This window comes from Salinisphaera sp. SWV1 (assembly GCF_052044155.1).
Classification (GTDB): Bacteria; Pseudomonadota; Gammaproteobacteria; order Nevskiales; family Salinisphaeraceae; genus Salinisphaera.
The window spans coordinates 1-57671 of sequence record NZ_JBQDYE010000016.1 but is presented as its reverse complement, the minus strand read 5'-3'; the positions used below and the strand labels follow the sequence as shown (position 1 = coordinate 57671).

At 62.7% G+C, this 57671-nt stretch carries 46 protein-coding genes (1 of these 46 running past the window's edge); 19 read left to right on the top strand and 27 right to left on the bottom strand.

The features are described from left to right. Positions 1-1179, top strand: the 3' portion of a protein-coding gene (locus tag ACS8YF_RS09680; protein ID WP_440850016.1) for a DEAD/DEAH box helicase. It extends 138 nt beyond the left edge of the window; the window shows 1179 of its 1317 coding nt (coding positions 139-1317); its start codon lies off the left edge, out of view; the stop codon is at positions 1177-1179. Between the two features lie 77 nt (positions 1180-1256). Continuing rightward, positions 1257-2057, top strand: a complete 801-nt coding sequence (cysQ, locus tag ACS8YF_RS09675) for a 3'(2'),5'-bisphosphate nucleotidase CysQ (RefSeq protein ID WP_440850015.1) — start codon at positions 1257-1259, stop codon at positions 2055-2057. Between the two features lie 28 nt (positions 2058-2085). Here cysQ and ACS8YF_RS09670 read toward each other — a convergent pair whose 3' ends face one another. Continuing rightward, positions 2086-2535 carry a universal stress protein gene (locus ACS8YF_RS09670; protein WP_440850014.1) on the bottom strand — a complete coding sequence of 150 codons (450 nt, stop codon included), beginning with the start codon at positions 2533-2535 and terminating at the stop codon, positions 2086-2088. Positions 2536-3053: 518 nt separating this feature from the next. Between ACS8YF_RS09670 and ACS8YF_RS09665 the strand changes: the two genes are divergently transcribed. Continuing rightward, positions 3054-3836: an N-acyl homoserine lactonase family protein gene (locus tag ACS8YF_RS09665; RefSeq protein WP_440850013.1), complete on the top strand. Its 783-nt coding sequence runs from the start codon at positions 3054-3056 to the stop codon at positions 3834-3836. A 111-nt stretch (positions 3837-3947) separates the two neighbouring features. Here ACS8YF_RS09665 and ACS8YF_RS09660 read toward each other — a convergent pair whose 3' ends face one another. The 14 genes from ACS8YF_RS09660 to ACS8YF_RS09595 form a co-directional block, all read right to left on the bottom strand. Further along, positions 3948-4631: a hypothetical protein gene (locus ACS8YF_RS09660; RefSeq protein WP_440850012.1), complete on the bottom strand. Its 684-nt coding sequence runs from the start codon at positions 4629-4631 to the stop codon at positions 3948-3950. Beyond that, positions 4628-4888 (bottom strand): hypothetical protein, encoded by a 261-nt coding sequence (locus tag ACS8YF_RS09655; protein ID WP_440850011.1) that lies wholly within the window; start codon positions 4886-4888, stop codon positions 4628-4630. Before ACS8YF_RS09655 ends, ACS8YF_RS09660 begins: the two co-directional genes overlap by 4 nt. Beyond that, positions 4888-6720, bottom strand: a complete 1833-nt coding sequence (gene atzF / locus ACS8YF_RS09650) for an allophanate hydrolase (protein ID WP_440850010.1) — start codon at positions 6718-6720, stop codon at positions 4888-4890. The genes ACS8YF_RS09655 and atzF overlap by 1 nt, the downstream gene beginning before the upstream one ends. Next, complete coding sequence (gene uca / locus ACS8YF_RS09645; RefSeq protein ID WP_440850009.1) at positions 6717-10334, bottom strand: urea carboxylase; 3618 nt, start codon at positions 10332-10334, stop codon at positions 6717-6719. Before uca ends, atzF begins: the two co-directional genes overlap by 4 nt. 246 nt (positions 10335-10580) lie before the next feature. After that, positions 10581-11219, bottom strand: a complete 639-nt coding sequence (locus ACS8YF_RS09640) for an urea amidolyase associated protein UAAP2 (protein WP_440850008.1) — start codon at positions 11217-11219, stop codon at positions 10581-10583. 21 nt (positions 11220-11240) lie between these two features. Continuing rightward, positions 11241-11972 (bottom strand): urea amidolyase associated protein UAAP1, encoded by a 732-nt coding sequence (locus ACS8YF_RS09635; RefSeq protein ID WP_440850007.1) that lies wholly within the window; start codon positions 11970-11972, stop codon positions 11241-11243. After that, the gene (locus tag ACS8YF_RS09630; RefSeq protein WP_440850006.1) at positions 11972-12646 is read right to left on the bottom strand and encodes a cysteine hydrolase family protein; all 675 of its coding nucleotides are present in this window, start codon (positions 12644-12646) and stop codon (positions 11972-11974) included. The genes ACS8YF_RS09635 and ACS8YF_RS09630 overlap by 1 nt, the downstream gene beginning before the upstream one ends. A 21-nt stretch (positions 12647-12667) precedes the next feature. After that, positions 12668-13666 (bottom strand): ABC transporter substrate-binding protein, encoded by a 999-nt coding sequence (locus ACS8YF_RS09625; RefSeq protein WP_440850005.1) that lies wholly within the window; start codon positions 13664-13666, stop codon positions 12668-12670. An 86-nt stretch (positions 13667-13752) separates the two neighbouring features. Further along, entirely contained in the window at positions 13753-14619 is an 867-nt protein-coding gene (locus ACS8YF_RS09620; protein ID WP_440850004.1) for an ABC transporter ATP-binding protein, read from the bottom strand. Between the two features lie 29 nt (positions 14620-14648). Beyond that, entirely contained in the window at positions 14649-15536 is an 888-nt protein-coding gene (locus tag ACS8YF_RS09615) for an ABC transporter permease (RefSeq protein WP_440850003.1), read from the bottom strand. Between the two features lie 5 nt (positions 15537-15541). After that, positions 15542-16534, bottom strand: coding sequence for an ABC transporter substrate-binding protein (locus ACS8YF_RS09610; RefSeq protein WP_440850002.1), 993 nt, complete (start codon positions 16532-16534; stop codon positions 15542-15544). A 79-nt stretch (positions 16535-16613) separates the two neighbouring features. Further along, entirely contained in the window at positions 16614-17333 is a 720-nt protein-coding gene (locus ACS8YF_RS09605; protein ID WP_440850001.1) for a GntR family transcriptional regulator, read from the bottom strand. Positions 17334-17832: 499 nt separating this feature from the next. After that, positions 17833-18465 carry a hypothetical protein gene (locus ACS8YF_RS09600; protein WP_440850000.1) on the bottom strand — a complete coding sequence of 211 codons (633 nt, stop codon included), beginning with the start codon at positions 18463-18465 and terminating at the stop codon, positions 17833-17835. A gap of 61 nt (positions 18466-18526) precedes the next feature. Further along, complete coding sequence (locus ACS8YF_RS09595; protein WP_440849999.1) at positions 18527-20914, bottom strand: penicillin-binding protein 1A; 2388 nt, start codon at positions 20912-20914, stop codon at positions 18527-18529. A gap of 368 nt (positions 20915-21282) precedes the next feature. Between ACS8YF_RS09595 and pilM the strand changes: the two genes are divergently transcribed. From pilM to ACS8YF_RS09545, 10 genes are all read left to right on the top strand, one after another. Beyond that, the gene (pilM, locus tag ACS8YF_RS09590) at positions 21283-22362 is read left to right on the top strand and encodes a type IV pilus assembly protein PilM (RefSeq protein ID WP_440849998.1); all 1080 of its coding nucleotides are present in this window, start codon (positions 21283-21285) and stop codon (positions 22360-22362) included. Further along, positions 22359-22979, top strand: coding sequence for a PilN domain-containing protein (locus ACS8YF_RS09585; RefSeq protein ID WP_440849997.1), 621 nt, complete (start codon positions 22359-22361; stop codon positions 22977-22979). Before pilM ends, ACS8YF_RS09585 begins: the two co-directional genes overlap by 4 nt. Further along, positions 22976-23647 carry a type 4a pilus biogenesis protein PilO gene (locus tag ACS8YF_RS09580; RefSeq protein ID WP_440849996.1) on the top strand — a complete coding sequence of 224 codons (672 nt, stop codon included), beginning with the start codon at positions 22976-22978 and terminating at the stop codon, positions 23645-23647. The genes ACS8YF_RS09585 and ACS8YF_RS09580 overlap by 4 nt, the downstream gene beginning before the upstream one ends. Positions 23648-23661: 14 nt before the next feature. Then, complete coding sequence (locus ACS8YF_RS09575; RefSeq protein ID WP_440849995.1) at positions 23662-24174, top strand: pilus assembly protein PilP; 513 nt, start codon at positions 23662-23664, stop codon at positions 24172-24174. Between the two features lie 31 nt (positions 24175-24205). Beyond that, positions 24206-26410: a type IV pilus secretin PilQ gene (gene pilQ / locus ACS8YF_RS09570; protein ID WP_440849994.1), complete on the top strand. Its 2205-nt coding sequence runs from the start codon at positions 24206-24208 to the stop codon at positions 26408-26410. Positions 26411-26930: 520 nt separating this feature from the next. After that, positions 26931-27461 carry a shikimate kinase AroK gene (gene aroK / locus ACS8YF_RS09565; protein ID WP_440849993.1) on the top strand — a complete coding sequence of 177 codons (531 nt, stop codon included), beginning with the start codon at positions 26931-26933 and terminating at the stop codon, positions 27459-27461. After that, the gene (locus ACS8YF_RS09560; RefSeq protein WP_440849992.1) at positions 27461-28024 is read left to right on the top strand and encodes an RDD family protein; all 564 of its coding nucleotides are present in this window, start codon (positions 27461-27463) and stop codon (positions 28022-28024) included. Before aroK ends, ACS8YF_RS09560 begins: the two co-directional genes overlap by 1 nt. Further along, a complete protein-coding gene (gene aroB / locus ACS8YF_RS09555) occupies positions 28017-29120 on the top strand; it encodes a 3-dehydroquinate synthase (RefSeq protein ID WP_440849991.1) in 1104 nt (367 codons plus the stop codon). The genes ACS8YF_RS09560 and aroB overlap by 8 nt, the downstream gene beginning before the upstream one ends. A 237-nt stretch (positions 29121-29357) precedes the next feature. Further along, positions 29358-33815: a glutamate synthase large subunit gene (gltB, locus tag ACS8YF_RS09550; protein ID WP_440849990.1), complete on the top strand. Its 4458-nt coding sequence runs from the start codon at positions 29358-29360 to the stop codon at positions 33813-33815. A gap of 52 nt (positions 33816-33867) precedes the next feature. Continuing rightward, entirely contained in the window at positions 33868-35274 is a 1407-nt protein-coding gene (locus ACS8YF_RS09545) for an FAD-dependent oxidoreductase (RefSeq protein WP_440849989.1), read from the top strand. 697 nt (positions 35275-35971) lie between these two features. Here the strand turns inward: ACS8YF_RS09545 and ACS8YF_RS09540 are convergent. The 3 genes from ACS8YF_RS09540 to ACS8YF_RS09530 form a co-directional block, all read right to left on the bottom strand. Continuing rightward, the gene (locus ACS8YF_RS09540) at positions 35972-37609 is read right to left on the bottom strand and encodes an AMP-binding protein (RefSeq protein WP_440849988.1); all 1638 of its coding nucleotides are present in this window, start codon (positions 37607-37609) and stop codon (positions 35972-35974) included. An 84-nt stretch (positions 37610-37693) separates the two neighbouring features. After that, positions 37694-38461, bottom strand: coding sequence for an SDR family NAD(P)-dependent oxidoreductase (locus ACS8YF_RS09535; RefSeq protein WP_440849987.1), 768 nt, complete (start codon positions 38459-38461; stop codon positions 37694-37696). Between the two features lie 4 nt (positions 38462-38465). After that, on the bottom strand, positions 38466-38855 hold the full coding sequence (locus ACS8YF_RS09530; RefSeq protein ID WP_440849986.1) for a hypothetical protein: 390 nt from the start codon (positions 38853-38855) through the stop codon (positions 38466-38468). A gap of 466 nt (positions 38856-39321) precedes the next feature. Between ACS8YF_RS09530 and ACS8YF_RS09525 the strand changes: the two genes are divergently transcribed. The 5 genes from ACS8YF_RS09525 (at position 39322) to ACS8YF_RS09505 (ending at position 45690) form a co-directional block, all read left to right on the top strand. Continuing rightward, complete coding sequence (locus tag ACS8YF_RS09525) at positions 39322-40494, top strand: ABC transporter substrate-binding protein (RefSeq protein ID WP_440849985.1); 1173 nt, start codon at positions 39322-39324, stop codon at positions 40492-40494. Between the two features lie 153 nt (positions 40495-40647). After that, entirely contained in the window at positions 40648-41562 is a 915-nt protein-coding gene (locus tag ACS8YF_RS09520; RefSeq protein ID WP_440849984.1) for a branched-chain amino acid ABC transporter permease, read from the top strand. A gap of 198 nt (positions 41563-41760) precedes the next feature. Then, positions 41761-42690, top strand: a complete 930-nt coding sequence (locus tag ACS8YF_RS09515; RefSeq protein ID WP_440849983.1) for a branched-chain amino acid ABC transporter permease — start codon at positions 41761-41763, stop codon at positions 42688-42690. Continuing rightward, positions 42687-44159 carry an ATP-binding cassette domain-containing protein gene (locus tag ACS8YF_RS09510; protein ID WP_440849982.1) on the top strand — a complete coding sequence of 491 codons (1473 nt, stop codon included), beginning with the start codon at positions 42687-42689 and terminating at the stop codon, positions 44157-44159. Before ACS8YF_RS09515 ends, ACS8YF_RS09510 begins: the two co-directional genes overlap by 4 nt. Positions 44160-44430: 271 nt before the next feature. Then, positions 44431-45690, top strand: a complete 1260-nt coding sequence (locus ACS8YF_RS09505) for an ABC transporter substrate-binding protein (RefSeq protein WP_440849981.1) — start codon at positions 44431-44433, stop codon at positions 45688-45690. Positions 45691-46120: 430 nt separating this feature from the next. Here the strand turns inward: ACS8YF_RS09505 and ACS8YF_RS09500 are convergent, their stop codons facing one another. The 9 genes from ACS8YF_RS09500 to manD form a co-directional block, all read right to left on the bottom strand. Beyond that, positions 46121-46282 (bottom strand): hypothetical protein, encoded by a 162-nt coding sequence (locus tag ACS8YF_RS09500; protein WP_440849980.1) that lies wholly within the window; start codon positions 46280-46282, stop codon positions 46121-46123. 222 nt (positions 46283-46504) lie between these two features. Continuing rightward, a complete protein-coding gene (gene uxuA / locus ACS8YF_RS09495) occupies positions 46505-47689 on the bottom strand; it encodes a mannonate dehydratase (RefSeq protein ID WP_440849979.1) in 1185 nt (394 codons plus the stop codon). 108 nt (positions 47690-47797) lie between these two features. Further along, positions 47798-49291 carry a mannitol dehydrogenase family protein gene (locus ACS8YF_RS09490; RefSeq protein WP_440849978.1) on the bottom strand — a complete coding sequence of 498 codons (1494 nt, stop codon included), beginning with the start codon at positions 49289-49291 and terminating at the stop codon, positions 47798-47800. Position 49292: 1 nt separating this feature from the next. Next, complete coding sequence (gene uxaC, locus ACS8YF_RS09485; protein ID WP_440849977.1) at positions 49293-50702, bottom strand: glucuronate isomerase; 1410 nt, start codon at positions 50700-50702, stop codon at positions 49293-49295. A 39-nt stretch (positions 50703-50741) separates the two neighbouring features. After that, positions 50742-52025: a TRAP transporter large permease gene (locus tag ACS8YF_RS09480; RefSeq protein ID WP_440849976.1), complete on the bottom strand. Its 1284-nt coding sequence runs from the start codon at positions 52023-52025 to the stop codon at positions 50742-50744. Positions 52026-52028: 3 nt separating this feature from the next. Continuing rightward, complete coding sequence (locus tag ACS8YF_RS09475) at positions 52029-52487, bottom strand: TRAP transporter small permease (protein ID WP_440850039.1); 459 nt, start codon at positions 52485-52487, stop codon at positions 52029-52031. A gap of 68 nt (positions 52488-52555) precedes the next feature. Further along, complete coding sequence (locus ACS8YF_RS09470) at positions 52556-53533, bottom strand: C4-dicarboxylate TRAP transporter substrate-binding protein (RefSeq protein ID WP_440849975.1); 978 nt, start codon at positions 53531-53533, stop codon at positions 52556-52558. Between the two features lie 75 nt (positions 53534-53608). Further along, positions 53609-54979: a carbohydrate porin gene (locus tag ACS8YF_RS09465; protein WP_440849974.1), complete on the bottom strand. Its 1371-nt coding sequence runs from the start codon at positions 54977-54979 to the stop codon at positions 53609-53611. An 87-nt stretch (positions 54980-55066) separates the two neighbouring features. Next, complete coding sequence (gene manD / locus ACS8YF_RS09460) at positions 55067-56278, bottom strand: D-mannonate dehydratase ManD (protein WP_440849973.1); 1212 nt, start codon at positions 56276-56278, stop codon at positions 55067-55069. A 160-nt stretch (positions 56279-56438) separates the two neighbouring features. Here manD and ACS8YF_RS09455 point away from each other — a divergent pair, with 160 nt between their 5' ends. Further along, positions 56439-57230, top strand: coding sequence for an FCD domain-containing protein (locus ACS8YF_RS09455; RefSeq protein WP_440849972.1), 792 nt, complete (start codon positions 56439-56441; stop codon positions 57228-57230). Positions 57231-57671 lie beyond the last annotated feature (441 nt).

Sequence of the window (57671 nt, the reverse complement as noted above, 5' to 3'; positions counted from 1 at the left end):
GCCGAGACCCTGCCGCTGGCGCTCGCCGGCGTCGACATTGCCGGCCAGGCGCATACCGGCACCGGCAAGACCGCCGCTTTCCTGCTGGCGACCCTCGACCGGCTGATCCGGCAGGCGCCGGAACCCAGCGAGCAGGCCCCCTCCGGCGCGGCACAGCCCCGAGCCCTGATTCTGGCGCCGACGCGCGAGCTGGCCGACCAGATCTATCAGGATGCGTTGCCGCTGGCCGCCGACACAGGCCTCAAATGCGTGGTCTGTTATGGCGGAACGGGCTATGACACCCAGCGCGAGGCGATCGCGGCGGGCGTGGATATCCTGATCGGCACGCCGGGCCGTCTGATCGACTATTACAAGCAGAAGATCTACACGCTCAAGGCGATCGAAGTCGCCGTGCTGGACGAGGCCGATCGCATGTTCGACCTCGGCTTCATCGACGATATCCGCTACATGTTACGCAAGATGCCGCCCCCCGGGCGGCGCCAGAACCTGCTGTTCTCGGCCACCCTGTCGCATCGCGTCCTCGAGCTCGCCTACGAGCACATGAACGATCCGAAGCTGGTGCGCACCGATACCGAAACAGTCAATATCGGGGCCATCGAGCAGAAGCTCTATCACGTCTCCAAGGACGACAAGCTCGCACTGCTGATCGGCATCCTGCGGCGCATCGGCGACGGGCGGACGCTGATCTTCATCAATACCAAGCGCATGGCCGAGCGCATTCAGGACACGCTGATCGCCAATGGCTTCAACGCGGCGACCCTGTCCGGCGACGTGGCACAGAACAAGCGGCTGCGCCTGCTGGAGGAATTCAAGACCGGCCAGCTCCCGATCATGGTCGCCACCGACGTCGCGGCCCGCGGCCTGCACATCCCGGATGTGTCGCATGTGATCAACTTCGACCTGCCGCAGGACGCCCAGGACTACGTCCATCGCATCGGCCGTACGGCACGGGCCGGCAACACCGGGCAGGCCATCTCCTTCGCCTGCGAGGAGTACGTCTACTCGCTGCCCGATATCGAGGCCTACATCGAGCACAAGATCGATGCCGAGATGCCGACCGAGGACGCGTTCGTGCGCGATTACACCCGCGCGCCGCAGCGCAAGCGCAAGCCGCGCGGCGGCGGCAACAACCGGCGGCGCGGCGGTAACGGCAATCGGCGATCCCCGGGCGGCCGCTGATTGTCCGCATACAGCTTGTGCCCGATCGCAAGGCCGGTATGATGCGATGTTTTACTGCGAACGTAACTGCCTAGGCCATGGAGATCACCCGCGAACTGCTTGACGCCGTCTGTCGCATCGCCGTCGAGGCCGGCGCCAGGACGTTGCCGATCTACCGCAGCGATTTCGACGTCATCACCAAGGACGACGACAGCCCGCTGACCCAGGCCGATCTCGCCGCACACCGCGTGATCGCGGCCGAATTGTCGGCCCTGACGCCGGACACGCCCCAGCTGTCCGAGGAAGGCGCCGACATCGACTACGACACGCGCTCGGAATGGCGCGAGTACTGGCTGGTCGATCCGCTGGACGGCACCAAGGAGTTCGTCAATCGCAACGACCAGTTCACCATCAATATCGCGCTGATCCAGGACGGCCGGCCGGTATTGGGCGCGGTGTATGCGCCGGCCCTCGATACGCTGTGGTTCGGCGCGAACGGCCTCGGCGCGTTCCGGCGCGAGGGCGACGGCGCAATCCAGCCTATCCGGGTCAGCCCGGCCCGCATGGAGAAACCGCGCATCCTGGTGTCGCGCTCGCATCGCTCGGACGCCATCGAACGCCTGCTGGCCGACATGGACGACTACGAACCCGTGAGCATGGGCTCATCGCTGAAATTCTGCGTCATCGCGGAGGGCGCGGCCGATTTCTATCCGCGGCTCGGCCCCACCAGCGAATGGGATACCGCAGCCGGCCACGCCGTGCTCAAGGCCGCCGGCGGCCAGGTCACCGATGCCCGCGGCCGGCCATTGCGCTACAACGAAACCGACAGCCTGCTCAACGACTGGTTCATCGCCTACGGCGACGCGAGCCACAACTGGCTCGCCTACGTTCCCAAATAGGGCCGCGCGGTACGAAATCCGACCATCATCAGGTTTCGATTGACGGGTCCTGGGCGATCAGCAGGCTGCAGTCGAGCCGGTCGAGCAACGAGGCCCCGACCGAGCCCTGCCACCAGCGTGCGAGCACCCCGCGCCGCTGATGCCCCACGATCACCAGATCCACGGCGAGCTCACTCGCCAGTTTCGCGATCTGATGGGCAGGCTCGCCCACCCGCACATAACCCTGGGCGTCGATCCCCTTGGCCTTGAGCATCTCCACCCCCTCGGCCAGGATATTCTCCACCCGCTCACGCTCGGACTCGTACATGCTTTCGGTATAAAAGCCCTCGGCGGCGGCCACCGCGCCCGTCAACGGCACCACGGCCAGCAGATGTGTCCGGACCTCGCCCGCCCCGAGCAGCGGCAGCGACCGACGCAAGGCGATCCGTCCCTGTTCGCTGCCGTCATAGGCCAGAAGAATGGTATCGAAGTTCTGCATAAGGCCCCCCGGCGAACCATCAAGTCTGTAACTGTTTGATACCACGCTCCGGCCCCTCTCGTCATTTACCCGTTGTGTTTACCCCGAGTTGGGCCGGCTGGCGGCAGCCGTCGTTTCGATCCGGGACCGAACGGCAACGGATTGCGCCGTGCCATCGATGGAGCCGATCTGCCGGGCCTCCGATCCCGCGAGCATCACCCGCGCCGACTCGCCACCCGCCGAGCGGTGCGGGCATGACACCGATGGGGCCCGATGGCGACAGTCGTTTTATCGCGCCGGCTTCGGTACCGATCGTTGTCTGGATCATCTATAGTCAAACTGCCCGTAGACGAATTCGCTGCATGGGCCCCGGTCCTGTTTCGAAGATGTTCGAAGCCCGGAAGACATCGACGAAAACCGCCGACTGACCCGGAAACCGCTCGGTTACCCGTCGGTTGCCGTCAACAACAGGCCGTGTTGCCGCCACTCATCGTCACCCCCCCTCGACCTCTGCATTGCCCCCCTGGAGATCAGACCCCATGACAGGCGCATTACGCATCCGGCCACTGCTGACGGCCACCCATCGTTACGAAAAGACCGTATCCACGCGTGGACGCGGACGCGGGATCTACATCGATGCCCCCATCCTGGCTTATCTGATCGAAACGCCGAACGGCCGCATCCTGTTCGATGTCGGCTGTGACTATCACAAGATCGCGACGCCGGAACTGCGCGCGCGTTATCTGGAACCGATGCGGCCGACCTTCGAAGTGCCCGAGATGTCGCAGACCCAGCGCATCCCCGAGTATCTTCGCCGCCTCGATCTGACGGTAGCCGATATCGATCTGGTTTTCCTCAGCCATCTGCACTTCGACCATGCCGGCGGGCTGTGCGATGTGCCCGGCTGCGAGGTACATATTCATCACGAGGAAGTCGCGGCGGCGGACACCGGCGAGGTCAGCGGTATCTTCGCCGATGAAATCGCCGATCGCGACAACTGGCATATCCAGCCGACGGAATACTCGCCGGCCCCCGGCATCCAGGCCATCGAGACGCCGGGCCATACCGCTGGCCACATGTCCTTGTTCATCGAACTGCCCAAGGGGCCGCCGGTCATCCTGTGCGGGGACGCCGCGGATCTGATGGAAAACCTGGACGACGAGATCGCGCCCGGCTCCTGCTGGCAGGATCGCGAAACCCAGGCCGTCGACAGCATCCGACGGCTCAAGCGGCTGGCAACCCGCGAGGGCGCCGATCTCTGGCCCAATCACGACTTCGATTTCTATCGCACGCTGCCGCCCTTTCCGGGCTTCCGTGAATAATCCGGTCGACTGGCACCGGAATCTCGAGCTGCGAACCCCGTACGCCAACTGTCATTTTTCTCGGGCACCTGTCTCAAGGGCGCCGCATCGCACCGGCCATTCTCACCCGGCTCATGGTCCGGCGACGTTCGGCGCTTCACAGAGTTGTCCGATGCGCCACGGATGGGTCGAACGCTCGATGCGCCATCCCTCGGCCGCACGGCCGACGTAACTGATCTCGGTGGCCGCCCGCTCGGCAAGCGCTGCGGTCGACAGTTCGTCGGGTGATGCCAGAAGCTCGTGATCGGCGGCCAGCGGCGGGCGGGGCCGGATCAGGAACGCGTGCGCTCCCTGCTGCAACCAGACCGGGAGGCCGGTTTCGTCCAGACGGACTCTCTCGCTCGCGGCATCACCCGACGCCACCTTCTCCCAGCATTCAAGATAGCGGCCGTCCGGATGGCGTTCCTCGAGCAGACGGTCGGATAGAAACCGCATCGCGCCGATGTCCTTGTCCAGCCCCGGCGCCATATCCACCAGCCGGTGCCAGGTACAGAAACGGCCCTCGACGATGGTACGCCCGGCAAAGGCCGTCAGCCCGGCAATCCAGGCCAGCCGCGCACGATCACAGCCGGCGAGGCTATGGATGCCGGTAAAATCCGGGCTATCCACCGGTATCCGGAGATCGGCATGCCAGCAGGCCGTCTGCAGCCAATACACCGCGGTCGCCGTATCCTCCAGCAATGCACGGCCCGCGGCCGGCTCGACATAACGCCGCCGTCGCCACAGGCCCCGATAGCGCGCCGGGACCGCGCTCACGAAACGCCGCTACGGCGCGCGTAGCGGCCAGAGGTCGCCGTGCTCCCGCCACGCGCCTGGCGCGCCTGCCGAGGGTTGAAGATCCGGATGGCGCGAGCGTGGAGGTGCGCGCCGGCCTGCCGCGATTCACCGTTCGCTGCCCCATCCCGCGCGGCGCATGCAAACGCCTCCGCGCGGGCCTCGGGAGCGCCACTGAACAAATCGGCGATGCCGGCGATGGGAACGGTCGTGAAGCCGGCGAGTTGTCCGGAATTCATCAGCACGCCTCCTGCCCGGTCCGGGATGCCAGCCAGCCACGCCAACCGCCGTACGTTGTAATTTCGATGACATCACCCTGGGACGGCAGGGCCCCGGCGGCACAGATGAAACCGGTCACCGAGCGGCCGTCTACGAGTTCGATGCGGCCCAGACCGAGGGGCGCTGGAATACCGGCAAGGAAGCTGCCGAGGCTGGCCATGGGCAGCCGCCACAATTCGACGGCGATCGCACGGCCCGTCTCGGCATCCTCGATCAGCGCCGGGCGCGGCGGCCGGTCGGCGGTGAGCGCGAACAATCGATAACGGGGCGCGGTTTTGGTGATCGCCGTACGCTTGCCGCCGCGCTCCACCAACTGATGGTTCAGGGGCAACCCGTCGAGATGAGCGCCGCAAACCGCGATTTCGAGCGTGCCATCGCTCGCCGGCGACAACGCCGGCAGCGCCGGGCGCGCTCGGCCGGTCGCGCCGAGCGGCAGGGCCAGCCGAGCTTCCACCGCGCGTGCCAGGCTCAACAACGACAGATCGGCAAACGCCGGGCCGAACAGCGTCACCCCGCCCGGGCGCCCGTTGTCGCCGATCGCGACCGGCACGGCTAGTGCACTGTAATCGAGCAGGTTCATGAAATTGGTCCACGTACCGAGCTGGGTATTGATTGCCACCGGCTCGGCGGCCACCTCGGCCTTGCTCGGATGCGTCACGGTCGTCGGCGCCAGCATCACATCCACCGTGGCCAGCAGACGATCGGCCGCACGCTTGTACTCGGCCAGGCGATAACCGGCGTCGAAGACATCCAGCGCGCTCGGCGTCCGGCCGCCTTCGATAACCTGGCGAGTGACCGGATGCAACGCCTCGGGCTCGCGCTCGATCAGCGTTCGCACCGCGTGGTAGCGTTCGGCGACCCACGGCCCACCATAAAGCAGCTGTGCGGCCGCCAGCATCGGACTGCAGTCGATCTCGACCGGTTCGCCACCGAGCGCGCGCAGTTCACCGATCGCTGTCTCCATGCAGCGGGTATAAGCGGCATCGGTCTGCCATTGATCGCGCCGCGGCACGCCGAAATGAAATGACGCCGGCGCCTGACCATAGCGCTGTCCGGCGACGGCGAAATCGTGGTGGCGCGCCTCGGCGCAGTCGGCATCGAAGACCGCCGCAACATCGAGAATCGCCCCAGCATCGTCGGCGGTCAGCGCGAACAGACTGACGGTATCGATGCTACGACAGGCCGGCACCACGCCGCGATTGCTCAACAAGCCCACGGTCGGCTTCAGGCCGAACAGATTGTTGAAACAGGCCGGAACGCGACCGGAGCCGGCCGTGTCGGTACCCAGCGCAAAGCTGACCTGGCCGGCCGCGGTGGCCACCGCCGAACCGCTGCTGGAGCCGCCCGGGATATAGTCGGGATCGAAGGCATTGCCCGGCACGCCGTATTCGGCCGGGGCGCGCTCGCCGACCAGGCCGGTGGCAAACTGATCCAGATTGGTCTTGCCGAGCGGGATTGCGCCGGCCTCGATCAGCTGTTCGACGACGAAGGCATGCCGCTCGGGTACATAGGCAAATGCCGGGCAGCCAGCGGTGGTGGGAATACCAGCCAGATCGATATTGTCCTTGATCGCGAATGGCAGACCGTAGAGCGGCTTTGTCTCCGGCGATTCATCGTCGAGCGCGGCCAGATAGGGCTCGAGCTCATCGGCGCTCAACCGCCGAATCCAGGTCGGATCGGCGCCGCGCCCGGCGGCATCGGGCAGAAGCTCGGCCACCAGCGTTCTCGGCGTGAGTTCGCCGCTGCGATAGGCGGCATGCAGCGTATGCCGGGTCAGGTCACGTCCTTTCATGCCGAGGCCCCCGTGTTGGCGTCGAGAATCACCACCGGCTGGCCGGCAGTGACTGCCCCGCCCTCGGCGATCGGCAGACGCGCGATCCGACCGGGGCCGCGGGACACGATCTCAACTTCCATTTTCATCGATTCCACCAGGGCCACGACCTGGCCCTCGGCGACCTCGTCGCCCACCGCGACCTTGAGCTTCCACAAACTGCCCGCCACCGGGCTGTCGACGGCTGCTTCGTGGGCCGCCAGCTCGGCGGTTTCGCTGGTCTCCGGCACATGATCTTCGAAAGTGAACTGGCCGTTGGCCCGCCAGCGCGCCATTTCCTCGGCGAACGCGGCCTCGCGTTTTTCCTGGAAGGCCGTGATCGCTTCCTCGGTGCCGGCCAGATTGCGCTCGTACTCGGCCAGCGAGAAACGCACGGTTTCGGTCTCAAGATCGAAGCGCCCGTGCAGGAATTCGGTCCGGACCGCCATCAGCTCGTCGTGCGTCACTTCGTAGAACGACAGCTGATCGAAGAAGCGCAGCAGCCAGGGCTTGTCGAAATACCGGGTTTCGCGATAGCGATTCCACATCTGCAGGGTGCGGCCGACGAACTGATAGCCGCCCGGGCCTTCCATGCCGTACACGCAGAGATAAGCGCCGCCGATACCGACCGAGTTCTCGGCGGTCCAGGTCCGGGCCGGGTTGTATTTGGTGGTGACCAGGCGCTGGCGCGGATCCAGCGGGGTTGCGACCGGCGCGCCCAGGTAGACATCGCCCAGGCCCATGACCAGATAGCGGGCATTGAACAGGATGTCGCGGATCTCGGCCTCGCTGTCCAGGCCGTTGATGCGCCGGATGAAATCCAGGTTGCTCGGGCACCAGGGCGCATCCGGGCGCACGCTGCGCTGGTATTTCTCGATCGCCTCGTGACAGGCCGGATCGTCCCAGGACAGCGGCAGATGCACCAGCCGCGATTCCACTTCCAGATCCTCGACTTCGCGCAGCTCGCGCTCGGCGGCCTCGAGATGGGCCAGCAGCGCCGGCAGCGTCAGCCGATTGGGATCGTAGTGGATCTGCAGCGAACGGATGCCCGGCGTGAGTTCGGCCATGCCCTCGATCGGATGCGCCTGCAGCCAAAGCATCCAGGCGTGGGCCCGAAAACGCAGCGCGATATCCAGCGTCATCTCGCCGAATTCGATCAGCAGGAAATCGTCGCCGGCACGGCGGTAGACCAGCTTTTCGCCCGCGGTAGCGGCATCGAGTTTGCGCAGTATCGGCGTCCCGCGATCGACGACTCGCTTCGGCTCGGCCGTCGCGGCAAACGTCTCGATCACGGCGCGCTGGCGTGCCTCGAGCGCCCGGGCCGTCTCCAGCGAAACCGGCACGAACCGCACCGTATCGCCGGCGGCCAGTTGACCGAGTTTCCAGCGCTCGGCGCGCACGGTCGTGGCCGGGCAGACGAAGCCGCCGAGGGACGGCCCGTCGGGGCCGAGTATGACCGGCATGTCACCCGTGAAATCGATGGTGCCAAAGGCGTAAGCATTGTCGTGGATGTTCGACGGGTGCAGGCCGGCCTCGCCGCCGGTCTCGCGCGCCCATTCCGGCCGCGGACCGATCAGACGGATACCGGTCCGGCTGGAATTGAAATGCACTTCCCAGTCATGGCCAAAAATCGTGTCGATATCGGCTTCGGTAAAGAAATCCGGCGCCCCGTGCGGGCCGTACAGCACGGCGATCTCCCAGTGCCGGGCGCCATCGCCGGCCGTGCCGAAGGCCGGGCGCAATTCGGGTTCGAGGCGACGAGCCGGCACCGGATCGACCGCCGTCAACGGCAGCGTATCGCCGGTACGCAGGGCACGCCCCGCGTGACCGCCGAACTGGCCGAGGGTGAAGGTGGCTCGCGAGCCGAGATAGCGCGGGCAGTCGATGCCACCGGCTATCAGCAGATTGCAGCGCGCCCCGCCTTGAACACGGCCGAGCGCGAGCGTGGCGCCGGCCGGTACATCGATCACCTGCCAGGCCTCGATTTCGACGTCGTCCAGGCGCGCCTCGATCGCCGCGCCGGCCAGCACGAGCTGGGTTGCCCGATTGAAGCGCAGGGTCGGCCCGGCGAGCGTGATCTCGAGCCCGGCGGCATCGGCTGGATTACCCAGCAGCCGATTGCCGAGCGCGAACGAGAAATCATCGAACGGCCCGGAAGGCGGCACGCCCACGTCCCAGTGGCCGAGCCGGCCGGGTATGTCCTGGATCGTGGTCAACGGGCCGGCGTCGAGCACCTCGAAGGTCGGCGGCGACCAGTCGAGAGCGGTCAACCAGCGGGTATGGATAGCCGCCTCGGCGAAGCGCGTATCGCGCAGCACATGCGCCAGCCAGCTGCGGTTGGTTTCGATGCCGTAGACCCGACTGGCTTCCAGCACCTCGGCCAGCCGTGCCCGCGCGCTGTCGCGGTCGGTGCGATGCACGATTACCTTGGCCAGCATCGGGTCGAACAACGGCGAGATTTCCAGCCCGGCCTCGATCGAATGATCGATGCGCAGATCGCTGGCCTCGGGAAACTCGACTTCCGTCAACAAGCCGGCGCTCGGCCGAAAATCATGATGCGGATCCTCGGCATACAGCCGGGCCTGGATGGCATGCCCGGTGGGCGTCAGATCGCGGGTCAGCGCGGCCAGATCGAGGGTCTCGCCAGCGCCGAGCCGCAGCATCCAGTCGACGATATCCACGCCCCAGACCGCTTCGGTGACGCCGTGCTCGACCTGCAGGCGGGTATTGACCTCGAGGAAAAAGAAGGCCTCGCGGGCCGCATCGTAGATGAATTCCACGGTGCCGGCGCTACGATAGTTCACCGACTCGCCGAGGGCGATGGCCGTGGCATGCAACTCGCGGCGTACCGTCTCACTCAGCGCCGGCGCCGGGCATTCCTCGATCACTTTCTGATTGCGACGCTGGGTGGAACAGTCGCGCTCGCCGAGGGCGATGACCGTGCCCTGCCCATCGCCGAAGATCTGGACTTCCAGATGCCGCGCCCGCGCGATATAGGCCTCGACGAATACCCCGGCATCGCCGAAATTGCGCTGCCCGAGGCCACGGACAGAGTCGAAGGCCTTTACCAGCCCGGCCTCGTCTTCGCAGACCTGCATGCCGATCCCGCCGCCTCCGGCCGTGGACTTGAGCATGACCGGATAGCCGACTCGGGCCGCTTCGCGTTGGGCTGTCTCGACATCGTCCAGCAGCCCCGAACCCGGCACCAGAGGCACGCCCGCGGCTTCGGCCAAGCGGCGCGCCTCGTGCTTGAGGCCGAAAGCGCGGACCTGCTCGGCTGTGGGGCCAAGGAAGACCAGACCCGCGGCCTCGCAGGCCGCAATGAAGTCTTCGTTTTCCGACAGAAAGCCATAGCCCGGATGGATCGCCTCGGCGCCGGCCTCGGCCGCGATGGCGAGCAGCTTGTCGCGGTCGAGATAGGTCTCAGCCGCGCTGCCCGCGCCGAGCGAATAGGCCTCGTCGGCGGCCTGCACGAACGGCGCATCGCGGTCGGCCTCGGCATAGACCGCGACCGAGCCGACGCCGGCCGCGCGCAGACTGCGCTGGATGCGGGTGGCGATGGCGCCGCGGTTGGCGATCAGAACTTTGTTGAACATGGCTCGATTTCGCTAGGCGCGGGTCGTCCCGCGGAAGTTCGCAACGCCATGAGTCGTCCCACGGCAGCTTTTCAATGGTCCGCAAATGAACGCGAAAAAGGCATCTATCCGCAGATTTCGCAGATTAAGGAAGAAAACACCATGTTTTTAATCTGTGAAAATCTGCGTAACCTGCAGATAAGATAATCTTTTCCTATTTGCGTTTAATGCGCGTTCATTGGCGGACTAGGTTGGTCTGTATTCGGATCAATCCCAGATCAACATTTCCAGCGGTGTGGGATTGAAACCGCTGCAAGGGTTGTTGAGCTGCGGGCAGTTGGAAATCAGCACCACCACATCCATGGCGGCGACCATTTCCACATACTTGCCGGGCCCGGAGATGCCGTCGTCGAAGTACAGCTCGCCATCGGCGGTCACCGGCACGTTCATGAAGAAATTGATGTTGTGCGCGATATCGCGTTTGTCGATGCCGTATTCCGGATGATTGGCGATGGCCAGCATCCAGTTGTCGCGACAGGAATGCATATGCCGTTTTTCCAGGTCGTAGCGGACCGTGTTCGATTCACTGGCACAGGCGCCGCCGAGCGTGTCGTGGCGTCCGACCGTATCGGCGGTGATGGTCAGCATCACGTTATTGAGAGTCGAGCGCAGTTCGCTGCCGGTGGTCAGATAGACTTGGCCCTGCTCGCGGAGCGTATCCATGCAGCTATAGCGCTCGGACGGATTGTCGGCATTGAAGAACAGCGTGTCGGCGGCTTCGTTGCCGTCGACATCGACGATGCGAATCGTCTGGCCGGCCTTGACCGGGCCGATGTAATGATCGCCGGCATCGATCAGATGGCGGGTAACGGCGTTTTCGACACGCCGGGCACTCGCGATGGTCATGATGAACTCCTCGAATCCTGTCTAGCGCGGGGCGCCGAGGTGATACAGGCGATTGTTGGCGAAACCGCGGGCGTTCTCGGCGCAATGCGCCCAACAGACATCGTTTTCGTCCGGCGGCGGCGCGGTGCCCAGCGCGATATCCACGCCGCGCCTGGGATAGTCGGCGCTGGGATCGAGCGGATGCGGGCAGGTATGCAGGGCCACCAGCGTGTCCATCTCGAAACGCAGGGTGGCCGCGGCCCCGGCCGGACAATGATCGGGCACATAGCTCAGCCGCCCGGTATCGTCGGCCACCACCTTGGAGAACAGATTCAGATTGGCCGCCAGATCACGCGCGCCGAGGCCGTATTTGGCCAGTTCGATCAGGAAACTGTCGTGGCCGGTCTGGGTCCGGTCGTTGAGCGCGGCCTGAAAGCTGACCGGCTGCCAGCCCTTGGCCACCATGTGCCCGGCATTCAGATTGCCGCCGACGCTGTCGTGCCAGCCGAGATCGTCGGCGATGATCGAGGCAAAGATCCGGCCCATATCGGAATACAGGCAGTGGCCACGGGTCAGCTTGAAGGTGTGCTGGCACTTGAGGGTGTCCGGCAGGTTCAGCCGTTCCAGCAGGTTCTCCGGGTTGTACATCAACAACCCGACATTGGCGCCGGCCTCGGCGGCCGTCAGACGCATCGTGGTCCCGCGGCGCAGCCGCAGTGACCAGTGCTGGCCACCCGGCAGATGGGTTTCGTAATCGATGGTTTGGCTTGGCATCAGGTGTGGGCTCCTCGATTGGCATGGTTCAAAGCGGCGGGTGGCAGCCTCTGGCCCCAACCGGCCAGCACCGTCGCGCTATCGCGTACCCGGCCGAGAATCGGCCCCTCCGGGCCCTCGATCAGGCCCAGCGCCGCGGCATGAATGGACGCATCAGCCGCCGCGCAGGCATCGGCGACGGTCACGCATTCATAGCCGCGATCAATGGCCTCGCGCAGGGTCGAGTGCACGCAGATATCGGTGGTCACGCCGGTGACATACAGATGGGTCGTGCCCCGGGCTTGCAGCAACAGCTCGAGATCGGTCTGGTAGAAAGCGCCGTAGCCGGGTTTGTCGACGATCGGATCGCCGGCGGCCGGGGCCAGCTCGGGCACGACGGCATGCCCGGGCTCGCCGCGCACCAGATAGCGCCCGAGGTTTGCGCGCGCACCGATCGCCGCCCCACAAGCCGCGCTGCGTGCGAGCTTCGCCGGATGACAGTCGGTCAGATCCGGGCGATGGCCCTCCCGGGTGTAGATCACGGCGATGTCATGCTCGCGTGCGGCCGCGATCAATCGGGCGATCGGATCGATCGGCTGCCTCAGCAGCGCGATATCCAGCCCGCAGGCGACCGCATAGCCGCCGGCCTCGCAGAAATCGCGCTGCATATCGATGACGAGTAGTGCTCGACTCATGGCGATTCGGCGATCGACCGATCAGCGGGACAGCGATTGCACGATGCCCGGATCGATCGTGTCCGCGATCTTCGGCGCCGCCTCGATCTGCTTCTTGCGCAGCAGAACCTGGCTGATGACCTTGCCGCTGACATAGAACGACTGGCTGCTGGAGCCCGGAGCGAAGGTCGCCGGCATCTGGTCCAGTGGCAGGTTCTTCACGCCCTTGAGCTGGGCGGCCACCTGATCGGTATCGAGCCGCAGCTGCTTGCCGATGATGGCCGCGGCGTCCTGCGGGTGCGACTGCATGAAATCCAGGCCCTTGAGGTAAGCCCGGATCACGGCCTTGATCTGATCGCGATGCGCCGCGATGTAGCTTTTCTTGAACACCAGCACATCGGTGATCAGGCCCGGGGCCTGATGCGAGGAATACAGCACGTGGAAGCCCTTGCCGTGGTCGACGATACGCGACACGCTGGGCTCGTAGGTCACGCCGACCTTGATCGAGCCGCCGAGCATGGCGCTGGGTACATCGTCGGGCGTCATCGATACGGGCTGGATATCGCCCGGCTTCAACCCGTTCTGTTCGAGCGCGTAGTCGAGCAGGAACGCAGACGGTGACAGCGGATTGAAGGCCACCTTCTGGCCCTTGAGCTGTGCGATCTTCGTGATCGACCGGGCCGCGACGATGGCATCGGCGCCGTCCGAGTAGTCGATCGGCATCACGACCTGCAGCGTGCGGCCTTTCGCGTCGGCATTGATGACCTGGTCGTAGGTCAGCGTCGCGCTGTCCACCGCGCCTCCCGCCACAGCCGAAGGCATGGTGGCATTATCGCTGAAGGTGACGAGTTGAACCGGCACCCCCTCGGCCTTGAAATAGCCCTTGGCATCGGCCACGTAGAGCGGCCCGTAGCCGATCCAGTTGACCACGCCAAGCTTGAGCGGTTGCGCCGCCAGCACCGGTCCGGCCAGTGACACGGCGACCAGTGTGAGGATGGCGATAAGGCCGCAACGAGCACGGCACGATGGGTTCCGTTTCATGATCGATCTCCAGTTCTCAAGACAGGGCCGCGTTGAACGGCCGGATACGCAAACAGGGCAATTCGAAACACGTGGGACGTCGCGGATCAGCGGGCGCCGCGGCCTTGCATACGGCGGCCGAGCGCGGTCATGCGCTCGATCAGTTTGTGGTCGGCCTCCATGCCGGAAGTCGCCCGGATCCGCTCGGTCAGCTGCCCCTTGACCTGGGTGAATTCCGGATCGAGCTTGAGCGCCGGCTCGCGCTCACGGCCCCAGGCCATGTCATGGATACCGTCGATCCGGCCGGGATGCGGCGCCAGCACGACCACCCGATCGCCCAGATAGGCGGCTTCTTCTACATCGTGGGTAACGAACATCACGGTGGTCGGCTCCACGGCGAACAGCTGCAGGATCAGGTCGTGCATGACCTCGCGGGTCTGGGCATCCAGCGCGCCGAAGGGCTCGTCCATGAGCAGCACCCGCGGACGTGACAACAGCGCGCGGGCGATCGCCACGCGTTGCTGCATCCCGCCGGAGAGTTGATTGGGATAATGATCGCGACGGTCGTCCAGCCCCATCATCTCGATCAGCGCATAGGCGCGATCCACCAGCCCCGAGAGCTCGCTTTCGGTTTCGATCGCCCGCATGTTGGCGCCGAGTTCCAGCGAAAACATCACGTTCTGCTTGACCGTGAGCCAGGGAAACAGCGTGTAGTGCTGAAACACCATGCCGCGATCGGCCCCCGGCTGATCGACCACTCGATCGCCCAGCCGGATGACGCCGCCCTGGGCATGCTCGAGCCCGGCCACCAGGCGCAGCAGGGTCGATTTGCCGCAGCCCGAGGCCCCGATCACGGTGACGAACTCGCCCGGCTCGACGCGCAGCGAAATATCGTCGAGCACGGTCTGCATGCCGCCGTGGCCGTCGGGGTAGCGTTTCTCCACGGATTCGATGTGCAGTACTTGATCGCTCATCTCGGATTCCTTCGGATGCGTGGGCGCGTTCAGTGCAGCCAGGGGAACAGCCGCCGGTGCAGCTGACGGAAGAACAGGTCGAACAGCAGGCCGATTACGCCGATGATCAGAATCCCGGCGAAGATGGTGGCGGTGTTCATGAACCTTTGGGCCTGCAGGATCGCGTACCCCAGCCCCTTGTTCGCCGCCACCATTTCGGCCACCACCAGATAGGTCCAGGCCCAGCCCATGTTCACGCGCAGGATGTTGATCAGCGGCGGCAGGCTGCCGCGCCAGATCACCAGTCGCAGTGCCTCGCCCCGGGTTGCCCCCAGCGTGTACGAGGCTTCAAGCCAGCTGCCGGGCACCTGCCGGACCACGTCCGCCACCATCACGATGATCTGGAAGAAGACACCGATGAAGATGATCGCGATCTTCGAGCCTTCACCAATGCCGACCCAGAGAATCATCAGCGGAATGAAGGCGGCCGCCGGCATGTAGCGCACGAAATCGTTGATCGGCTGGAAGAAGCCTTCCACGGCCTTGAACGAGCCGATGAACACGCCGAGCGGCACCCCCAGACAGGCGGCCAGTACGAAACCGCTCGTTACCCGAAGGATGCTGGCCCAGGTGTCCTGCGCGAGCGAACCGTGCGCCCAGGCCCAGGCCTGCTCGACCACGTCTGCCGGCGTCGGCAGGAACATGCTGTCGATCAGGCCGCTGCGCGACAGCAGTTCCCATACCACCAGCGGCACCACGAAACCCAGTATCGACAACGTGACGTACAGCTTGCGCGGAATCGACTGTTGCAGCCGGAGCCGCGGGCGACGGCGAACCGCCGGCCGCGCCCCGGCCGCTGTCACCGCGCGATCCCCTGCAAAAGGCTTGTCGGTGCCGGCATGCGCTGCCGGCGCCTGGGCAACCGCCTCGCTCTTCATGGCATTCAGTCCTGCGAGGCGATGGCCTGATTGACCACGCTCGCATCGATGAATGAAGCCGGATTAGGCTGTTTGGCCAGCTTGCCGGACTTCATCAGGAACGCCGCGGTATCCCGGGTGCTGGTATACAGCGACTCCGGGGCATCGCTTTCATGCATGGCCGTCTGATTGAGTCTTTCGCCGAAGAAACGAGTGCCCTTGAGCGACAACTCGTATTCCTTGGGCTTCAGATCGACATGCGGCGCCATGATCGCGGCGGCTTCTTGCGGATGCGTCTTGATGAACCGGACGACCGCGAACCAGGCCTGGGCGATGGCCTTGTATTGCTCGGGATTGGCCTTGAGGGACTTCTGCTGTGCCACCAGCAAGTCCGGAATGAGACCCGGGGCCGACGCGCTGGTGAACAAGGCATGCCCCTTGCCGTGCTGCTGGATGCGGTTGATCCAGGGGTTCCACACACCGGCTGCCGAGACCCGCCCGGCCATCAGCGCCGAGGCCGCACTGCCGGTGGTCATGCTCACGATATTGCTGTCGTCGATGTTCAGCCCTTGCCGCTTGAACGCGGTATAGGCCAGATAGTTCTCGATCGAATAACGCTCGAAGGCGACGGTCTTGCCCTTGAGCTGCTTGAGACTCGTGATGCCGGGCTTGGCCATGAACGCATCGTTGCCGGCGGAGTTGTCGGTCACCAGCACGACCTTGAGCGGGGCGCCCTTCTCGATCGGCGCGAGCGTGTCGATCAGCGCCTGGCTGTTGGCGTCCAGCTTGTCGGCGGCCAGCGCCTGGACCGAATCGATGTACGACGGAAACCAGACCAGCTTCACGTTGGCGCCGTACTTCTTGAAATAGCCTTTCTGCTCGGCGATATACCAGGCCACCCAGCCCGGCCAGTCGCTGATGCCGATGGTGATCGGCCCCTTGGCCATCGCCGGCGCGGCGACCTGCAGACCGATACCGAGGGTCAGGACGATCAGCATGTACCTGAATAGTTTTCTCATCATGCGCTCCTGGGAAAGAAGACAGTCGTGACAGTTTCGAAAAAAGAGGGATCAGCCCGCGCGCCGGATCGGTCCGTGCTCAATCCGCGCATGGCGACTCCCGGGTCCGGGAGCGGGCGGCGACGTAGTCGCTCGATACGTGGGCGACCGACAGAACATGCCGGCGCACGGCCTCGGCGGCTCGCTCGGCATCCCCCGCGGAGATCGCCGCAACAATCTCGCTGTGTTCGGCGAAGGAATGCGCCGGCCGTCGCGCGACCCGAAACTGGGTATGACGAAAAGGCGCCAGTCGGGCGCGGGTCGACAGCGTCAACTCGATCAAATAATCGCTTTTCGAGCCTTGATAGATGAACGAGTGGAACTCGTCGTTGAAGGCAGCGTATTCGTCCGAGCGCGTGGCTATCCGCAAATCGCGCGAGCCTTCATGCATCGCACTCAACTGGTGGCGTTCGGCGAGCGTCATGCGCTGCGCACTCAATCGTGCACAACACGCTTCCAATTCCGCCATGGCTTCGAACATGGCGAGCAGGCCGCTCTGCGATATCTGTGCGGTGATCACACCGCGGTGGGGCCGGCTTTCAGCCAACCCCATGGCACAGAGCTGACTCAGCGCTTCCCGAACCGGCGTTCGCGACACCGAGAAACGGCGCGCGATGTGCTGGGCCGGCAGCCGGCTGCCCGGCGGCCATTGGCCCGACACGATTTCTTCCGACAACACCGCCACCATGTCGTCCACCGCCTGACCGGTCCGCAGGGACCGACTCGGCGACAGGTTTTCGTCCGAATGCGATGACGACATGGGGCAAGAGGCGCAAATTCAATCGTGCTGAATTGCATGCACACGGCGTGCCACACGGCTGATAACGGTCACAGGGACGATAAAACCGCCAATCTTGCGGCATTTGCGCCGAATTGGGGCGCCGCCAGATTGCATGCACTTTGTCGAAGCGCAGTCCGCTGGCATGGCCGGCCATTCCGGAGAAGCCGTCAGGGGGTGATGTCTGCAGAGCAGGCAACGGCTCCGCGGCCGGGACACAGGGCGCGGCTACTCGACCCCATTCAAGCCGTGGAACGGGATCCCGCAGCCGCCGCCGACAGAATCAAACAATCGTGCCTTGCCTCGATTCGTGGAGGGGGCGCCTGGCCGTCAAAACGCCGATAACGGCCTATCCATGCCGCGCCGGCTGTGTGTCTACGGCCGGGTGCGCCACCGGACGGTGCATGCGACCGTCACTCGCCGACGATTACATTGTTTATTGCTTCACAGGCCATCATGTCCGGCCAATGAGCGCGTCGGGTTAGAGACTGGCGAGGCGTCGCTCGAACTCGGCCTGGTCGATCAATTCGATCAGACGGTTGACATTGGCCCGATCCATCGGCGCGCCGTCGACCAGGCTTCTCGGGGCCTCGCGAATCTCGGTAGCGGAAAACAGCGTGGCCTCGAAGCGGTGCTCGCCGGCAACGAAGCGGAATGCCGGGTAGAACCGATGCCCCTCGGCGAACCGATAACGACGTTCGGCGATCTCGAAGGGAATGCCCCGCCCTTGCAGAAACAGGTCGAAGCTTTCCGAATGTTCGGCGAAAACATGCAGCTGGATGTCCGAATGGGCGTTTGCCAGCCCGGACAAGACATCGCCCACCAGTCGCGGCTTGAAATCGGCCAGAAGCCGCATGGCCGACAACGCCGCGCGCCGCATGTCGGCCAGCTCGGCGGGCTGGTCCTCGGCGGAGAACAGGCGCTGATGCTCGGCCAGCGCGGCCTCGATCTCGCTGTTCTTGGGCAGAATCGACTGGCGAACGTCGATCCCCATCTGATGGGCCGCCTTGTGCTTGGCGACGCGGAAGTCGCGAATGCCCTGTTCGGCCATCAGACGGGCGGCCACCTGCGCCAACTGCTGACGCTGCGCGGCTTGCTTGCGGGCACTGGCCATGATCGCCTCCAAATGAATCGACGAAGGCGGCGACATCGCTCGATAGGGTCGCCGTCTTCGATCAGAACAGCTGCTGAACTTCGTTGCTCGAATCGTGCTTGCCCGAATGACGGGCCTCCTCCACGGTCGGTGCGTGGCCCTTGCGGAAGATCTCCGGAATGCCGCCGCCGTTGAGTGCGCGCTGGCCGGTCTGGGGATTGATCTGCACGGTTTCAATATCGTCGGGCCTGGGCGGGATCGCCTCGGGCTTGCCCGCCAGCACCGTGCCCATGAAATCGGTCCACATCGGCAGCGCCGCGTGCGCCCCGGTTTCGGCATGGCCCATCGGCGTGAGCTTGTCGAAGCCGACCCAGGTCACGGTCACGAGATTGGCATTGAAGCCCGAGAACCAGGCATCGATCTGCTTGTTGGTGGTGCCGGTCTTGCCGGAGAGGTCCTTGCGGCCGAGCTTGAGCGCGCCGCGACCGGTGCCGTGCCGGATCACGTCCCGCATCATGTCGCCGATGATATAGGCGTTGTCGGCCGGGATGACCCGCGGCGCCAGCCGCGATGCGTCATCGGCCCCGGTGGTCTGATCCAGCGCCGGGCAATGGTCGACACTGTCGCAGGCGACCTTCGGCTTGGCCTGGAAGACGACCTGGCCCCGCCCGTCGGTGATCTGGCTGATGTAGTGCGGCTTGACCCGGAAGCCCTCGTTGGCGAACACCGAGAAACCGCCGGCCATCTGCAGCGGCGAGAAGGTCGCGCTGCCGAGCGCGAGCGACAGGTTGTGCGGCATCTGGTCGGCCGGCAGGCCGAACTTGCTGATGTAGTCGATGGCCGTGCTCACGCCGATGCGGCGCAGCACGCGGATCGAGACCAGGTTCAGCGAATGCACCAGACCTTCGCGGAGCCGTGTGGGCCCGTGAATCGTCTTGGAGTAGTTGTTCGGGCGCCACGAGTCATCGACCCCCGAGCCCTGATACACCACGGGCGCATCGTTGACGATCGTCGCCGCGGTAAAACCGTTGGCCAGCGCGGCGGAATACAGGAACGGCTTGAACGACGAGCCCGGCTGGCGCCGCGCCTGCACCGCGCGATTGAATTTCGACAGCCCGAAGTCGAAGCCACCGACCAGCGCCTCGACACCACCGGTGTGGGGGTTCATCGCCACCAGGGCGCCCTGGACGTTGGGAATCTCGGCCAGCGTCCACTGCTTGTCCTTATCCTTCGAGCCGGTATACGCCAGACGCACCACATCGCCTTTTTTGACCAGCGTACTCGCGGCCTTGTGCCCATGCAGCCACGGAATCTGGTCGGCGCCGATGCTGACCTTGCCGTACTGGTCGGTGATCAGGCGGATCCGCTGGCCGTCGGTGGACAGGACCACCGCCGGAATCAGCCCGCCGCGCGTGACCATATTGTCGAGCGCATCCTGCAGTGCTTTCGGATCATCCACGGTGGAAGCATCCAGCGTCTTTTCCGGGCCGTGCCAGGCATGACGCGCATCGTAGGCCAGCAGATCCTTGCGCAAGGCGTGGTCGGCCGCCTGCTGGCGCTTGCTGCGGATGGTCGTGGTCACGCTGTAGCCGCCGGTGTAGGCCTTGTCGCCGTAGCGCGCCACCATGTCCTGGCGCACCATCTCGGCCACGTAGCGCGCCTCGTAGCGCATCGGGTTCTTCTCACCGCTGCCTTCGCCGGCGGTGACCGGTGCATTCCGGGCCCGCTTCCAGGCCGCGGCATCGATGAAACCGAGGGCGTGCATACGCCGCAGGACATAATCGCGGCGCTCCTTGGCCCGCTTGGGATTGGCAATCGGGTTGAACGCCGAGGGCGCTTTCGGCAGACCGGCCAACATGGCCTGCTGCGACAGATTGAGCTTGTCCAGCGGCTTGTTGTAGTAAACCTGTGCCGCCGCGCCAATGCCGTAAGCGCGCTCGCCGAGATAGATCTTGTTGAGATACAACTCCATGATCTGCTTCTTGGTCAGCTTCGACTCGATCCGCAACGCCAGAATCATCTCCTTGATCTTACGGGTGTAGGTCTTGGCATCGGAAAGATACAGATTGCGGGCGAGCTGCATGGTGATGGTCGAGCCGCCCTGGGTCTTGCGGCCGGTCGTGATCAGATGGATCACCGCGCGCATCATGCCCTGATAGTCGATCCCCGGGTGTTGCCAGAAGCGATCGTCCTCGGCGGCGACGAAGGCGTTCACCTGCTGGCTGGGGATCTGGTCGTAGGTCACCGGCTTGCGGCGCTCGGTGCCGTATTCGCCAATCAGTTTGTGGTCGGCGGTATAGACCCGTAGCGGCTCATTGAACTGGGCCTGGCCGATATCACCGGCATCGGGCAGCTGCGGGCCGAAATACAGATACACCCCCGCAACCACACAGACCGCCAGCGTAATCGCCGACAGCAGCCCGGCCAGCAGCACTATGACGACGCGGACGCCGCGTGATCTTTTCTTCATCGAGTCGCCAACCTACGGGCACTTCCAGCACATCGAACTGCGCATCATACCGGCCGGACGCGACGGCTGTCGCACACAGCGACCGCCGAACCCGACACTCCGGCGCACGGTATCCGGCGGCCACGGCTGACGCCACCCCGCGAGCCGGCGCCGCGCCCAGGCATCGGTCGCACCCATCAGGCGAGCGCCACGCGCATTCCGTAAGAAATTTCGACACGCCATGACGCGCCGTTCGTCGGCATTTTTCGGCGATTCAACGCTTTATCATATTTTCAACGTTGTCAGTCCGTGCCGGTCGGGTATAGTGGCCGCGGGGGTAATCTCGGTATGCGTCACGCCAGGAACGCGGCCGGCAGGGAAAGCGGCACATGGGGAGATTGACGAATCCAATACGGCGCCGCCGCGGGCTGATGGGGGTCGATATCAGCGCCACGCGGGTCAAGCTGCTCGAGCTGGATCGCACCGGCGACGAGTTCCGGGTATTGGCCTATGCCAGCGAGGCGATGCCTGAAGGGGCGATCCGCAACTTCCAGATCCTCGACGCCGAAGCCGTCGCACGCGCGACCCTGCGTGCCCTCGAGCGCAGCGGCAGCCGGACGCGCGATGCGGCGATCGCGGTGTCCGGGCCATCGGTGATCAGCAAGACCATTCTGATGCCGGCCAGCATCGACGACGCCGAGATGGAACAACAGATCCACTTCGACGCGGAGCACCATATCCCGCACCCCATCGAAGAGGTGAATCTGGATTTCCAGGTGCTCGAGCCCGATCCGGATAACGCCCAGTTCAACCGTGTGCTGCTGGTCGCCTGCCGGCGCGACAATATCGAGATGCGCACCGCCGCGATCGAGATGGCTCACATGCGGGTGCAGCTCGTGGATGTCGAGGAATACGCGCTGCAGAATGCCTGCACGCTGCTGTTGCGCCGGATCGCGGGTGTGTCGGATGCCGACAGCGTGGCCGTGTTCGACATCGGGCCCGATACCACACGCCTGACCATCCAGCACCAAGGCCTTAGCCTGTACGCTCGCGAAATCGGTTTTGGCGGGGCCGCGCTCGACGCCGCCCTGATGGAACGCTACGAAACGCCGGACTTCGATGCCCTGCGAGCCCAGCTGCGTACCGGCCGGATCAACGCACCGGATATCGCCGAGAACGTGCGTGAATTCGCCGAACAGCTGGCGGTGCACATCGACCGCACGCTGACCTTCTACCAGTCCGCCTCCAGCGGGGGCGACGAACCGATTGATCACGTCGTTCTGGTCGGCGCGCCCACGCTCTACCCCGGCCTGCACGACGCGCTGGTGCAATTGTTGCCCTGGCCCGTGAGCCTGGGCAATCCGCTCGACGGCATGCTGGCGAGCGCGGCGGCGCGCCGCAATCACGTCGATACCGACGCCCCGAGCCTGATGGTCGCTGCCGGGCTGGCTCTGCGAGGTGCCGTATGAGCCATCCGCAGACCCTGGCTGTACGCATCAATCTGCTGGACTGGCGGGCCGAGCAGCGCGAATACAAGCGCAAGCGCTTCATCGCGCAGCTCGTGGGCGCCGCCGTGGCCACCGTCATCGTGGTCGGGATATTGCCGGTGCTCTACTACGACCATCTGATCGATGCGCAGCAGGCGCGCGACCACTATCTGCAGCAACAGATCGCGACCGCCGACAAGCAGCTCGCCGAGATCCGCGAACTGAAAAAGACCCGCGAGGACCTGATCAACCGCATGCAGGTGATCGGCGAGTTGCAGCGCTCGCGCTCGGCCATCGTCCACTACTTCGATCAACTGACCGCGACCATTCCCGATGGCGTCTATCTGACCGGGCTGGACGAGAAGGGCGCGACCACCACGCTCGACGGCGTGGCCGAATCCAACGCGCGCGTGTCGGAGTACATGACCAACCTGGACAATTCGCCCTGGTTCACCAATCCCCGGCTGATCGTGATCAAGCGCGATGACAGCCACGGCAAGCGCCGGGCGGATTTCACGCTCAAGGTCGATAGCACCTCGCCCGATCAGACGCAGAACGCCACGTCGGGCGACGCCGCCGGCAGCGGGCATGCCTCATGAGGCCGCTTCGCGAATACATCGACGAGCTGCGCAGCCTCGACCAGAACAATATCGGCAGCTGGCCGACCTGGGCCTATGGCCTGGCAATCTCCGCGGTCTCGCTCGTGATCATGCTGATCGCGGCCTGGTACTTCGTGCTGCCCAAGCGCGATGCGCTGGCCGATGCCCGGCACCAGGAACGCCAGCTCAAGGAATCGTTCCGCGTCAAGCAGGCGATGGTGGCCAACCTCGGGGCCTATCGTGATCAGCTGGCCACCATGCAGACCGAGTTCGGCAATCTGCTGGCCCAGCTGCCAAGCAAGACCGAGGTACCAAGCCTGCTGCGCGACGTCTCACAGACCCGCTCGGCCAACGGCCTCGACGAGGAATTGTTCAAGCCCGAACCCGAAGTGACCAAGGATTTCTACGCCGTACTGCCGAACGACCTGATCGTCACCGGCGACTTCCACCATTTCGCCACGTTCGTCTCCGATGTCGCCGCGCTGCCGCGTATCGTGACCATCAGCAACGTGCACATCCGGCCGGTCGGCAAGAGCAGCGGACAGGCCGCGCAGAGTGAGCAGGGCAAGGGCCCGCTGCGCATGAGCCTGACCGCCAGCACTTATCGCTATCTCGGCGACACTACCGGCACGCAGGCTCACGGCAAAGACGGGAAGGGCAAGTCGTGACGGGGTTTCGATCCATGCATCGCGCCGCACGCTGGGCCGGGGTCATCGGCCTGTGCGCCGTGCTGGGCGCCTGTGGATCGAACACGGACGACCTGGCCAGCTTCGTTGCCCGCATCAAGGCGCGACCGGCGCCGCCGGTCAAGCCCATGCCGAAAATAGCCAGCTACAAGCCCTACACCTATAAACCGGCAGGTCGCCGCTCACCGTTCGCCGCGCCGAACAACCACGCGCCCGCCAACAATAATGGCGTGCGCCCGAATCTCGACCGGCCGCTTGATCCGCTCGAACAGTTCCCACTGGATGCCCTGCGCATGGTGGGCACCATCACCAGCAACGGCGTGACCTACGCCCTGATCGCCGCCCCCGACCAAGTGGTGCATCGTGTCGCCCCCGGCGACCACATGGGACGCCACTACGGCCGGGTCGACACGATCAGTCCGGCGGGCGTCACGCTCACCGAGATCGTGCCCGACGGCAACGGCGGCTACACCAAGCAAGGCGCGACGCTCGCGCCGCCGCAGCAATGAATCCTGGGGATTTCGACCAGCCATGAAGCCAATGACCCACCGATCCCGCCCCCTGCCAGTGCTCGCCCTGCTGCTCGCCCTGCTGGTCGCCGCGTGCCTGGCGCTGCTGGCGCCCGTCGGCGCCATGGCCGCCCCCGCAGCCGGGTCGCTCGCGCTGCAATCGATCAGTACCGCGGCCGGCAGCGGCGATCAGGTCAGCCTTCGCTTCAAGCTGTCCGGGCCGGCGCCGGCGCCGTCAGTGTTCACGGTCGAGAATCCGGCGCGTCTATCCATCGACCTGCCCCATACCACACTCGCGCTCGACAAACGCTATCAGCGCATCGCCGAGGGCCCGGTCCAGGCGGTCACCGCCGCGGCCGCCGATGGCAAGACCCGCGTGGTGGTCGAACTCACGCAGATGGTCAACTATCACATCCAGCGCCAGGGCGACGAGCTGATCGTCCACCTCGGCGGCCCGGCGCAGGCACCGGCCGCGCAGACCGCCTCGCCCGGTGCCTCGGGCGCCGAGCATGGTACCGGCTCGCCTTCGGGGCCGGCCTCGGCGATCAAGAACATCGACTTCCGGCGCGGCGATCAGGGCGCCGGCCGTATCGAGATCACGCTCAACGGCACCAACGCACCGGTCGACATCACGCGAAAGGACGGCAAGATCGTGGCACGTCTGCGCGGTATCCAGCTGCCCGCACATCTGGCCAGGCGCCTCGACGTCACCGATTTCGCCACGCCCGTTCGCACGGTCGACGCCATGTCGCGCTCCGGCAACACGCGCATCGTCATCACCCCGGCCAAGGGCGCGCAATTCCAGCGGCTGGCCTATCAGACCGGCAATCATCTCTACATCGAACTGCAGCCGCTCACCAACGCCCAGAAGAAACAGCGCGAGCAGACCCACCCACAGTACAACGGCAAAAAGATCTCGCTGTCGTTCCAGAACATCAAAATCCGCTCGGTGCTGCAGATCATTGCCGACGTGGCCAACGTGAACATGGTGGTCTCGGATAGCGTATCCGGCACCATTGCCGTGCAGCTCGACGACGTCCCCTGGGATCAGGCACTGGATATCATTCTCAATGCCAAGGGCCTGGGCATGACGCGCAATAACAATGTGATCACGGTCGCGCCGCTGACCGAGATCGCCAATCGCGAAAAAGCCAAGGCCGCCGCCCGCGAGGCGACCAACAACCTCGCCCCGCTGCATTCCGAGATCATCCAGATCAACTACGCCCGCGCCTCGGACATCGCCAACATCCTGAAATCCGATACCGCGGCGCCGCACGCCACGGGGTCTTCGGGCGGCGGCAACGCCGCACCGTCGGCTAACGCCAGCGGTTCGGGCAACAACCAGTCCCTGCTTTCGCCGCGCGGCCATGTCACGGTCGATGATCGCACCAACAGTCTGCTGGTCACCGATACACGCGAAAAACTCGACCAGATCCGCAGCCTGATCGATCGCCTCGACATCCCCGTGCGCCAGGTGCTGATCGAATCACGCATCGTGATCGCCAACCGCGATTTCACCCGCAGCCTGGGTATTTCCCAGACCGGCGTCAACAACTCCAAGCTCAATAACGCACTGAGTGCCCAGAGTTCTGGCTCGTTGAGCAGTGCCTACGGTGCCAATAACGGCGGCTATTCGGTCAGTCTGCCGGCAACCAGTGCCACGAGCCTCCTCTCGGCCAGCATCATCTCCGATACTTTCAGCCTCAATCTGCAGCTGTCGGCCATGGAGTCGGAGGATAACGGCGAGATCATCTCCTCACCGCGCATCATCACCGCCGACGGCCAGGAAGCGAACATCGAACAGGGCCAGGAAATCCCTTATCAGTCCGGCACCGTGGGCAGCAACCAGGGCACCAGCGTCCAGTTCAAGAAAGCGGTACTCAGCCTCGATGTCACGCCCAAGATCACGCCGAACAAGAAAGTCATCATGAACCTGAAGGTCACCCAGGATTCGGTCGGCAAATACGTCCCGACCTCCCAGGGCGGCTCGGTGCCGTCGATCGACACCCGAAGCCTCACCACCCAGGTCCTGGTTGATAACGGCGATACCGTGGTGCTCGGCGGCATTTTCGAACAGACGAATCGCGACACCACGGGCGATGTCCCGTTCGTGAGCAAGGTCCCGCTGCTGGGCGCCCTGTTCAAGAACCATTCGCGTCAGCGCAACAAGCAGGAACTGCTCGTGTTCGTTACACCGAAGATACTGCAGAACAATCTGACGGCGGACAGCCACTGAGCCCGGCCACGCCCGGGCCGCCGGCGCAGGCATGCAAGCGACCGATTCGGCATTGCGACCACCGCCGACCGCGACGAACACATCGGATCGTTGTGCGCCTGCCACGGATCGAGAATCATTTCGGCCGCACCCGCAACCGCGCCTGGCGCAAGGGTGCCGAATAGTGGCGAAGACTTGGCCGAAAATGGCACACTCACTGCCGGCGCTGTCGCGAGCGTGCCGCGTCCCGCCGGTCCGAACGACGACGGCACGACCGAAATTGATATAACCTATCCAAAAAGCGTCTTCGGTTGGGTTAAAGTACGCTTGCGTGCCACGGCCTCCGTGCAGGGCAGCGACACGACACGGAACGCTTTTTATTGTGCCGGCTGCCGCAGCAGACGTCAGCACCAGCTCCGACGATCCTCCGGGCCAGGACAGCCCGTTCGGCATGGACGGCGTATGCGCGACGACCTACGATCCGAACACGGGTTAAGGCCCGTGGTCGTGGCTTTCGTATTCAACTACTTGTAACGAGTACATGGCAGTAAACCCGAACATCTATCTGGTCGGCCCCATGGGGGCCGGCAAAACCACGGTGGGCCGGCGTATCGCCGAGCTCAAGGGCATGACGTTCGTCGACTCCGATCAGGAAGTCGAAAAGCGCACCGGCGTGGACATCTCCTTCATCTTCGACATGGAAGGTGAAGAAGGTTTCCGCAAGCGCGAACGTGACATGATCGCGGAATTGTCGGAACAGCCCAACACCGTCATGGCCACGGGCGGCGGCGCCGTGCTTGACCCGAGCACGCGCGATCTATTGTCCGCCCGCGGCGTCGTGGTCTATCTCGAGACCTCGCTGGAGCAACAGCTTGCGCGCACGCGCAAGTCCAACAGCCGGCCCCTGCTGGCGGGCAGCGAGGATATGGAAGCCACGCTCACCCAGCTCATGGAAGTTCGCGACCCGCTGTATCGCTCGATCGCGGACGTCGTGGTCACCACCGGCGATCAACAGGCGCGCAAGCTCGCCCGCGAAATCGTCGAGCAGCTGGAAGCCATCGGCACGGCCTGATGAGGCAGCCGGAAACCGGCAGCGCGTGGATCTATGCCGGATTCTGGATCCGCGTATGGGCGTCGATCATCGATAGCGCGCTGCTGCTGTTTCTGGTCTTCCCGCTGCTGTCGCTGATTCCCGGAGCCGCGCGCGCAAGCCGCGCGGCCCCGCAGCTGTTCACCGCTTCCGGACGCATCAACTTCGACGCGCTCGCCCTGGCACCGCCCGGGCCGCTGCATGTGGTTCTGTACTGGCTATTGCCGGCGGTCGTCGTCGTCATCTTCTGGCTGACCCGCGAGGCCACGCCCGGCAAGATGGCGATCGGCGCCCGCGTGGTCGATGCCGACACCGGTGAGCGCCTGCGCCCCGGGCAATCGATCCGGCGCTATCTGGGCTACTACGTCTCCACCCTGCCGTTCGGCCTCGGCCTGATCTGGGTGGGCATTGATTCGCGCAAACAGGGCTGGCACGACAAAATCGCCGGCAGCGTGGTCGTGCGTCGGCGGCGCACGGTCGAGCCCGTTCGATTCGAAGCCGCCGATGACGCCTCGAACCCCCAGACCGGATGGAACAATGAGTGATACCCCTGCCGCGAGCACCCTGCGCGTCGAACTCGATAGCCGTGCCTACGACATCCTCATCGGCCCCGGGCTGATCGGCCGGGCCGCCGCCTACGACGGGGCGATCCGCGGCCCGCGGGTGCTCATCGTGACCAACGACACGATCGCGCGCCATTACCGCGAACCGGTCGAGGCCGCGCTGACGGACGCCGGGCACGCCGTCGATACGCTGATTCTGCCCGACGGCGAAGCCCACAAATCGATGGCCACGCTCGACACGATTGCCGAGCACTTGCTGGCCCACGGTTACGGGCGCGACGCGACCATCGTCGCGCTCGGCGGCGGCGTCATCGGCGATCTGGCCGGATTCGCCGCCGCGATCTACCAGCGCGGCATCGATTTCGTCCAGGTGCCGACCACGCTACTGGCCCAGGTCGATTCCTCGGTCGGTGGCAAGACCGGCGTGAATCATCGCCTGGGCAAGAACATGATTGGCGCCTTCCACCAACCAAAGCGCGTGCTGGCCGACATCGACGTGCTCGCCACCCTGCCCGCGCGCGAATTCGCCGCCGGCATGGCCGAGGTCATCAAGTACGGCCTGATCCGCGACGCCGGCTTCTTCGACTGGCTGGAGGCGAACATGGCCGGCATCAACGCGCGCGAGCCGGCGCTGATCACCGAGATCATCCGTCGCTCCTGCGCCAACAAGGCCGAGGTGGTGGTAGCCGACGAGCGCGAAGCCGGCCAGCGCGCCCTGCTCAATCTCGGCCATACCTATGGTCACGCGCTCGAGACCGAACTCGGTTACGGCGCCTGGCTGCATGGCGAGGCCGTGGCCGCGGGCATGTGCATGGCGGCCGACACGTCGCGGCGGCTCGGCTGGCTGAGCGCGGCGCATGTCGCGCGCATCGAAACGGTGATCGCCGCCGCCGGCCTGCCGACTGCCCCGCCGCGCGAGACCTCGGCCGGGCGCATTCTCGACCTGATGCAGCGCGACAAGAAAGTCACCGCCGGCGCGCTGCGCCTGGTGCTACTGACCGATATCGGACAGGCTGTGATTTACGAAAACTATGGTGCGGCGCTGGACGATACACTGCACCATTATCTGGCCGCCTGAGGTCTTGACAGCGTTCGGCGATTGATTGTCGCCCGCTGGCCTTTTATATTGAATTCAGCGGTTCCACCGCTCGCGCGCCAGAAGACTGGCGCCGCCCGTTGCTGCCGAAACCGCGCTCCCCCGTTGCGTAACCCGCCTGGCGGGCCGCGGCCTGCGCTGCGACGACTTCCAGGTTCGGCCGGTCCGGCGCAATTGCGCCCGGCTTTCCGGGCTGTAGCCCATCCGAGGGAATGGACTATGCACAAACTTGAAGGCGGACTCTATTCACCGGAGTTCGAAAAAGACGCCTGCGGCTTCGGCCTGATCGCCCACATGGACGACAAGCCCAGTCATTGGCTGGTCGATACCGCGATCGGCGCGCTGGAGCGCCTGACCCATCGCGGGGCGGTCGCGGCCGACGGCAAGACCGGCGACGGCTGCGGCCTGCTGATCAAGAAGCCCGATTCGTTTCTGCGCACCGTCGCCGACGAAGCCGGCATCGAACTCGGCGAACACTATGCCAGCGGCATTGTGTTCCTGAGCCTGGACGAGGACACCGCCGGCGCCGCCAGGGCCGAGCTGGAAAAACAGCTGGAAGCGGCCGGCCTGATGGTCGCCGGCTGGCGTGAGGTGCCGATCGATGCCGAATCGGCCTGTGGCGCCGAGGCGCTGGAAACCCTGCCCCGCTTCGAGCAGATCTTCGTCAATGCGCCCGCGGACATGGACCGCGACGTGTTCGAGACCCGGCTGATCATCGCCCGCCGGCGCACCGAGAACGCCCTGCCCGATGACGATACGTTCTACGTGCCGTCGCTCTCGGCCCGCGTGTTCTCGTTCAAGGGCATGGTGATGCCGAGCTATCTCACCGTGTTCTACCAGGACCTGGCCGACGAACGGCTGGAGACCTCGCTGTGCGTGTTCCACCAGCGTTTTTCGACCAACACGCTGCCACAGTGGCGTCTGGCCCAGCCGTTCCGGTATCTCGCCCACAACGGCGAGATCAACACCATCACCGGCAATCGCAACTGGTCCACCGCCAGGGCCTCCAAATTCGCCTCCAAGGACCTGCCGGATCTGGAATCCATCCTGCCGCTGGTGTCCATGGACGGCTCGGATTCCTGCAGCCTCGACAACATGCTCGAGATCCTGCTCGCCGGCGGCATGGACATTTTCTATGCCATGCGCCTGCTGATGCCGCCGGCCTGGCAGAACGTCGACTATATGTCGGCCGACATGCGTGCCTTCTACGAATACAACTCCATGCACATGGAGCCCTGGGACGGCCCGGCGGGCATCGTGCTCACCGACGGCCGCTATGCCGCCTGCGCCATGGACCGCAATGGCCTGCGCCCGGCGCGCTACGTGATTACCAAGGATCGCCACATCACGCTGGCCTCCGAGATCGGCGTGTGGGACTACAAGCCCGAGGACGTGGTCACCAAGGGCCGGCTCAAGCCCGGCGACATGCTGGCGATCGATACCGATAACGGCGAGCTGCTCAACCCGCGCGACATCGATGCGCGCCTTGCCGGCCGCGCGCCGTACAAGCAGTGGCTGAAAAAGCATTCCCGTATCCTCGAGTCGCGCCTGACCGATACGCGCGACGAAGCCTGGATGGAGCGCCCACGCCTCAAATCGCTGGAAAAACTGTTCCATGTGACCTTCGAAGAGCGCGATCAGGTATTGCGCCCGCTGGCCGAGGCCGGCCAGGAAGCCACCGGCTCGATGGGCGACGACACACCGTTCCCGGTGCTGTCCCGTGTGGACCGCGTGGTCTTCGATTATTTCCGCCAGCAGTTCGCCCAGGTCACCAATCCGCCGATCGATCCGCTGCGCGAGCGTATCGTGATGAGTCTGGAGACCTGCTTCGGCCGCGAACTGAATGTCTTCGACGAATCCGAGGCCCGCGCCAAGCGGCTGGTGGTCGATTCGCCGGTGCTGTCCACCGGCAAGTTCCGGCGCCTGCTGTCGGTCGAGGATGAAGACTATGCGAACGTCACGCTGGATCTGACCTATCCGGCCAACGACGATCTGCGCGAGGCGATCGAGGCGCTGTGCGATCGCGTGGTCGACGAGGTCCGCGGCGGCAAGACCATCATCGTGCTCACCGATCGCAACGTCGAACAAGGGCAGCTGCCGATCCAGGCGCTGCTGGCCACCGGCGCGGTGCATCACCGCCTGACCCGCGAGAACCTGCGCTGCGACGCCAACCTCGTCGTGGATACGGCCACGGCACGCGATGCCCATCATTTCGCCTGCCTGATCGGCTACGGCGCAACCGCGATCCATCCGTATCTGGCCTACGAATGCCTGAACGATCTGGTACAGGTCGGCCAGATCCACGATCGCGACGCCGACGAACTGTGCGCCTCGTATCGCAAGGGCATCAATAAAGGCCTGTACAAGATCATGTCCAAGATGGGCATCTCCACGGTCACCAGCTACCGCGGTGCCCAGCTGTTCGAGATCGTGGGCCTGGCCGACGAGGTCGTGGATCTGTGCTTTTCGGGTACGGTTTCGCGTATCGGCGGGGCAAGCTTCGCGCATCTGCAGGCCGATGCCGCGCATCTGGCCGAGCACGCCTGGAACACGCGTATCGCGATCGACCAGGGCGGCATCCTCAAGTTCGTCTACGGCCAGGAATACCACTGCTACAACCCGGACGTGATCGCCACGCTGCACGAAGCCGTGTCGTCCGGCGAGTACGCCAAGTACCAGGAATACGCCCGCGTGGTGCAGGGCCGGCCGGTCGCCGTGCTGCGCGATCTGCTCGGCCTGCGCGATGACCTGGCGCCAATCGACATCGACGAAGTCGAGTCGATCGAGGACATCACGCCACGCTTCGATTCCGCCGGCATGAGTCTGGGCGCCCTGTCGCCCGAGGCGCACGAGTCGCTGGCCCAGGGCATGAACCGCATGGGCGGGCGCTCGAACTCCGGCGAAGGTGGCGAGGATTCGGCCCGCTTCGGCACCGACAAGATGTCCAAGATCAAGCAGGTGGCCTCCGGCCGGTTCGGCGTCACGCCGCATTACCTGGTCAACGCCGAAGTGCTGCAGATCAAGATCGCCCAGGGCGCCAAGCCCGGCGAAGGCGGCCAGCTGCCCGGCCACAAGGTCAACGAGATGATCGCCCGGCTGCGTTATTCGCGGCCCGGCGTGGCGTTGATCAGCCCGCCGCCACACCACGACATCTACTCGATCGAGGACCTGGCCCAGCTGATCTTCGACCTCAAGCAGGTCAATCCGAAGGCGCTGGTCTCGGTCAAGCTGGTGGCCGGACCCGGCGTGGGCACGATCGCGGCCGGCGTGGCCAAGGCCTACGCCGACCTGATCACCATCTCCGGCTATGACGGCGGCACGGGCGCCTCGCCGCTGACGTCCGTGCGCTATGCCGGCACGCCGTGGGAACTGGGCCTGTCGGAAACCCACCAGACCCTGCGCGCCAACGACCTGCGCGAGAAGGTCCGGGTGCAGACCGACGGCGGTCTCAAGACCGGGCTGGACGTGATCAAGGCGGCGATCCTGGGGGCCGAATCCTTCGGCTTCGGCACCGGCCCGATGGTGGCCCTCGGCTGCAAGTACCTGCGCGTGTGTCATCTGAACAACTGCGCGACGGGTGTTGCCACGCAGAATGAGACACTGCGCGAGCGCTATTTCATCGGCATCCCGGAAATGGTGCAGAACTTCTTCCGCTTCATCGCCCAGGACACCCGCGAGATCATGGCCTCGATCGGCGTGAAAAGGCTGGAGGATCTGATCGGGCGTACCGATCTGCTGGAAATCCTGCCCGGCGAGACCTCCAAACAGGCCGGCCTGAACCTGAAACCGCTGCTGTCCAAGGGCGGGCTGGCCGACGACAAGCCAATGTACTGTGTCTCGCCGCACAACGAACCCTTCGACAAGGGCGAGTTGGCCGAGCGCATGGTCGCGGACACGCTGGACGCGATCGAGAACAAGTCGGGCGGCCGGTTCGAATATGACGTGCGCAACAGCGATCGCTCCATCGGCGCGCGGGTGTCGGGCGAGATCGCGTCCCGCCACGGCAATCTCGGCATGGAGGATGCGCCCATCACGCTGGCGCTCACCGGTACCGCCGGCCAGAGCTTCGGTGTGTGGAACGCCGGCGGGCTGCATCTCCAGCTCACCGGCGACGCCAACGACTATGTCGCCAAGGGCATGGCCGGCGGCCGCATCATCATCCGTCCGCCGGAAAATTCCGATTTCGTGGCGCGCGAGGCGGCAATCATCGGCAATACCTGCCTGTACGGTGCCACCGGCGGCACGCTGTATGCGGCCGGCCAGGCCGGCGAGCGCTTCGGCGTGCGCAACTCGGGGGCCACCGCGGTGGTCGAGGGCGTGGGCGATCACGGCTGCGAATACATGACCGGCGGCTGCGTGGTCGTGCTCGGCGGCACCGGCGTCAACTTCGGCGCCGGCATGACCGGCGGCGCGGCCTACGTGCTGGACGAAAAGCGCGAATTCGTCGACCGCTACAACCACGAGCTGATCGATATCCACCGCGTGGTATCCGAGAACATGGAGGCTCATCGCCACTATCTGTATCAGCTCATCGAGGCTTACGTGGACGCCACCGGCAGCGCCTGGGGCGCGGAAATCCTGGAGGACTTCCGCGACTACGTCGGCCAGTTCTGGCTGGTCAAGCCCAAGGCGGAAAGCGTGGAGACCATTCTCGACACGCTCACCCGCGCGGCCTAGTTCAGTCGGTCATGGGCCGCGGCCCGATCCCGCATCGCGACAAGAGACATCGATGGCAAAGAACAATCTTCAATTTCTCGACGTACCGCGTCAGGACCCGGCCAAGGTGGCCGTGCCCGTACGCATTCACGAATTCGCCGAGATCTACGGCCAGTTCGACAAGGAGACCGCCTCGCAGCAGGCCGGGCGCTGCATTTCCTGCGGCAACCCGTATTGCGAGTGGAAGTGCCCCGTGCACAACTACATCCCCAACTGGCTCAAGATGGTCAACGAGGGCAATCTGTTCGAGGCGGCCGAGCTGTCGCACGCCACCAACACCCTGCCCGAGATCTGCGGCCGTATCTGCCCGCAGGACCGCCTGTGTGAAGGCGCCTGCACGATGAACGACGGCATCGGCGCGATTACCATCGGCTCGGTCGAGAAATACATCACCGACGAGGCCTTAAAGCAGGGCTGGCGGCCGGACGTCTCCAACGTGGTCTGGACCGACAAGAAGGTCGCCGTGATCGGCGCCGGCCCGGCCGGCCTCGGTGCAGCGGATATTCTCGTGCGCGGCGGCGTCAAGGCCGTGGTGTTCGACAAGTACCCGCGCATCGGCGGCCTGCTCACCTTCGGCATTCCGCCGTTCAAGCTGGAAAAGGACGTCGTGGAAACCCGCCGCGAAGTCATGGAAGGCATGGGTGTGGAATTCCGGCTCGGCGTCGAAATCGGCCGCGACATCAGCATCGAACAATTGATGGAAGAATACGACGCCGTGTTCATGGGCATGGGCACCTACACCTACATGAAGGGCGGCTTCCCCGGCGAGGACCTGAAAGGTGTGTACGAGGCCCTGCCGTTCCTGGTCGGCAACATCAATCGCGAGATCGGCGTCAAGGGCGAGCATCCCTTCGTCGACATGAAAGGCCAGCGCGTGGTCGTGCTCGGCGGCGGCGACACCGCGATGGATTGCAATCGCACGTCCATTCGCCAGGGCGCCAAGGAAGTCATCTGTGCCTACCGGCGCGACGAAGAGAACATGCCCGGCTCCGCCCGCGAGGTGGAAAACGCCAAGGAAGAAGGCGTGCAGTTCCTGTTCAATCGCCAGCCGGTCGAAATCGTGGGCGACGCCCATGTCGAAGGCATCAAGATGGTCACGACTCAGCTCGGCGAACCGGACGAGCGCGGCCGACGCCGACCCGAGCCCGTGCCCGGCACCGAGGAAGTCATCGAGGCGGATCGTGTGGTCATCGCCTTCGGCTTCCGCCCCAACCCGCAGGACTGGTTCGACACCCACGAGATCGAATGCGATGACGGCGGCCGGGTGATCGCGCCCGAGCAGGGCCGCTTCAAGCACCAGACCACCAACCCGAAGATCTTCGCCGGTGGCGACATGGTGCGCGGCTCCGATCTAGTCGTCACCGCCGTGTTCGAGGGCCGCGAAGCGGCCAAGGGCATTCTGGATTATCTTGAGGTCTGACCGGAATACGCGATGACTGTAGCCCCCTTTTGGGCCAGAATCCGTACCCCCGTGGCGCCCGATCACTCTGCAGGCTCGGGCCGCCCGGCCCACAATGACTGCGCCGGGATATTATCGCGCATGTTTGCCGGAGTGGCGCTCGACGCCGTTGCTGCGCTGGTGTTGCCCGTCGTCAACACCCGGACCATGCCCTATCACTTGGTCAGAATCGGCGCTACCTCGGCACACCCACGCCATCGTGCGTATGGACCCGGCCGGCGGGCACACGACCGCCAAGCGCGAGATCCCGGGCAACCTGTCGATGGGTTGCATCCTGCCGGCAACGCCGGAGCTGAATCCGGCCGAAAACGTGTGGCAGCATCTACGCTAGACGTACCCGAGCAACCGCGTCTTCCAAGCCACCGACGACATTATCGCGTGTGCGTGCCAAGCGTGGCAGGCCCTGTTGGTCGAGGCCGGGCGTATTAAACCCGATACCCGTCGTAACCGGGCCTGCAACGATCCATAGTTATAACCGTTGGCATAAGTTTGACCGATGGGCGTGACCGCGCCATACGCTACGCCAAACGACGCTCGTGGTTCCTGGCCCAAGCCCGAGTCGCCTGCCTTTGCTTATGGCTCGATATTTCGTGACGACACGGCCTGAGCCGTCTCGATGTATCCATTCGAACATCAAGGCGCCTATGTGTTTCGCTCTTCACGAATCCATATCGCCGGAACAGACGCTATCGCGCAGCGCGCTTTTCCGCACCTTGCCCGTTGCCGTACGCGGCAATCCGCCGAACACCACGCGACCCGGCACCTTGAAATGGGCCATGCGCTCACGGCAGAAGCCGATCAGTGCAGCCTCGTCCACGCGGCTTTCGGCACCCTCGACCAAGGTGACAAAAGCGCACGGCCGTTCGCCCCAGTGCGGATGCGGTTCGGCAACCACGGCAACCTCGGCCACCGCCGGATGCTCGTAGAGCACGCTCTCGATCTCGAGACTAGAAATATTCTCGCCACCGGAGATAATGATGTCCTTGGCCCGATCCTTGATCTCGACGTAGCCGTCGGCATGCCGCACCGCCAAATCCCCGGTATGGAACCAGCCATCGGCGAAGGCAGCATCGGTTTCTTCGGGGTTGTTGAGATATCCCTTCATCACGGTGTGCCCGCGCAGGCACAACTCGCCGATGGTCTCGCCGTCGTCAGCCACCGGTTTACCGGCCTCATCGAGTACGGCGACGTCTTCGATCGCGAAGTTGGCCACCCCCTGACGCGCCATGCGCGCGGCACGTGCCTTGGCGTCCAGTTGCTCCCAGGCGGGTTGCCAGACACATAGCGTCGAGGGGCCGTAGGTCTCGGTCAATCCATAGAGATGGGTGATGTCGAAGCCCAGTCGCCGGGCACGATCGATCACCGCAGCCGGCGGCGCCGCCCCACCCAGCGCGAAATCCGCTCTTGTCGACAGACTCAGACCGCGATTCTCGAAATCGGTCAGCAGACTGTTGAGCACAACCGGGGCGCCGCAGAGATGGGTGACCCCGTGCGTTTCCATGCGTTCATGAATCAAGGCCGCATCAACGCTCTCGAGACAGACATGGGTCGCGCCGGCCGCGGTTGTGGCCCAGACATATCCCCAGCCGTCACAATGGAACATCGGCAGAGTCCAAAGAAAGACCGAGTCCGGGCCCATGTGAAAGGCCATGGCATTGGCCATGGCGGCCAGATAAGCGCCGCGATGGTGATACACGACACCCTTGGGGGCGCCTGTCGTGCCCGAGGTGTACAACAGCGTCAGCGCATCCCACTCATTAGCCACGCCGGGCGGTTCGAAGGCCGGATCGCCGGCTGCGATCAGATCCTCGAAGCGTTCCCCGACCAGCGATCCCGCGGGTGTGCCGTGACTGTCGACCACGATGACCTCGGGCATTTCGCGGTCCAGGATATTCCGCATATGCAGGACGATTTCGGCAAAAACATGATCGCAGATCAATGTCGTCGCCTTGCCGTGCGCCAGCATGGTAGCGACCGATGGTGGATCCTGACGCGTATTCAATGGATTGAGCACCGCCCCGAGCATCGGCACGGCATAGCGCGCTTCGAGCATTTCATGCGTATTGCGACACAGGATCGCCACCGTATCGCCCCGTTTGATGCCGCGTTCCGCCAAGGCGCTGGCCAAGCGGCGACAACGGCGATCGAATTCGGCATAAGTCAACGTCATGTCGCTGTCGATGACAGCATCGCGGTCGCCATAAACCACCGCCGAACGCCGTAAAAAGCTCAGTGGCGACAATGGGATGTGGTTGGCCGAACTACGGTCTAGCCGGTCATAGTCGGCTTGGGCCATGGTCTCCTCCGTATTGTTGTCACCAGTCGACCATGGTCTTGCGAACGGCCGCTCGCGGAATTTTTATCAGTGCCGGCATCCTTGTTACAGCGACGACTGCAAGTGCCCGCCGTCAACGACCAGGGTCGATCCCGTCATGTAGGAGCCGGAGTCCGAAGCGAGTAACAGCAAGGGAGCCGCCAGCTCGTGGGGCTGCCCCAGTCGTTTCTGCGGTATGCGTCGGATCATCTTCTGTCCCGGCTCGGACTCGAAGAATTCACGATTCATGTCGGTTTCAATATAACCGGGCGCTAATGCGTTGACACGAATATTGTCCCGCGCCCACTCCAGTGCGAGAGCCCGGGTAAGCTGTTCCAGCGCGCCCTTGGAGGCAGCGTAGGCCGCCAGGGCCGGCGCCACCCGATGACCGAGAATCGAACTCACGTTGATGATCGCGCCACCCTGCCCGGCAGCCTTGAGCCGTCGGGCCGATTCCTGCGCGATTCGCCAGCAGCCGCTCAGGTTGACCTCGATCGTACTGCTCCAATCTGCTTCACTCATATCGAGCGCCAGCGACGGTTTAGCCACACCCGCGTTGCATACCGCGATATCGACGACACCCAGCTGGGCTTCTATGCTGTCAAAGCCCGTCTTTATCGAACCCGTGTCCGTGACATCCAGGGGCACGATCGCCGCGCGACCGCCGACGGCATCGATGGCTTCAGCGGTTTTCTCCAACGGCGCACGCCGGCGGCCGCACAATGCAACGCGGGCACCGGCATCGGCCAGAATCTCGGCAAAGCTGCTGCCCAGGCCGCCGCCGGCTCCGGTCACCACGGCCACGCGATTTTCAAGACTGAAATACTCTCTCATGCCACTACTCGTTGACGTTCAAACAAACGATCGACGTCAGCGCCGCCCCGCCAGGCCAGAGACAGGTCGGTGAAATCGGGCCCGGGCCTGATCGATCGGCCAGGATCTCGTGGATACGGGCCACCTTCGTCGGCGCGATCTTCAACGCAAGATCGGCTTCGAACCTCTTCTTCAAGTCCGGGATGCGCTCGGCGCGCCGCCGTCGATGGCCGATCGGGTAGTCCACCGACGCCTTACCGGCCGCCGAGCCATCGCCGAATAAAACCTGCACCGCATTGCCTATGGCGCGATAGGCCTGGCCGATCGGTGTATGCACCACAGTCTGACATCTATAGCAGACATTCGAGCGCTCGTGGCCAGCAGTCAAGGCGCCGCCTTCAAGATGCATCGACAAGCCAGCGCCCCTGGCGGACCAGCGGCGGGCCGCGCGCCGGTTTTGGCAAGACGCGCTGCAACCGGGCCGACAAAGGCTTGTCACGGCGCGATCTACCGACCATGACCGGCTTGTCCCGGAGGGTCGGGCCGCCCTCTTGATTCCACTGACACTTACCCCGGTTGGCATCGCCACGGATACGCGGAATCACGATAAACAAAGCTTGCCCTGTCTCAGGGTCCCTACGCGCAACAGAGGCAATCTCCGGTATTCCCGGGACCATTCAAAGTGGCACTGTCTGGATTGGGCGCTGCTACTTTAGTTTGATATATGCCGCATACATGTTTCTCCCTCGCTATATTCGAGTATCTTCGAGTTCTTCTACGTCCGGGGAAACACGATGGAAACGAACTCGATCAGCACATGGCCAGGCCAGGCATACCGGCGTTTGCGGTGCCTTTTCGCCGCCGGTTGTCTGCTAGCGATCATGCCGGCACTGGCCAGTGCAGCTCAGCCCATCAACATCGGCGTCGTGGCGCCGCAGGAAACACTGGAAGGCAAGTCAATCGTCAACGGCGCCAAGCTGGCGGCCGAGCATATCAATGCGGCGGGGGGCATCGACGGCCGGCAGATCAAGCTTTTCTTTTATGACGACCATAAATCCGCCTCGGACGGCGTTCGTGCCATGCAACGCGCCGCCAATCGCGATCATACGGTCGCGATGGTGGGCACGTTCATCAGCGAAGTCGCCCTGTCGATGGAGCCGTGGTCGGCACGCCTGAAGATGCCGTTCATCGTCACCGGCGCCGCCAGTCCGAAGATCACCCAGCGCGTGCACAACCACTACAGCGAATACAAATACGTGTTTCGCGACAAGCTTAATGCGCACTTCATGGCCGAGTCGGTGATTGATTTCATCCACCACAGCCTTGCCCCCAAAGGGTTCAAGCGCGCTGCGATTATGGCCGAAGACTCCGCCTGGACCGTTCCGCTCGGCCAAACGTGGAAGCAGAACCTGCAATCCCAGACCAACGTCAAGATCGTCAAGGAAGTTCGCTATTCGCCCGATACCAACGACTTCGGCCCGATATTCAACCAGATTGAAAACAAAAAAGTGCCTCTCATCCTGACCGGCTGGGCGCATACCGGTTTGCGACCGACCATTCAGTGGTCACAGCGGCAGGTACCCGCGCTTCTGGTGGGCGTGAACGCACAGGCAGGCAGTTCGAGCTTCTGGCAGAAAAGCAACGGCGCGGCCCAGGGCGTGATCTCGCAGTCGAGCGCGGTGCCCGGCGCGGCCCTTTCGGACAAGACGGAGCCGTTTACGCAAGCCTATCACGCGAAATTCCACAATTTTCCCGGCTACACCGGTTATACCACCTACGATGCGCTCTATCTGCTCAAGAATGCGATCGAGGCGTCGCATTCGACCGATCCGGACAAGATGGTTTCGGCGTTGGAGCAGACCGATACCACGGGCACGATTGGCCATATCAAGTTCTACGGCAAGCAGTCGCAGTACACGCACGACCTGCAGTTCGGCCCGGGATTGACGACGGGCGTGCTATTCCAGTGGCAGGACGGCAAACAAGTGCCGGTGTGGCCGGCGGCGGTGGCCAAACCGGTCAAAATACCGTCATTCGTGAATCCGGCTTCCTGATATCGCATATCAGACGGCCCGGGACCGGCGCCTATGCGCCGGTCCCGGCATTTCGACCTCGGAGCGCTGCGTCGCATCCGACCCGGCACATCCCGTATTCCGATCGTTTATTGACACCGGCACGTGAACGCTTGGTGTGATTTATTCGCATTCGTGCGCGCAGGCGAACTGACAGGAGATTGGCATTTGGCACATCTAGCCGCTGAGATCATCATCAACGGCATTGTGATCAGCGCGATCTATGCGCTGGGCGCAGTGGGATTCACTCTCATATTTGGTGTGTCCGGCGTTTTGAATCTCGCGCACGGCGCGCACTTGGTGATTGCGGCCTTTGTGGCCTGGTTTACGATCCAGAGCCTGGGGTTCGATCTCTGGAGCGGCAGCCTGGCCGGTATCGCTGCCTCGATTGCGTCGGCCTATATCCTCTACTTCGCCGTCGTGCGGCCGATCGAGCGTTCTCGACGGATACCGGATGAAGAAAAAGAAGTGTTCATCCTCACCGCGACCCTGCTCACCGGGATCATCGTACAAGGGGTGTTCGGCTACCTGTTCGGATCGAACCCGGTGACGACACCGGCGCTCGCCACCGGAGTGGTTCATCCGTTTGGGGTCACCACATCCATCAACGAGCTTCTCATAGGCCTGATTGCCTGGCTCATCATCGGCATGGTCTGGTTCTTCATCAACAGGACACGGCTTGGCAAGGCGTTGCTCGCGGCGTCGATGACGCCGGCCGCGCTGGGTCTGATCGGCGTCGAGCTGATGTTCGTCAATCTGGTTGTCTGGGGATTATATGGCCTGCTGACCGGCATTTCCGGCGTGCTGCTGGCCTCGTTCCTGGGCGCCAGTCCGGATGCGATACCGACAATGACCGCGCTGGCCTTCACGATCGTTATTCTCGGTGGCCTGGGCAACGTGCTCGGTTCGTTGGTCGCCGCCTACATCATCGGTTTCATCGGCACGCTAACGGCCTATCTGATTTCTTCCTCGATCACCGAACTGCCGGCGCTTTTTCTTTTGGTCGTGGTCTTGCTGCTACGACCCCAGGGGCTGTTCGGCCGGCGATGAGCACCCGCGCGGATTTTGTCACATGAATCGCACTTCCCTTGTTTGCCTCTGGATTGCACGCGAGCCGTGCCCCACGCGCTCGGAGGCTTCGATGCTATTCCCTATTCGAAAATGCCCGGTGAACCCCGATGCCGCCCGGTTATCACGCCTATTCACGCAAACGCCGTGTGTGTCGTTAGCCGGGCCGGGTGATTCGATATGACTTCATATCTTCGTTCGTTTCAATTCTGGATCATGCTGGCCGTGCTCGTCGTACTCGCCCTGCTGCCGTACGAGTCTTCTTATTACATCCTCGGCGTCCTCACCATCGCTTATATCTTCACCGGTTTTGCGATGTCTTGGGATCTGCTGTTCGGTTATTCCGGCGAGGTAAACTTCGGCCCGACCTTTTTCATCGGCGTCGGCGCCTACGCCAGCGCCCTGCTGAACGTCCACACCGGCCTCGGCGTGTGGTCCTGCATCGCGCTTGGCGCGTTCGCTGCAGTGGTTGCCGGATTGTTGATGGTGGCACCGGCGTTGCGGTTGCGCGGGCCTTACTTCGGCGTGATCACGCTCGTCGCGGCGCTCATACTCGAAAAACTGATTGTCACCTTCTCCAGTGTCACCGGCGGCGAAGTGGGACTCGGTGTCCCGGGTCTGCTTTCGCTGAGCACTTGGGTGAACTACTACGATGCATTGATCTTCATGCTGATCAGCGGACTGGTCCTGTTTTTGATCGGCCGTTCATCCATCGGCCTGATACTGGAGGCCAGCGGCCAGGATCCGATCGCGACCCAGGCACTCGGGATCAATATCGTCAAGTACAAGATTGTCGGATTCATCCTCAGCGCGTTCATCTCGGGCTGGGCGGGTGCCATGATGATCTTCTATTTCGGCACCGTGTCGATATCCACCGTGGTCGCGGTTTCGGTCACGCTGCAGGTGATTATCTCGACCATTCTCGGCGGCCGGCGTTCCATCATCGGACCTGCCATCGGCGCGATCTTCATCATCGTCGCCAACGAGATACTGCGCCCGCTCGGCCAATTGAACAACGTGGTCGTGGCGCTGGTCGCCCTGATTATTCTGTTGTCGTTTCCGGACGGCTTCATCGGACTCATTCATCGACTGGGACGGCGCGGCACGTGACTGCGATACTCGAGGTATCTGATTTAAGCAAGCGGTTCGGCGGCGTTCAGGCCGTCAACAAGCTATCGTTTTCAGTGGATGCGGGTGAGATCCTCGGCCTGATCGGCCCGAACGGTTCGGGTAAATCGACCACGCTAAGCCTGCTGATGGGCGTCCAGCGCGCGGACGACGGGCATATCCGGTGCCAAGGGCGCGACGTCAGGAAAGTGCGACTGCATCAATCGGCGGCCCATGGGCTGGCCATGGTCTTCCAGCATTCCCGCCCGCTCAAGCGCCAGACCACGATCCAAAACATCAAACTCGCCCTGCTGAGCGGCGGTCTTCTCGACTGCCTGCCGCGACCCGCGCTGACCCGACGCGCACGGGAAGTCGCCGACTGGGTCGGGCTATCCGGGGTCGCCGATACCACGGCCGATCAGCTGTCGTTTTCGGAACTGCGCCGGCTGGAGTTTGCCAAGGCGCTGGCGCTCGAACCGCGTGTCCTGCTGCTCGATGAACCGTTCGCCGGCCTCGCTCCCGCCGAAGTCCGGCAGTTCATCACGTTCATTCGCGAGTTCCAGAGTCCGGAACGCGGCATCGTACTCGTCGACCACAATGTCAAAGCGGTTGCCGGCCTGGTGGATCGGGTCGTCGCCATGCATCAAGGCGCCCGGATCGCCGAAGGCACCGCCGACGAAGTCATGCGCGACGCCAAAGTCCGCGAAGTCTTCCTCGGCACCGCAATGGAAGACCGTACCGGACACAAGCGGACCGAGGCGCCGCGCGCCGACGCCCCGCCTTTGCTGAGCACGCGCATCGACGGGGTTCGATACGGAAAGGCCGAAGCCCTGCAAGAGGTCTACATCGACGTTGCCAAGGGCGAGTTCGTTTCGGTGGTGGGCCTGAACGGCGCCGGAAAAACCAGTCTGTTCAACGCGATCACCGGTTTTGTCGACTACCAGGGCGATGTGCTGTGGCAAGGCAGCTCGATCAAGGGCCGGTCGTCGGCTTCAATCAGCCGGAGTGGAATCGCTCACTGCCCTGAGGACCGCAAGCTGTTTCGCTACATGTCGGTCGAAGAAAACCTCGAACTGGGTGGCTTTTATCTCGATCGAAAGGCCAAACAGGAGACGCTGGGAGAGGTTTTCGAGCTGTTTCCGCGGCTCGCGGAGCGCCGCTGGCAGCTCGCCAACACACTCAGCGGCGGCGAACAGCAGATGCTGACGATCGCCCGTGGCCTGATGCTCCGACCCCAGCTGTTGATACTCGACGAACCCACGCTCGGGCTGGCGCCGCTGATCATGGACTCGATTTCGGACGCCCTGGAAACGCTGCGCACGCGTTTCAATACGACCATCCTGCTTGCCGAGCAGAACCTGCATTTTGCGCTGCGTCATTCCGAGCGAATTTTTCTGCTGGAGAATGGCGTCATCAGCTGGCGCGGTGACACCGAAGCCTTCGAGAGCGAAGTGGGAGAAAGCTATATTTAGTCTGGGTTCAGCATGAATGAGCGCGCCGACCGCGGTGCCAATGGGTTTTACGGGCGCTATTTCGAAGGCCTGCCGAATGGACGACTCTCGCCGGAGCAATATTTCCCGTGAAATCAGAAGAAAAAGACGACGAATGCGATCAGTCATAAAGCCGGATCAGCGCTTTGACCCGGGTCCGGGCCATCACGACGCCAGAAATCATTTTAATCTGATTAGCCACGAGCGTTATACGATGAGAAAGCCAGGATAAAAACAATCAGAGGAGATATCAATGATGTGTTCCAATCGACCCGGTCAACGTATTCTCGCGGCCGGTTTATCCGCCGCCATGCTTCTGCCGGCGGGCGCGGCGTGCGCCGATTCGCCCCAACCCATCCCCATAGCGGTGATTGCCGCGCAGTCCACCATCAACGGCAAGGGGATTATCCAGGGCGCGCAATTGGCTGCCCAGAAGATCAACGCGGCAGGCGGGATCAACGGCAGACCCATAAAGCTGATCACCATGGACAACCATTCGTCCGCGTCCGATGGCGTGCGGGCGTTTCAACGGGCGGTCAAACAGGATCACGCGGTCGCTGTGGTGGGCACATTTATTAGTGAGGTCGCACTGGCCCAGGAACCCTGGGCAGCCCGACTCAAGGAGCCCTTCATCATCACTGGCGCCTGGAGCACCAAGGTCAACGAACGAATTCACAACAACTATGCGCGTTACAAGTATGTGTTTCGTACCACGTTCAATTCCAATACCGGCGCCCGGGTGGTTTGCGGTTACGCAAAAGACATCCTGTCTAAACAATTGGGCTACAAGCGTGCCGCAGTGGTAAGCGAGGACTTTGCCTGGACCAAACCGCTGGATAAAGAGTATATGAAATGCCTACCGAAAGCCGGCCTCAAGGTGGTCGATCACGTGCGTTTCAGCGGCGATACCAGTAATTTCAGCCCGATCTTCAACCGCATCGAAAAACATAACGCAGGCGTCATGATTACAGGCATGGCCCATGCCGGCACCCGGCCCACCGTGCAATGGCACAGCGGGCAAAACCCGTTTCTGTTTGCCGGCTGGAGCTCACAGGCCGGATCAAGCAGTTTCTGGAAAGATACCAACGGTGCCACGGAAGGCGTAATCACCGGCACGGTGGCGTCAGACAAGGCCGCGATCACACCCAAGACGATCCCGTTTGCGAACAAGTTCGAAAAAGCCTTTGGCACGTCGCCTTCTTACACGTCTTATTCGACCTACGACACCCTGTTCATCCTCAAGAACGCAATTGAGCGGGCCGGCACGACGAACGCCGACGCCTTGGTCAAATCTTTGGAAAAAACCGATTACGTCGGCACGCAGGGCCGCGAGCAGTTCCTCGGCCGCGACGCGAAGTTTGTCCACGGTCTCAGATTCGGCAAGAAATATGTATCCGGCATCGCGATTCAGTGGCAGCATGGCAATCCGGTCGTGATCTGGCCGGCCAGTGTCGCAGACGGCAAAGTCGAACTGCCGAAGTTCGTGCCCGAGCCTGCCGGCTCGGGTTCGTGACAGAAACACGAACGCGGCTAACAAACCCGGATAGGACCCGGCACACAGGCGTGGGTCAACACCCCCCGTAGGTACAACGCCGGGCGCGTGGCCGCGCATCCGCTTCAGAGCGATAATGGCAATCACGACCTTCCACGGCCGATCGCCTGAACCTCGATCCCGTCACGCGCCTGGATTCGTGCTTGATGGGCGCTAACCGGCCGCGCTTGACACATTAATACGCGCACGACGCCTGCGACCACCGCGGCGATATTCAGCTGCGTTACTCGTTAACTACTGATCCGGCATGAAAACACCTTCATGCCGGATCAATAACGCGAGTATGCGCATGCCTGCCCGCCACGGCCATGGGCTGCGAAGTCGTCAACACAAAAAACGGACATGCGCCGGCTTTCGTTTTTCACGGCGTTGAAACCATCTGATTTTTCAGCTATTTCTGTGCCGGTTGATAGCGTACCCGCGAACTCCGCGCCCGCCGCAACCGCGACAAAGGCGCAAGGAACTTGCCGGTGTGGTCGATGATGTAGTCGACCTGGATCGCTTCCAGCACCGGCCGATGGCGCTCGATCCCATGGCCGTCGAACTGCATCATCAAATGCCAACCCCATCCGCGGATACGGGCTCCCCCACCGGCCAAGCCACCGCCCCACTCCACGCGATTGTGAGCGTACCGGTATGCCGGGGCCGCTGAGATGCAGACCACGCTTCGCATCAGCGAAGATCATCGGGGACTCAAGTCGCCACATGCAACAAACGAGATCGTGAAAACGAGCCATAGGCGGCCGGCACAGAGCAGGCCCTTCGGCCCCATGCATCAGCTTGATTGCACGCGATAAGAAAGTCCCGATTCCAGGCCACGCAGTTCGGACAAGCCCTTGAACCGGCCATAGAGCGGATAGCCAGGCCGGGTCTCGCGGTGGACGTCGTCCAGCAGGGTATGGCCGTGATCGGGGCGAATGGGTAAGCGGGCGCCGCCGGCGTGTTCGCGGCGTATCTGCTCATCAATCAGGGCGCGCATGACTCCAGCCATGTCGACATCGCCGCCAAGATGATCGGCTTCGTGAAACGAGCGTGGATCGGCCGGATCATGGCCGACCGATCGCAAATGCGCAAAATGAATCCGCGCGGCAAACTCGCGCGCCATCGCGACCAAATCGTTGTCGGCTCCGGCGCCGTAAGAGCCGGTACACAAGGTCAGGCCGTTACATGGCCGGTCGACAGCGTCCAGGATCCAGCGCGCATCCTCGGCGTTGGAAACCACCCGGGGCAGTCCGAACAGTGGTCGCGGCGGGTCATCCGGGTGGATTGCCAGCCGGATGCCGACGTCCTCGGCCACCGGAACGACCTTTTCCAGGAAGTACCGCAGGTTCCGGCGCAGCCCGGCCCGGTCGAGCCCGGCAAACCGGGCGATCGCTTCGCGAAAACCGGCCAGATCGTAGTGGTTGTCGGCCCCCGGCAGGCCGGCGGTCACGGTCTCGATCAGGCGTGTACGCGCGGGTCCGTCGAGGGTATCGAGATAGGCCCGGGCCGCGCTTTGTTCGGCCGCACTGTAGTCGGATCCGGCCCCCGGCCGCTCGAGCAGGTACAGATCGAACGCCGCGAATGCGGTCTGGTCGAACGACAGGGCCGTACCGCCGCCGGGCAACGGCATCGCCAGGTCGGTACGGGTCCAGTCGGCGACCGGCATGAAGTTATAGCAGACCACGTCGATCCCGGCAGCCGCCAGGTTGCACAGGGTTTGACAGAAGGTGGCAATGTCGGCTTCGCGCTCGGGCGTGCCGAGCTTGACCGCATCGGTGATCGGCACACTCTCGACCACCGACCAGGTCAGCCCCGCCGCCTCGATCTCGGCCCGGCGCGCGCTGATCGCCTCGCGCGACCAGACCGTCGCATTGTCAATCTCGTGCAGGGCGGTGACGACGCCGCTCGCGCCGGTCTGGCGAATTTCGCTGAGCGTGATCGGATCATTCGGGCCGTACCAGCGCCAAGTGTATTCCATGGCTTTGCCGTCCTTTTCGGGCGTTAATCTTTTTTTGCAATTCACGATCGAACAGGCAGAGGGCCGCAAATACACGCGAACATCTGCTTTGATTCACGGATGAATGTCTCAGGCGTCGTCCGGGGCGTCAGCCAGATCCGCAAGCGCCACGGCCACGCCACGCTCGCTCAGGCGACGATAGGCTCCAATAACCGCGTCGCGGAACGCCGGTTCGTCACTTAGCCTCGCTGAAAACACATCGCGATCGGCCAGAACGGCATCGACCAGCGCCTCGACCTCTTCGCCGTACCGGCTATGGCATGCAGCCAACCGCTCGGCCATCGGATCACTCACCTGCACCGACACACCGGCCAGATCGGTGCCGGCCATATAGCGGATCCAGGCCGCCACGCCGAGCGCGACGCGCTTGATCGGCCCGCCGCCAGCGAGCTGGATCTGCGCCCCGGTCAGCCAGCGCTGGGGGAGCTTCTGGGAGCCGTCCGCCGCAATCTGCTGCAGTCGATGCGCAAGGCTGTCATTGGCAAACCGTGCCAGCAGCCGCTCGCGATAATCGGCCAGATCCACCCCCGCTGGCATCGCCAGCGTCGGCGCCGCCTCGTCGCGCATATAACCACGCAGCAACGCCGCAATATCGTCGCGGGCCACCGCCTCGGCCACCGTTTCGATGCCGGCAAGTCCGCCGACATAAGCCAGCAGCGAATGCGCACCGTTGAGCATGCGCAGCTTCATGGTCTCGAATGGGGTGACATCCTCGACCATCTGTACATCGACGCTCTCCCACGCTGGCCGGCCAGCCACGAAATCGTCCTCGACCACCCACTGTGAAAACGCCTCGCAGACGACAGCGTTCGGGTCGTCCAGGCCGAGTTCGGCCAGCCGGGCGCGGTCGGCATCGGTAACGGCCGGCACGATGCGATCGACCATACTCGAGGGAAACGAGACGTGCTGCACAATCCAGTCCGCCAGCCCGGCATCGGTCTGGCGGGCGAGCGTGACGACCGCAGCCTTCGTCCGCTCACCGTTGGCCGGTATGTTATCGCAGCACAGCACTGTGAAACCCGGGCCGCCGGCCTCACGCCGGCGTGCGAGCGCGGCACAGAGGATGCCGGGCGCGGTGCGGGGCACCTCGGGATGCGCGATGTCGTGCGCGATCTGCGGATCGTCGAGACGCAATTCGCCATCGGCCGGGCTCAGAAAATAACCCTTCTCGGTCACGGTCAGTGTCACGATAGCAATCGCTGGATCGGCCATGCGATCGAGTAGTGATTGCAGATCGCGCCCCCAATACCCGCCCTGCTCGCCAGTGAAATACGTGGCCTGGATCGCGGCGACTTCGCGCAGCGTGACATGCGCCGCGTCCGCACTCTCGACAACATGATAACGATACCCGGCCTCGGCCAGCGCATCGACCAGTTCGACGTTCGAGCGCAGATTGGCGCTGGCGATACCCCAACCGCGTTCGCCGCTCGTCTGCCGAAATCGCTCAAGATAAACCGCCTGATGGGCGCGATGAAACGCACCAAGGCCGAGGTGGACGATGCCGATATCGGCGGCGCGCGCCCCGGCTTCGATACGTTCAACCTGGATATCATCGGCCGTCATTTCAGACCTCGATGCGGAAGTAGTCGCGCGCGTTCGTGAAACAGATATCGCGTACAAGCGCGCCAAGCATGGCCTCGTCGGCGGGCACATGCCCGGCGGCGGCCCACCGACCGATGATCTGACAAAGCAGGCGCCGGAAATACTCGTGACGGGTAAACGAAAGAAAGCTGCGTGAATCGGTGAGCATTCCGATGAAATGGCTGAGGAGGCCGATCTGGGCAAGCTTGGTGATCTGATCATTCATACCGTCTAGCTGATCATTGAACCACCAGGCCGAGCCCACCTGGATCTTGCCGGCTATGCCCTCACCCTGGAAGCTGCCCGCCATCGCCGAAAGCACGTCGTAGTAGGCCGAGTTGACGCAATAGAGCACGGTGCGCGGCAGACAGGCCTCACGGTCGAGCGCATCCAGCAGCTGGCACAACGGCTCGGCAATCGGCCGATCGTTGATCGAATCGAATCCGGCATTGGGGCCGATATTATCGAACCCGCGCGTCGAGTTATTGCGCAGCGGACCCATGTGGTATTGCTGCACCCAGCCGCGCCGGTGGTACTCGCGGCCGACGAACAGCAGGATCGCAGTCATGAACGCATCCTGCTCGCTCTCGTCGGGAACCTGGCCGGCCAGACGGCGGGCGAGAATGGCATCCAGCTCCGTTTCATCCGCCTTGCGGAAGGCCATACGATCCATGCCATGATCGGCGATGCAGCAGCCATGCGACTCGAAGTGATCGAGCCGGCGCCCCAAGGCCCGGTAGAGCGAGGCCATGTCGCGGATCTCGACGTCGGCGGCGTGGCCGAGTTTCGACAGATATTCTGGGTAGTCGGCGGCGGCAAGTTGGAAGCATTTGTCGGGCCGGAAGCTCGGCAGCACGGCAACATCGATCGACTCATCGGCCGCGATCTTCGCGTGATGCGACAGATCATCGACCGGGTCGTCGGTTGTACCTACCATGCGCACGTTCATTTGACGCATCAGCCCACGCGCCGAACATTCAGGCCGAGCGAGGCACTCATTGGCCTCACGCCAGATGGACTCCGCGGTATCCGGCGCAAGCTGGCGATCAGTGATGCCAAAGGCCCTCGCCAGCTCCAAATGAGTCCAGTGGTAGAGTGGATTGCCAATCGTTTTGGGCACGGTCGCGGCCCAGGCATCGAACTTTGCCCGGTCGCCAGCGCTACCGGTAATTAGATGCTCGTCAATGCCATTCCAGCGCATCGCCCGCCATTTATAATGATCGCCACCGAGCCAGATCTCGGCGAGGTTCTCGAAATGCCGATCCTCAGCAATTTCGGCCGGCGGCAAATGGCTGTGGTAGTCGATAATTGGCTGGGTGGCTGCGTGCTCGTGATAGAGACGACACGCCATTTCCGTGTCGAGCAGGAAATCGGGGCCGAGGAAGCTCGTCATAATCGCCTCATGGATAACAAAGAAACAGCCGCGCGGGCGTCAGAAGTGGTTCGGCAGGAATAGCACCAGCTGGGGAAAAAATATCATCAGCACAACCACGACCATCACTGCGACGGCGAACGGCAGCATTTCGCGGGTATATTCCTGGATCGAGCAATTCATCACACCGCAAACCGCGTACATCGCCACACCCACTGGCGGCGTCATGCCGCCGAAGGTCACAAGCGTGACCATAATCAGGCCGAAGTGCACAGGATCGATACCGGCGGCCTCGACGACCGGCACCAAAATCGGCGTGAGTAGCATGACCACAACGGTTGCCTCGACAATCATCCCAAGCACAATCAAAAGCGCCGATAGCGCGAACAGCAGCAGATATTTGTCATGAAACGTATGCGAAACGATCATCGCTAGCGACTGTGGCACCTGATTCAGCGAGATGACATAGCCGATGATGCCCGAGAACATGATGAGCAGCATGACCATGCCGATATCGACCACCGCATCGCGAAACGCTTCGACGATTCGGCGGAAGGTCAGTTCACGATAAATAAATAGGCCGACGACCAAGGCGTAGGCCACCGCAAAGGCACCAGCTTCGGACGGCGTAAACAAGCCGAAACGTATGCCAACCAACAGCCATACTGGGAACAATAATGCCCAGATACTGCTGCGAACTTCGGAAAGCACCTCAGCAAAACTTGGCCGCGTCTCACGCGAGGGTCGGTAGCCGCGGCGTTTGGCAAAAAATCTAGTGGCCAGCATTAGCGCGATCATAAGCAAAGCGCCGGGTACGATTCCGCCAACGAACAATTTTCCGATCGACACTTCGCCTAAAAAGCCATACAAAATTAGCCCGATACTGGGCGGAATTGTGGCAGTGATCAGGGATCCGATCGCAATGACCGAGCCGGTAAACCCCTTAGAGTAGCCATGCTTCACCATGCCAGGGCTGATAATGCGGCCTTGCATCGCGGCGTCGGCTACAGCCGATCCCGATACGCCACCCATCAATGTACTGAGCACGATGCTGGCTTGCGCCAATCCGCCTATCATCCAGCCCGCCAATGCGTCTGACAAGCGCACCAGCCGGGTCATGATGCCGCTGGCGTTCATCAAGTGCCCTATCAGAATAAATAATGGTACCGCGAGTAGCGGGAATGACTGCGTCGTGGACACCACCTGTTGAACGCCGATAGCCGCCGGCACGTACGTACCCGGCAACATGAAATAGGTAAAGCCCGCGATACCGATTGCAAACGCGACCGGCATGCCCACGGCCATCAGCCCGAGGCAGGTGACAAAAAGGATCAGCGACGTCATCGATTAGTTTTCCGACGTACGCATATCAGAGACTGCCACGTCCGCCTTGGCATCAGGGTTGATCACGATCTGCAAGAGGTGGCGTAGCAACGTAATAACCAGCAGCACCCCACCAAACGGTACGGCGAACGTTACCCAAGCGTAACTAAGCCCAGTAGCACCTAACGGACGTTGCCAGTTGGACAATGCTAGCTTCACCCCGTATTTGACCAAAACAACCATGAATGCAATCTCGACTAAAACAAATACTAGCTCGACGGTCCTCTGTAGCCTTGCTGGTAACTTGAGCAACAACACATCAATCCGTATATGGGCGTTGCGCCGCATAGTGACGTCCGCACTGAACATACACGTCCATATGAACGCGAGTTGGGCGAAATCTACGCTCGATGGCAACGGACTATCCGCAGCGCGCGCGCTAGCGCCCACCAATACAAAGACCGCTGTGGCCGCGAGCAACATGACAGCTATGGCCTCTTCGAGCCGTTCGAGTCGCCGCACGATGGAACGTAGATACTGCCGCATGCCGCTTACGAGCCCTGACCCCGGAGGATCTGGCGAATTTTTTTACGATCCTTGACGTAGCCTAATTCGCTATAAACCTTCTCGGTTCGTTTGCGGAACGGTGCCACGTTAACTTTCAAAATCTTGACCCCATCGGCTTCCATCTTTTTACGATCCTCTTTATCCGCTGCAGCAATGCCTTTGCTCGCCGCATTGCCGGCCTGACGCAAGTCGTCGATCAGGGTGCGCTGCAGATTCTTTGGTAAGCTCTGAAACCAACTATCAGACGTCACAAAGCCCGAGATGAGCAGAATATGATGGGTCAACGTCACGTATTTGGTGACGTCCTGAAGATGCTGCCCATAGGCGGCTGTCATTTGTGCCTCGGCAGCATCGATTGAGCCAATCTGCAAAGCTGAATAGACGCTAGTCCAGGGCATCGGCGCGGGTTTCGCGCCCATTGCACGGATGGTCTTAATCCAAATCGGCGTAGCGATGGTCCGCATTCGCACGCCCTGAAGGTCGGACGGCTTCCGTACCGGCTTCTGAGTGAACAACTGACGCGCGCCCTGATACCAATTGAAGCCCAGAAGCTTAAACCCACTCTTCTTCGCTAACTCATTGGACCACCCCTTGAACAGCGACGACCTCGCAATTTTTCCGAAATCTTTGTAATTATTGACAATGTACGGCATGCTGAGAACGCCAAGCGGCTTCTCGTAATCAGCCAATCGCCCTGGATCGACAAGTACTGCCACATTAGCACCGTTTTTTGCTTGACCCATCACATCCTCGGTGGAGCCAAGCTGACCACTGGGAAAGATATGTACGGTCAGTTGGCCGTTAGTATCTTGCGCTATGTGTTTCTGGAACTGGTGTAATGCATGTACCACGGGGCTATTGCTAGTTAAAGCTGTGGACATGTTCAATTCATAACTTTTCGCGGAGCAAACTGCTGATATTGCTAACAGGCCGCACGCTATTCCCGTACTAATGAGACGCATGAAATTCTCCTTTGTCGTCGTCGCTCTTATCACCTGCGTATACGCCGGCCCATCGAGACCCGCCGGGCCCGATGGTCACAGCTTGATAGTGGTGCGCAGGCCGAACACGTAGCTGTCTTTGACATGGTGGAAGTTAAATGCACCGGGATCCTTGAGATACTGGAGATTGGGATCAATCAACAGCCAAGGCGTAGCCTGGATTCCATAATTTATCTCAAAGACGTCCTCACCATGTGCCAAGGATTCAAACTGACCCGGCAGGGCTGAGCCGCTACTGACGGCCAGGCCAGCCTGGTGGGCATTTACAGCTCGACTATTCACACCAGCCCTGAAATAGCCAAAGGCTAGATAATCGTGCGGGCGAAACGACAATGGTCCCTTAGCAACAAAGCCTGCGACCTCAGTATTTTGGTACAGTGCAGTGCTTTTATCCGAATAACCTAGCCCGCCGAAAACAACCAACCCTCTTTGATTTGAGTGGTTAAAGCTGAAAATCATTTGACTAGCAAAAGCATAAACACCGTAACGACCGTTATGTTGTTCGCTGGAATCAACAACATCGGGCGCATCCGAAGTGTCGTAATACGCGCCAATCTTGTAATGCCCTGGGAGAGCGCTTTCGCCTAAGGCTGTGGTATAACCAACCTCAACCGGGAAAATAGCGCCAGTCGACCCCGAAAACCCAAGCTTGAAGCCGTTGTCGTGTTTCCCGTAAGTTGGGTTAACCTCGTACACCCCACCTTCTACATATGCGTTCTTAGTTACGTTAAATTGAAGACGCCCACCCCACTGAGCGGTCGGATAGTCGTTCCAGCCACTTGAAGACGGCAGCGTCTTGAGGTGTCCGCATGAATTACCGCTCTGGAACTTACATAAAACAGTCGTTTCGCCAAAATGATCGCCCAGAGGATAAAAGCCCACCTGCGTAACCACATGGTCGTGCATAAAAGATTGCTGATAACTAAGATTAGTTAGGCGAAAGTTTTGCCCGGCGCCATAGATGTACTGCACGGAGGCATGACTGCCAATATGTGACGCCAAATTGCGGCCGTGTCGATAATTGAATTGAAGTCTAATCAGACCGTTAGGCCAGCCTACTAATTTGCCTGTATGGATGTTGGCACCAAAACTAACCTGCAATGGGTAGCTGTCGTGCCCACCGCCATGCTTTCCGCCGGAAAGAGCTAATGCGTACTCGCCATCGAAACCTGCGTGGAGATCGATGCCATATATGTCTCTAAGCCTTGAGCGCAATCCGCCCCAATTGCCAGTGGCGTATTTTTGGTGCAAAAATCCTGTTTTTTCTAATGAGACTTTCTTAGTCTGGCTAGCCAACGCGTGTGGAGCAAAGCCCAACGACAGCATACCCACCCCTAACGCGTATAGAGCTCGACTGCCAAATGTATTGATCAACATCGCGCCTTTCTTTTTGCTATTAGAGTGCATATCTCCTCCCGGTTGCGCTCTTGGTTTTCTAAACAATAAATATTTTAAATTCGCGACTCATTTTTCGGCATTAGCTTTGGTCGTCGCTCACCAGTCCCAAACTGTGCCGTCTTCCAGCCGATTAACCGGCAGACTGGCCCGCTTGAACGGATAATCGGCAGCAAGGCGTTCGTCGATATCCACGCCGTGGCCCGGCGTGTCGTCGACCCGGAAATAGCCGGCCTCGAAGCGATGATTACTCGGAAAAACGGCCGCCACGATGTCGTCGTGCGGCATATGTTCCTGAATGCCGAAATTCGGCACCCAAGTATCGAAGTGCAGCGTGGCAGCAAGCCCTACCGGCGAGATATCGGTCGCCCCGTGGCAACCGGTTCGCACATGGTGCAGTTCGGCGAGATGCGCAATCCGGCGCATATGGGTGATGCCACCGGCATGGGTCAGCGAGGTCCGGATATAGTCGATTGATCCGCTCTGGATCATTTCTCGACAATCATGAATCGAGTTAAAAACCTCGCCCACCGCTAGTGGCGTCGTGGTATGCGACCGGACCATGGCGAAGGCCGCCTGATTCTCGGCCGGCACGCTGTCCTCCATCCAGAACAGGTGATAAGGCTCGAGATCTCGGCCAAGCCGGGCCGCCTCAATCGGGGTCAGTCGATGATGGACGTCGTGCAATAGATGGACATCGTCACCGAAACGCCGACGGGCTTGCTCGAACAGCTTCGGCACTTGATTTAGGTAGCGAGCAGTGTTCCAGACATGCTCGGCCGGAAGATCAGCGTCGGCCGGTTCGTAGCGCGTCTGCCCGTCCTTCGGCACACCATAAGTGGTGCCCACACCCGGCAGCCCACACTGCAGGCGAATAGCGTCGTAGCCAGCATCGACGAATCCCTGGGCGGAGTCGAGACAAGCCGCAATATCCTCGCCCTCGGCATGCCCATAGGCCATGATGCGATGCCGACTGGCGCCGCCGAGCATCTGGTAAATTGGCATGCCGGCAACCTTGGCTTTGATATCCCAGAGCGCGACATCAATCGCGGCGATTGCGGTCATGGTCACCGGCCCACGCCGCCAGTAGGCGCCAAGATAGGCGTAGTGCCAGATATCCTCGATGGCCGCTGGATCCCGCCCGATCAGAGCTGGCAGAAGATGGTTCTCTAGATAAGACACCACCGCTATTTCCCGGCCATTCAAAGTGGCGTCTCCCAGACCGTGGACACCGTCGTCAGTCTCGATCTTGAGCGTGACTAGATTGCGTCCAGGACAACAAACGATGACGCGGGCAGAAGTGATGCGCATGGGAAACAGGCTCGGCGCTGAATTGTTGATTCAAACTACGCGCCCGGGTCGACATGCTAAATACTACTTTGGTATGCCAATTTGGTATTCCTATTAATCCCGTCCGCGTAGTATGACGTTCGTCCACCCCGGCCCGTCGTTGGTGTAACGTTGGGAGTAAATGAATCAAGGAGTCGCTCTCTTGAGCCGGCAATACCAACTCATCGGCCAGTGCGTAGCTGCCGAAATTGATCGGGGAGATTTCGTCGCAGGACAACGGTTACCGACCGAACGCGAATACGCCGAAAAATTCGGTGTGAGTAGGACCGTAGTGCGCGAGGCCTTCATCATGCTCGAACTGAGTGGGCGAATCGAAGTTCGCCGCGGCTCGGGCATATATGTCTGCGACGGCGCCGCGGCGGCGGGCATTTCGGCCTCGGGCACGCCCGTACGGTGCTACGGCGAGAACGCCGACATCGGCCCATTCGAGTTGTTGAGCGCGCGCCAGGTCATTGAAAGCGCGGTGGCATCGATGGCTGCACAGCTAATAACGAAACCCGACATCAAGCGGCTCCAGAGCCTTCTGGATTCCGAGCGACGAGCGCTGGACGATCCCAAAAGCGACCAGCCCACGCATGCCGAGGCCGATGATGCCGATCGCGCCTTCCATCTGGGCATTGCCCAAGCCACGCAAAACACGCTGCTCCATGAAACCGTAGTCGGGCTGTGGGACCAGCGCCACCGCAGCCCGATGTGGCAACGCCTGCACGCCCATATCCTGGATTTCTCCTATCGGGACAAATGGCTGTCTGATCACGAGCACATCCTGGCCCAACTGCGCAAGCGGGCCGCCGAACCCGCACGTGACGCGATGTGGCAGCACCTAGAACACGTCAAGACCACGCTTTTCGAACACTCCGACACGGACGATCCGAGTTTCGACGGCTATCTTTTCGCCGGCACCACGTTTTGACGGGCGGATCGCCGCAATGCATGGCAACGGCTAAATTGGACGAGACAGGTATACCAATTTACGATAATCCGGGTACGCGGCGCGTGGCAGAATAGCCCATCATTGAGACGCGTTTTCTGGTATGCCAAATTTGACGCCTCGACAGAGACCCCGCCGGTCGACAGCCGACACGCCGTTGTTCGGGCCGCTACGCGCGATACCTGCATGTCCGCGATCACTTATCTTGTGCCGTGCCGCGCGGTAGCCAGACATCGTGCTGGATGCCGTGCAGTCACGTCATCGACAGCCTGTTCGCCCAGGGCAAGCGCGGGCTGGCGCCGGCGACATGAGGGGACAGCACGACGAGACAGCCCGAGTGGACGTGGTCACCTTCGGCGAAAGCATGGCCCTGTTCGCGGCCGACACGCCCGGCGATCTGGCGCACGTGACCCATTTCACCCG

Bases quoted from the DNA above. Each gene is read 5' to 3' on its own strand.
- uca (WP_440850009.1), bottom strand. From the start codon at position 10,334: ATGTTCAACAAAGTTCTGATCGCCAACCGCGGCGCCATCGCCACCCGC.
- ACS8YF_RS09610 (WP_440850002.1), bottom strand. From the start codon at position 16,534: ATGAGAAAACTATTCAGGTACATGCTGATCGTCCTGACCCTCGGTATC.
- ACS8YF_RS09490 (WP_440849978.1), bottom strand. From the start codon at position 49,291: ATGACGGCCGATGATATCCAGGTTGAACGTATCGAAGCCGGGGCGCGC.
- gltB (WP_440849990.1), top strand. From the start codon at position 29,358: ATGCACAAACTTGAAGGCGGACTCTATTCACCGGAGTTCGAAAAAGAC.
- uxaC (WP_440849977.1), bottom strand. From the start codon at position 50,702: ATGACGAGCTTCCTCGGCCCCGATTTCCTGCTCGACACGGAAATGGCG.
- ACS8YF_RS09515 (WP_440849983.1), top strand. From the start codon at position 41,761: ATGACTTCATATCTTCGTTCGTTTCAATTCTGGATCATGCTGGCCGTG.
- manD (WP_440849973.1), bottom strand. From the start codon at position 56,278: ATGCGCATCACTTCTGCCCGCGTCATCGTTTGTTGTCCTGGACGCAAT.
- ACS8YF_RS09540 (WP_440849988.1), bottom strand. From the start codon at position 37,609: ATGGCCCAAGCCGACTATGACCGGCTAGACCGTAGTTCGGCCAACCAC.
- ACS8YF_RS09525 (WP_440849985.1), top strand. From the start codon at position 39,322: ATGCCGGCACTGGCCAGTGCAGCTCAGCCCATCAACATCGGCGTCGTG.
- ACS8YF_RS09585 (WP_440849997.1), top strand. From the start codon at position 22,359: ATGAGCCATCCGCAGACCCTGGCTGTACGCATCAATCTGCTGGACTGG.
- ACS8YF_RS09575 (WP_440849995.1), top strand. From the start codon at position 23,662: ATGCATCGCGCCGCACGCTGGGCCGGGGTCATCGGCCTGTGCGCCGTG.
- ACS8YF_RS09665 (WP_440850013.1), top strand. From the start codon at position 3,054: ATGACAGGCGCATTACGCATCCGGCCACTGCTGACGGCCACCCATCGT.
- ACS8YF_RS09615 (WP_440850003.1), bottom strand. From the start codon at position 15,536: ATGAAGAGCGAGGCGGTTGCCCAGGCGCCGGCAGCGCATGCCGGCACC.
- uxuA (WP_440849979.1), bottom strand. From the start codon at position 47,689: ATGGAATACACTTGGCGCTGGTACGGCCCGAATGATCCGATCACGCTC.
- cysQ (WP_440850015.1), top strand. From the start codon at position 1,257: ATGGAGATCACCCGCGAACTGCTTGACGCCGTCTGTCGCATCGCCGTC.
- ACS8YF_RS09600 (WP_440850000.1), bottom strand. From the start codon at position 18,465: ATGGCCAGTGCCCGCAAGCAAGCCGCGCAGCGTCAGCAGTTGGCGCAG.
- aroK (WP_440849993.1), top strand. From the start codon at position 26,931: ATGGCAGTAAACCCGAACATCTATCTGGTCGGCCCCATGGGGGCCGGC.
- ACS8YF_RS09605 (WP_440850001.1), bottom strand. From the start codon at position 17,333: ATGTCGTCATCGCATTCGGACGAAAACCTGTCGCCGAGTCGGTCCCTG.
- ACS8YF_RS09505 (WP_440849981.1), top strand. From the start codon at position 44,431: ATGATGTGTTCCAATCGACCCGGTCAACGTATTCTCGCGGCCGGTTTA.
- ACS8YF_RS09635 (WP_440850007.1), bottom strand. From the start codon at position 11,972: ATGCCAAGCCAAACCATCGATTACGAAACCCATCTGCCGGGTGGCCAG.
- ACS8YF_RS09480 (WP_440849976.1), bottom strand. From the start codon at position 52,025: ATGACGTCGCTGATCCTTTTTGTCACCTGCCTCGGGCTGATGGCCGTG.
- aroB (WP_440849991.1), top strand. From the start codon at position 28,017: ATGAGTGATACCCCTGCCGCGAGCACCCTGCGCGTCGAACTCGATAGC.
- ACS8YF_RS09580 (WP_440849996.1), top strand. From the start codon at position 22,976: ATGAGGCCGCTTCGCGAATACATCGACGAGCTGCGCAGCCTCGACCAG.
- pilM (WP_440849998.1), top strand. From the start codon at position 21,283: ATGGGGAGATTGACGAATCCAATACGGCGCCGCCGCGGGCTGATGGGG.
- ACS8YF_RS09560 (WP_440849992.1), top strand. From the start codon at position 27,461: ATGAGGCAGCCGGAAACCGGCAGCGCGTGGATCTATGCCGGATTCTGG.
- ACS8YF_RS09640 (WP_440850008.1), bottom strand. From the start codon at position 11,219: ATGACCATCGCGAGTGCCCGGCGTGTCGAAAACGCCGTTACCCGCCAT.
- ACS8YF_RS09620 (WP_440850004.1), bottom strand. From the start codon at position 14,619: ATGAGCGATCAAGTACTGCACATCGAATCCGTGGAGAAACGCTACCCC.
- ACS8YF_RS09670 (WP_440850014.1), bottom strand. From the start codon at position 2,535: ATGCAGAACTTCGATACCATTCTTCTGGCCTATGACGGCAGCGAACAG.
- ACS8YF_RS09470 (WP_440849975.1), bottom strand. From the start codon at position 53,533: ATGCGTCTCATTAGTACGGGAATAGCGTGCGGCCTGTTAGCAATATCA.
- ACS8YF_RS09455 (WP_440849972.1), top strand. From the start codon at position 56,439: ATGAATCAAGGAGTCGCTCTCTTGAGCCGGCAATACCAACTCATCGGC.
- ACS8YF_RS09500 (WP_440849980.1), bottom strand. From the start codon at position 46,282: ATGATGCAGTTCGACGGCCATGGGATCGAGCGCCATCGGCCGGTGCTG.
- ACS8YF_RS09595 (WP_440849999.1), bottom strand. From the start codon at position 20,914: ATGAAGAAAAGATCACGCGGCGTCCGCGTCGTCATAGTGCTGCTGGCC.
- ACS8YF_RS09630 (WP_440850006.1), bottom strand. From the start codon at position 12,646: ATGAGTCGAGCACTACTCGTCATCGATATGCAGCGCGATTTCTGCGAG.
- ACS8YF_RS09535 (WP_440849987.1), bottom strand. From the start codon at position 38,461: ATGAGAGAGTATTTCAGTCTTGAAAATCGCGTGGCCGTGGTGACCGGA.
- ACS8YF_RS09475 (WP_440850039.1), bottom strand. From the start codon at position 52,487: ATGTTGCTCGCGGCCACAGCGGTCTTTGTATTGGTGGGCGCTAGCGCG.
- pilQ (WP_440849994.1), top strand. From the start codon at position 24,206: ATGACCCACCGATCCCGCCCCCTGCCAGTGCTCGCCCTGCTGCTCGCC.
- ACS8YF_RS09655 (WP_440850011.1), bottom strand. From the start codon at position 4,888: ATGAATTCCGGACAACTCGCCGGCTTCACGACCGTTCCCATCGCCGGC.
- ACS8YF_RS09545 (WP_440849989.1), top strand. From the start codon at position 33,868: ATGGCAAAGAACAATCTTCAATTTCTCGACGTACCGCGTCAGGACCCG.
- ACS8YF_RS09465 (WP_440849974.1), bottom strand. From the start codon at position 54,979: ATGCACTCTAATAGCAAAAAGAAAGGCGCGATGTTGATCAATACATTT.
- ACS8YF_RS09625 (WP_440850005.1), bottom strand. From the start codon at position 13,666: ATGAAACGGAACCCATCGTGCCGTGCTCGTTGCGGCCTTATCGCCATC.
- atzF (WP_440850010.1), bottom strand. From the start codon at position 6,720: ATGAAAGGACGTGACCTGACCCGGCATACGCTGCATGCCGCCTATCGC.